Source organism: Bombiscardovia coagulans (assembly GCF_002259585.1).
GTDB classification, from domain to species: domain Bacteria; phylum Actinomycetota; class Actinomycetes; order Actinomycetales; family Bifidobacteriaceae; genus Bombiscardovia; species Bombiscardovia coagulans.
On record NZ_MWWS01000009.1, the window covers coordinates 57,672 to 115,342 of the forward strand.

Here is a 57,671-nt window from a genome sequence, read left to right on the forward strand (position 1 = left end):
TGACTCAGCCGTGCGCTTGAGAGTCATGAGACATACCGACCAACACATCACCGAACAAGTCGAGAGCGCCCGCAAGTCCAATGGCATAGGAGGCCCCGACAAGAATGAGGCTGCTGACAACGTTCTGGAAGAATTTGCCTCAGAAGCTCGTATGATCAAAGATTCTTATGAGATTAACGAAATGCGCAAGGCTATTGCAGCTACTAAGGATGGCTTTGATAAAATCCTCACCCATCTGCCTAGTGTAGTTGGTCAGCCACGTTCTGAACGAGTTCTAGAGGGAGTCTTCAACGCTAATGCGCGCGAAGAAGGCAACGATGTAGGTTATGGTTCCATCATCGCCTCGGGTTCTCATGCCCCAGTCCTCCATTGGATGAGAAACAATGGCACTGTCCAGGAAGGTGACCTCCTGCTCATAGACGCAGGCGTTGAAGTGAATTCACTCTATACTGCCGACATCACTCGCACCTTCCCTGTTGGTGGAACATTCACCGACCTCCAAAAACTGATTTACGAAGCTGTATTAGAAGCGCAGCAGGCTGGTTTTGAAGCCGCTCAACCTGGTGCAACTTATTCGGATATCCATCATGCAGTTATGGAAGTGCTTGCAACCCGGCTGCACGAATGGGACATTCTCAAAGTCAGCGTGGAAGAATCTCTATCACCCCAAGGCCAGCAACATCGACGCTGGCACGCTTGTGGCTGCGCCCACCACCTTGGGTTGGATGTTCATGACTGTGCTGAAGCACGGTATGAGTCATACCAAGGTGCCGCCATTGCCCCAGGTATGATTTTTACTATCGAGCCCGGCCTCTACTTTAAAGATAATGACCTCATGGTACCTCCTGAGTTCCGTGGCATCGGCGTGCGCATTGAGGACGATATTCTCATGACAGAGAATGGACCCGAGTGGTTATCTCAGCAGATTCCTAAAACTGTTGACGAAGTTGAAGCATGGATGGCCCAGCGCGCAAATAGCGCTCAATAAATTATTTTGGAAACCACCAGACCACCAGCAAGTGTAAAGAAGATTACATGGCAACACCAAATTTTATCCTCGAGCTGCGTCAGCAGGTAGGTCATCAGCTCCTCTGGCTCATAGGGATAACAGCATATGTGCAGCGGGAAGATGGTCGTATTCTGTTAGGTCGAAGAGCTGACAGTGGTAAATGGGCTTTAGTTTCGGGAATAAATGAACCGGGTGAACAGCCAGCAGATACCACTGTCCGTGAAGTGAAAGAAGAAACCGGAGTTGATATCACTGTCACCGATCTGGTAGGCATTAAATCGTCTCAGAATGTCATCATTTGCAAGAATGGCGATGAAACACAGTACATGGATATATTCTTCCTGTGCAAGCCTGACCCATCTGGAAACATAGAACCATTCGTAGGCGACGATGAGAGTCTAGAAGTAGGCTGGTTCTCACCTGCACAACTACCTGAACCGTTAGCTGAGTCAACGGTAGAACGCTTGAGCATAGTTCAACAATATATCGACAATGCTAACGGTGGGGATACACATGCTCTATTTTATGGCGGTCTCAGCGACTGTAATAACTCCGAGCAACCCACTACGGAAAAGTAATAATAAGTGAGTAGACCATCCTATCGTTCATGTCACTTGTGATCAAACGGTAGGATGGTCTACTCATATACTCTCAACAACCAATTATATGATGGAGCAGGTCAGTCACGAGACAGACACCTCATCTGGCATATATGCATGTAGGCACATGTACTGACCAAGCAGTTTATATGCGATTACAGCATCGATAACTCTGTCTGCACCAGCAACTAGCTGTGCTCCTGTCTTTGAAAAGGTGAAAAGACCTATAACGTGTGCAGGCTCCCACAGAAAGCAAGTCATCTATGCTCTAAACTAGAACTATTATAGGCTTTTATCACTTATTTGCGTTTATGTTCAGTTTCCCATGCTGTTATCAACAGGTACTTCCTGACCGAGGTAAGCCATATCAGCATTCTCTTTCGTTGCTGCTGTCTGAGGGTAACGAGACGGCAGGCACATAATCACCAGTTGTGACACAACAGCTACCAATAAGACGATAATGGTTAAGGGGGAAGGATCGTCAAATTTATCTAAACCTGACAATAAAATAACTGCCACAACAGACAAACCCTGTGGTATCACGGCCAACCAACCCGATAACCTGACATCATGCAAACGGCGAACCGTCAAGGCGCATTGCGGAACAAACATGACGAGAGAAAATACCCCGGAAAGAATGACTCCTACACCAGAACCAAACAAACCAGATAGTCCTCTAGTCATAATCCATACAAAGAGACTAAACATCCATATCTCTTTACGACAGGCACGCCCTTTACCTCGAGCAAACAGATAAAAAGGCCTCTGCAAGCACTCCTGCAAGGTCGCATCAGGCATGGCATCGAATCCCTTCATCATGTCCACCCGACGAGGCTTCTTTGAAAATAATGCAATAGACATATTATCCTCCTTACCTACCTACTGCACTGTCAGCTCATACTGCCTCGTGCATCACTGCAACGAACAGCACCCCTCCCCCGAGACCACAACCATTGTAACCAATACTCAAGCCATAACCAGTACAGCAGGCATCAATCATTATCACTATCACTAGTGGAACGCAGCAAAGCAGCAACTAAAGTCAACAAATCGAACAGTAACGCCCAAGCAGCCAACCACTCAAACCGAGCATCACGACCAGCATCAACACACTGATCAATCGCCCACAAATCCTGCAAAAACCACAACACACCAACCAACCCCACCGAAGCACACCAAAACAAAGAAGCACCAGCAGAACCAGAACCCCTCGCCAACATCCACGCCGGCAACACACACGACACCACCATCACAGCCCCAGCACCCAACCTATTACGCACCACCAACGGCACCAACCGAAACCACGACAAAGCCCCCACCACCAACACACCAACCGTCACCATCACCCAACGCCACACACCAAAATCAGAACGCGCACCAGAACCAAAAGATACACCAAAACCAGCAAAAAATGGTAACGACAACAACACAAACCAAAACCCAGGACGACCCTTACTCTTGTTAAACCGCCATAAAAAAAACAGCGACCGCAGCACCAGAAAGCACCCCGACTAGGACACCCAACGTGGCAAGGTCACGAACCCATGATCGCGAATCAGTAAACACTACCAGCCAACCAAAAGCAAAAGCAGCTAAAAACACCAAACCATAAAACACGATCTTACGCATCACACCAACACGAGAAAAAGCCCGCTCACCCTCACCAGCAGGCGGCATAACCCGCACCACCCGAGACATAATCGAAGACATCCACTCCCAATCCTGAACAGATGCAGCCCAATCACCCGAAACAGCACCACCAGAAGAAGAAGAAGAAGAAGAAGCACTCTGAGAAACACCAGAAGCACCAGCACTAGCAGCATCAGCAGTAGTGGCAACACCATCCAATTCCCGATCCACACCAACCATCACACACCCCTTCACCGTGCAATGACCATCAGACTTCATTTGTCTACTCGATGTGAGTACAGCTCACACAGCTCCCCAGCATGCATAAACTTCCACGCACCGCACACTCTTTTCAATAAAATGGCACTCCAATAAGTATAACTGACAGGAAACTCCTATTACACAATTTACTGACTGAAATTGCACACAGTCGTCAAGAAGAGCTGAAAGATGTACTTATTTGCAAGATTATGTTAACGCTGTTACTATATAAACATTGTTAACATAGTGTGATCGTTCTCCAAGGAAGCAGATGTGACACAAACCGCAATAGATCCGATTCCCCGCTCACAAGCTGAGATAAATCAGGCAAAAATCGCCAAAACCCTTCATCAGCAAGGAACTCTATCGCGAGCACAAATTGCCAGAGCTCTTCATCTTACGGCACCAGCTATCTCTAAATTAGCAGCACGCATGATTGACCAGGAGCTTATCCAAGAAGTCGGGGACATGCCTGGAGCCGGTAACAGACGATCAATAGGTTTACGGCTCAAGTACGAAGGATATAAAGTTTGCGCTGTAAAATTTGCCAGAAGCAGGATTCAAATTGGACTTTTCGACTTGGCTGGACACCCCTTACAATTGATGGAATTACCGTCAATCAACGAGGCCTCCATACCTAAAGCGGTTACGGATGTACAAATCGAAGTACAGAAGTTTATCAACCGTGATCCTACTATCATCGCCGTAGGTATAGCGGTACCCGGACCATATTTACGCAACGAAGGGCGAATTGCTTTAGTAACATCCATGCAGGGCTGGCGTGGGATTAACTTCATTGAAGCCTTTAATGACGCTTTTACTGTGCCCACCTTTATTGAGCAAGATGCTCGTGCGGGAGCACTGGCTCAAAGTCTGTTCGTCCCAGCCTTTTCTTCTACAAATCTCGCTTATTACTTAGTAGGAGAAGGTGTTGGTTTAGGGGTCATTGAGCAAGGGAATCTTATCAACGGCGCTCAGGGCGGAGCTACTGAATTAGGACACATCTCTATTGATATAAATGGAAAAACCTGTGAATGTGGAAACCAAGGATGCTTAGAGCGATACTGCTCAGCTGTTGCTATCCACCAAGCCATGTGCCAACCACCCTATGTCAGTCATCTAGCTGACGCTTCAAACCTTAACCATGCAGCTGCCTGTCAACTTCTGTTTTACAGGGCAGAACAGGGTGATGAGCTCGCTCAAACGTTAGTGGAGCACATAGCCGATTACGTTGGATATGGATGCGTAAACATCGTTAACGCCTTCAACCCTGCCCATATTGTGATCGGAGACATTGTAGCCGGAGCTGGACAACCGCTATTGGAAAGAGTGAGAGCAATAGTCGCCAAACGTGCTCTTCCGGCATTAAACAATCAAACTCACATTTGCCTTTCACATCTTCCAGCAGACGCTACACTCATGGGAGCTGCTGCCGTTGCAGTCAGTAACTTCCTCTTATACCCCACCTACTTCGCCCGTCTAGTACAAAAACGAACAATGAACTCAGTAGGTAAACAACAATCACACACAACAACGATGCCGCCTGCAAACCAAACAAAGGGGCATCTACCAAGGAAGGACAACATATGAACAAGCCAATCGTACTGAGCCTGGGAGAAATACTATGGGATGTACTCCCTTCCGGTAAACGAGCCGGTGGGGCACCAGTCAATTTTAGTTATCACGCCAGTAAAAACGGTGCTGAAGGTTACGCCATCAGCGCTGTAGGAGAAGACGATCTGGGCCAAGAACTAGAGGATGCTGTGTCCAAAGCTGGTGTAGACGCTCGACTCCAGCACAACCATTGGCCCACTTCTACGGTAGAAGTTCAACTCACCGAAGGCATCCCAGAATATATTTTCAAAGAAGACGTGGCCTGGGACCACATGGAACTCACAAACAACCTAACAGCACTGGCAGCCAAAGCCGATGCTGTCTGCTACGGAACCCTCGGCATGCGCAGCCAGCAGTCCCAAAAAACATTTTGCTCATTACTTGAATCAACGCGCCCCGATGCTATGCGCTTTTTCGATATTAATCTGCGAGGAAGCTACTACTCGAAGGAATTGATAGAGCAGCTCTTACACACAGCAAACATGTTCAAACTCAACGACGAAGAACTGGTCCAACTGCGGGACATGTTCGCTATTCCTGGCCAAACTGATAGCGAACTGTGCTCCTGGTTCTTTAAACAGTACCAGTTGAATACCATCGTGCTCACAGCCGGCAGTTCCTATTCCACTATCTACTTAGCTGACGGTAGTTCTTCTACGTTGCCTACCCCCCGAGTACCAGTGGCCGACACCGTTGGAGCTGGTGATGCATTTTCCGGTACTTTCGCTAGTAACAGGCTCAATGGAAAGTCTTTAACCGAGTCACATAGGGCAGCAGTCAACACAGCCGCTTTTGTGTGCACCCAGTCTGGCGCATGGCCTGCATATCCCTCGCACATGCCTGACTACCTTGCCCAACAAGGCAAGTAAACACACAACCGTCAACCCTCTTGGCTCATTTTCATCTGCACGAGTTTTACAGGTGGAAATAAGCCAGAGGGTTATCCACGAATTGACGCAAACCAACTAGTGCAGCACCTCTCAAAGCAGGTCTATCCGCTACTTCTGGCAGGAGAACTCTAGGAGAAACCCTGTCCCTAGCCACTATCTGTGAGGCAAGACGACCTTCAAGGGTCTTAATCAGATCACGACTAAAATGAGACCAAAATCCACCTATCATAACGGTGTCTATGTCGGCCAGATTGATCGCCGATGCCATAACCGAAACTAGGGCATCTACAGCTCGGTTGACAGCACAGACAGCTTGGTTATCCCCATCTTCCCACCTTTGAAATAGTTCCTCAACTGCTTTAGCATTAACAGCTTCCCTGCCCGAAGCAATTCCCGCTGCTTCCACCAGTGCTGTACGACCAGCATAAGTCTCCAAACAGCCATGGCGCCCACACCGGCAAGATGGTCCATGCAAGTCAACAGAAACGTGCCCTAGCTCACCAGCGAACCCGCGATCCCCCGTTTCAATCACTCCACTACGAACTACGGCTCCTCCAATACCGATGTCTGTGGAAATATACATAAACGAATCCGATGGGCTTAGTCTTCCCTTTACTGCCACAGCAGGTTCACTAGAGTACCGGTACTGGCTCGCATAACCAGGAATTTGTGCCATAGCCGCCATTTTTGCCTCATTACCAGCTATGAGATCTAGTCGACGAACCAGTTGATAGGCACCTAAATTAAGATGCTTCCAACCTAGGTTCGGTGCCATAAGCAAGTACATGTCGTCAGTCACAAGCCCAGGAAGAGCTAAACCATAGCCTGTGATAGTGATACCTTTTCGCTTTATCTGACATACCAGGGATCGAACCATGGAGTCAAGTTGGTCAAAAATATCATCTGGATTGGCCCCTCGCATGTCACTGTCAACCCACCGGACATCAATAACACTACCGTTTAAGTCTTGGGCCAAACAGCCATAACCATCAGTGTTAATTTGCAGACCAACACCAGCCCACCTATCAGCAGCCACTGCTAGCGGAGTGCTTGGTCTGCCATACCCAGACAGACTCACTTCAGGTTTCAGCTCACATACCACCCCCTGTTCCAGCAACATTCCACCCAAAAGAGACAGAGTAGCCTTAGTCAGACCGGTAGCCTTCGCCAAGTCTGCTCGACTCATAGGCCGTGGAGCACGCAGAATAGTGTCAATAATGACAGAGAGGTTGTGATTGCGCAGATCCTCCTGATTAATGCTCTTGAGCATAGTCATCGAAATGTCACCCTTTTACCTGAAGAATTGTATTGAAAGCTCCATTCACATAGTCTCGCACGCCCCCTGCCCTGTTTCAGGTAGGAAACAACTTCATCAGAGCAAAGGAAGTTAGCTATTTTAATTTAATGATTAAACAATATCGTTCTTGTCCAGTACACTAGACATATATTCCTCCAGCCAAAACAGATATAGGGAGTTGTGCAATGAAGCAAATACTGGTTGCGGGCGTAGACACCTCGACCCAATCTTGCAAGGTACGGGTTACAGATGCTCAAACTGGCGCTTTAGTTCGCTTTGGACAGGCTCCTCACCCAGAAGGAAGTTCAGTGGATCCTGAAGCCTGGTGGCAAGCCTTCCTCCAGGCAGCTCACGAAGCTGGAGGCCTAGACGACATCTCTGCTATAGCCGTCGGAGGTCAACAGCATGGCATGATTGTACTCGACCAAGACGGTGAAGTCATTCGGCCTGCGTTACTTTGGAATGACACTCGTTCAGCACCACAGGCAGAAGAACTGATTCTCAATATAGGTAAGAACGTTCCTACCGGCACAAGCACCGATGCCATTGATATGACAGCTGATCCATTGGAAGGCAAACAGCATTGGGTCAAGGCTGTGGGCTCAAGTCCAGTTGCCTCATTAACAATAACGAAATTAGCTTGGATAAACCAAGAAGAACCAGAACACGTATCTCATATAGCTGCTGTCTGCTTACCCCACGACTGGCTCAGCTGGCGCATAGCCGGCCACGGACCCAGATCAAGCAACCCCCCTCAGGGAGTGGAGCTACATTCACTCTTTACTGACCGCTCTGACGCATCCGGAACAGGCTATTTCGATTCAAGCAATAATTGTTACCGGAGAGACCTCTTAGCTATGGCCCTGCCCAACGACATAGCCCAACAGGTATATCTACCTCGAGTGCTTCAACCTCATGAAGTGGGCAGTAAAGCCGACAGTTCCATAGCAGGCAAGAACATTCCAGGCGGCTGCCTTATCGCCGCTGGCGGAGGCGACAATGCCATGGCAGCTATGGGACTATCGATGGAGGTTGGTGATGTCTCTATATCTTTAGGTACGTCAGGAGTAGCAGCAGCAGTCAGTCCAGTACCAGCGTACGATATGACTGGAGCCGTCACAGGATTTGCTGACGCAACGGGACATTGGCTCCCCCTCGCCTGCACCATCAATGCTTCTCGTATCTTAGACGCCGGCCGAGCAACATTGGCGGTCAGCTATGAGGAATTAGCCACCCTCGCTAATCAATCACAGCCGGGCGCACAAGGTATTACACTGATACCCTACTTTGATGGCGAGCGCACCCCTAACCGTCCACAAGCTAGAGGCCGGTTAGAGGGCATGACCTTAGCCAATAGCAATCGAGCTAATATAGCCAGAGCTTTCATTGAAGGACTGCTTTGTTCACAAAAAGACTGCCTAGAGCTACTTAAACGGTTGGGCACAGATATTAAACGCATTTTACTCGTTGGTGGCGGCGTTCAGTCTCCAGCAGTGCGAGCATATGCACCGGGTATTTTTGGTATGGATGTGCAACTCCCCCAAATCGATCAGTACGTAGCGATCGGAGCAGCCCGCCAGGCCGCATGGGCATTAACCCAAAACCCAGATCCTCCACAATGGCCTGTCAATATTGAATCTGTTCTGACAGGTTCACCAACCCCTGAAGTATATGAGCAGTATGTACACTGGCGTCGTTAAAGACCACAGCAGGAAGGCTCTCTAGACCTACCATAGCTAGAGAGCCTTCCATTGCATACGCTTATATAAACTGTAAACTTAGCCTATCCACTATCAGGCTTGAGATAGCGCCTCAATCATATAGTTATTGATCGTAGCCTTAACAGACTCTAAATGGTCGGACTTGCAAGCAGCAAGCAGTTCAGACTGTGGTTTATCGATTGCATACTCCTCTAGAGCAGCTAGACTGGCAGTACCCTCTTCAACACTTTTGCCAATTCCAGAGTCAAAGCTGGCATAACGCTGAGCTTGGAGGTCCTCAATATACTTATCCTCATGCATCTTCTCGGCAACTAAGAGACCTGCTGCGAACGAATCCATTCCAACAATGTGCGAACGGAAAAGATCTTCACAAGTAAACGAAGAACGACGAGGCTTGGCGTCGAAGTTGAGACCACCGTGAGGTCCAATACCACCAGCCGCTAGCACTTCCCACATGACAGCTGTGGTCTCATACAAATCAGAGGGGAATTCGTCCATGTCCCAGCCTACAAGCTTGTCTCCCTGGTTGGCATCAAGAGAACCCAGGAACCCAGCTTCCCGAGCAAGGCGGATCTCATGCTGGTAAGTATGCATGGCAAGATTAGCGTGATTGCCTTCTAAATTAAGTTTGAAGTCATCTTGCAGATCGTAGGTGCGCAAGAAATTGATAGTAGTAGCTGCATCGTAATCGTATTGGTGGAGTGTTGGCTCCTTCGGCTTCGGTTCAATAAGAAATTGGGCATTCATCCCGATTTCATGGGCGTAATCTACGCACATATGGAAGAGTTCAGCAACATGATCCTGTTCACGCTTCATTTGCGTATTCCACAGGTTTTCATATCCTTCACGGCCGCCCCAAAACACGTAGTTTTCAGCTCCCAGCTGCTTACCGATCTCAAGAGAGTGCTTGAGCTGGGCACCTGAATATGCATAAATATCTGCAAAAGGAGAAGTACCGGCACCGGCTTCGAAACGGGCATTAGTAAACAGAGATGATGTGTTCCACAGGAGTTTAATTCCCGTGCTCTTCATATGATTTTCGATCTTGTTAACAACTCTATCCAAATTGGCATTGGTCTCACGAAGCGTATCTCCTTCAGGAGCTATATCTCGATCATGGAAGCAGAAAAAGTCCACACCGAGTTTCTGGAAGAATTCAAAAGCATAATCGACCTTTGCAAGGGCTTGATCCATGGGGTCAGCGTACTGGTAGTAGGGACGCTGAGCTGTTGGGTCCCCAAAAGGATCTACTAGCCCCTGATTAAACGTGTGCCACCAAGCTACGGCAAAACGTAACCAATCTTTCATAGGCTTGCCAGCTACTACCCTATCTTTGTCGTAATAGCGAAAGGCCAGTCCCTCCCGAACGTCCGCTGACCTGCCCGCATATGCAACCTTATCTATGTCCCATAACCCCATGGGCTTGCTCCTTTGCTCTACCAATGATTACATGGTTTCAGGGGAACTTACAGAGTTCCCCCAGGAGATATAGTAAGATAATTGAACTATATTTGTCAATTCGTTGAATTATATGCATCATGTACGCTCATGTTCACTATGGCAGCACAACTGATCCACAACAACAGCATCTGTAGCAACAATTTCCCGACCTTGTCTCCTTGAAGTCGCCACCGGGCATACAAGTATATAGTTCACGTAAGCAGCTTGCACTCAAGCCTATCCTCAGATGTTTCTCACTTCAAACGCCCCCCCACACGAAACAGTATGAGCGAGAACACTGGCATTATCCATTCAATGCAACTGGCAACAATGGCAAAAAGTGTCTTTCATCAGTTTGATAACGAGACAATCCAGTAGTTTTTACAGGTCCCACCACTAGAGCAAGCCACAAGTCTGATATATGTGTTCTATTACTGGAGCCTTGTATGCCATATAGTTTTCAATATCATCAGGATAACGTTGTGCAGCTTCACGTTTAACTCGTGAATATTCCCCCACAGCTTCCGGATGTGTCTGTAAGTAATTTCTAAAAACGATATGTCGATTCAATTCAGACGAATTTTGCGGACAGGCATAGAGATGGTGCGCCATAAGTCCAGGTAGCTGCCTATAGGTGAACGCTTCACGATTCTTTATACCAAGGTCCCCCTCATCTATATACTCTAAAGCCTGCAAAGCTTCAATTACGGAGGGTAAATCTTCGGTTGTACGATACACCAAGTCCACATCGAGAATTGGCTTAGCCCACAATCCGCAAACGGCCGTTGAGCCAACATGCTCCACAGCCACCAAACAATCTGCAATTCCGGATTGTTCGAACCGCCAAACGATCCTGCGTCGAATAATGCTCCATTCTGCATGCCAACGCTCATTATGGCGAACAACAATAATATGTTGCGTCTTCATCTGTCCACCCAACTTTATTTAAGGTAAGATGTGCCATCCTATTTCAATTTTACCTACGCCGTCGAAGATATAGGATATAATGAGTAGTTCGGCAGTAATGCCGTAGGTTTGATAATTCAATATTGGGGCTGATCGGTTTCGACGGTGATCTGTTCGTCACAGGGAAGCGCGCCGAGAACGCGGGGGTCCGCTCGTTAATGTCCTCCCGCAACAATTAAGTGCTAAATCTAATCGCACTGAGTTCGCTCTCGCTGCCTGAGTTTTAAACCAGGATTAACCAGCGAGCTACGGCTCCGTTCACTCTCCTTTGCCTTTGGGGAGAAGCTGAGCGTCATTAAGAAGGCTAGCTTGAATTGCTGAGTTGCAGGGCAATCCAGGGACTTTAACTGTACCTATGCCAGCTGTCAGTTGTCTGCGATATAGACAGGGGCAGATAAATAGCCATACGGCCAGCAGACTACGCACGTAGAAGACTGGGAGTACGGTCACCGGACCGGGGTTCAATTCCCCGCAGCTCCACCAATATAAGAAACGTCACCTCACACCAGGGGTGGCGTTTTGTTAGTACAGCCACCTAGGCAAATTATGAGTTCGTAGACCCATCAACGATTAGCTACACACATGGCCCCTTCCTTTACCCCAGTTCAATCGCTTGGGCACCACGTACAATAAGAAATTATGAAGGTTCTTATACAGAGGGTTAGCCAGGCAAACGTGGACGTGGTAGACCCTATGAGCAGGCAAGTAGATCAATCTTTCGACCCACAAGAGATACATCGTGGTCTTCTTTTGCTGGTAGGCGTGAGTAATGCAGACGGTGAACAGGAGGTCGCATACGCCGCACGCAAGATTGCCAATATGCGCATTTTTGAAGATACAAACGGCAGAATGAACCGTTCTGTCATAGACGTAACAGGCGAAATCCTCTCAATTTCACAGTTTACTTTATATGCCGACACGAGGCACGGAAACCGTCCCAGCTTCCACAATGCTGGAAAACCCGATCATGCTGAAACGGTATGGAATAACTTCAACAGAACCCTATCCACCTACGGAATACCAGTAAAAACAGGACGTTTTGGAGCCCACATGCGGGTTCAGCTGCTCAATGACGGACCAGTTACCATCTCCCTAGACACAGCCGAAACGCAAAGGTCACAACAACCTTGACAACAGCAAAGCTGCCGGTTGGTCTGTGGTCGTAATTACTTAATAATTGGTCGCATAGGAGCCGAAACGTCAACTTGATGTTTGTCAGCAATCTTGGTGGGATCGTTGATGATTTTGTCAACCACAGCTATCTTCAATGCAAGATCAGAGGCGTCACCCCAAAGAACAATCCTTTGTCCACCATCAAGCTCAGTAGTCACCGAATCCTGAGTTTGTGCAGTGACCTTAGAAATTCGTGCGCGCATACTCCCCGGGAGCGCAGACAGGACTTTAAGGGCCTGTTGAACGGCACGATTTTTTACTCCAGATTCTGCTGTACCAACTTCGATGAGGGGTATCCCCTTAGGCTGGTCGCCAACTGTATTCAGAACACCCCCGTCGCGGTCCACAGCGGTAATCTTACCATCCGCGGCTTTAAGTACAGCTGCTGGCTCTTGTGCCTTGAAAGTGACCTCCAACCCATGAGGAAAATGCTTAGTCACTTTTGCCTGCGTTACACCAGGCAATGCACCCATGTCACGCTCGATATCCGAAGACGAGATGAGCAGCAGCGATCTGCCTTCTTCTCGTTTAACGATCGTCGATACTTGTTGATTTGATACCCATTCATTGCCACCAGAAACCACTATCTGCTGACCTTGAAGGAGTAATGCAGGAGAGAAACACAGGCCCCAAATCATGGCAGTAATCACAAGAACAACCATCAAAGCCATTGACCAGCGAACCACTAAAGCCTGCATGTCAGCTCGTTTACGTTCCTCGAGACGGGCTTTAAAATCTACAACTTTGGGCTTTACAAATACGTCTATAGATGGGACACCATCATCAGACGTTCTCTTCAAAACTGCTTCGTCCGTTTGAAGGGCTCGTGCATCAACAAAAGCACCGGAGGCAGAACGAGTTCGGGATCCTGCATGTGTATCAGAAAGTCTAACACTGCTTCTTTGCCCTGTTCTGCCAGCTACAGTTCTTGGATGCTTCCTGTCAACCTGCTTAAGTGATTTCTTAGTACCAGCAGCTGATTTCCGTTTAGAAAATGTATGAGATTGAGATTGCTGATCCTTGATAGGACGCTTTGAAGTATTTGCAGGTGATTTGTCCGCATGCTGTTCAGAACTGCGGATACCACGCCCAGCAGCTGTTCTTGCTGCTTCGGCCCTAGTTGAGGTCGTCTTCCTTCCAGACTTCTGCCAACTATTATCGGCTGGAGTCGTTGAGCGCCGGGAACTTACAATCTTGCGGCTCATTTGCTGAGATTCCTGTGAGTTTCAGATAAGCCTTCTGTAGATATGAATTCCTGCCCAGAAGACCGGAGTCGTTCCAAAATAACCTGACCCATCTGGGTAACATCACCTGCCCCCACTGTCAAAATAACATCACCACTGGCTGCCTTATCAGCCAGCTGGCGAGCAGCGTCAGTCATATTATCAACTGCCACCATCGGTATAGGCTGTGAACTCTCATCCAGCAACTTCTGCTCATTGCACACGTCATGATAGGCATCAACGATCGTTTGTGCACTCACGCGAGGAAAGTCACTCGCTCGCTCCCTGGCTGGATAAATGCTGGTAATAATAACATCATCCGCATCACTAAGAGCCCTTGCAAAATCTCTGGCAAACGTTTGCGTTCGCGAGAAAAGATGTGGCTGAAAGAGCACATGAATGTGAGCTTCAGGGTACCGCCTACGGGCCGCGGACAACAGGGCGGCGATTTCAGTAGGATGATGGGCATAGTCGTCTATTACCCCTACCCCTCGTTCCTCTCCTTGTACTTCAAAGCGCCGTGATGCACCGAGAAAAGATGACGCAGCAGCAGCAGCAGCCTGGAGCTCTACACCTAGTATGGTGGCCACAATTATAGCCGCAGAGGCATTGCGAGCATTATGAATACCTGGAACCGCAAGACCTACTGTGACGCTATCGTGTTCTCTATCAAAGCCTAGTTGCTCTACCAAGTCAACCGGCAGTTCAAGACGGAAATGTTCCCTACCTGAACCACTGCTCTCCCGCTCGGAAGTAATACGGACCACATGTGCCCAAACATCCCAGCCAGCTTCATCAATTTCTGTTTCACTAGCAGTAGTATATACAACTACTCGCGCAGGGCAGTCATGCCGTAACGCTTGTAGAAGTCTACGAGAACCCTGATCATCCCCACAGATTACGACGCTATCTTGAACGTGACGAGCGTGCTCAGTGAATGCTCGAAGAAAAGCCTCAGAACTACCGTAATGGTCTAAATGATCAGCTTCAACATTAGTAATAATAGCAATCGAAGGGTGATACTTTTCAAAAGAGCCATCTGACTCGTCAGCTTCAGCCACCAGTACTTGCCCGCTTCCTAAATGTCCTCCATCCTGGACACCCTGGGGAGACTGGATAGAAGCTCCGATGGCATACGATGGGTCTGCCAAATCTCCTGTACCAGCTAAGCGCAAAATATGTGCCAAGAAAGCACTGGTCGTGCTCTTACCGTGAGCACCAGCTACAGTGACACCCGTATGTGAAGCTAACAACAGTGCCAAAATATCGGAGCGATGAGCAAGAACAGATCCCTGCTTGCGAGCTGCTACTATTTCAGGGTTATCTGGTTTAATCGCTGATGACCAGACAACCGTCTGAGCATTCAGCACGTTGCTAGCAGATTGACCTATGACGACAGGGATTCCTAGATCTTGCATTTTGCGAGTTTGAGCGTTCTCTTGTTGGTCTGATCCAGTTACCGTCAGACCAGCTTCATTGAGCATTTCAGCAAGAACGCTCATACCAGCCCCACCAATACCAACAAAATGAGTGTGACCTAAATCCAAGAGAGGTCGATCCCAGCCCGCAAACACATCTTTCTGCGGATCTAGCTTTTCTGTCTGCGTAGTGGTAGCAGCTACGGAAGTATGGACTTGCAAGTCGGACACAGCAATCTCCTCATCGTCTTTCTGTATTCCATTATGCACCGGAACAGCCTTAGCAAACAGTGTCTATCGTCTTTGTGCTACGAACGCTTACAAGCCTGACATCTTGCAGCAGCTTATGTGAGAGTTCAAACGCTAAGCTATCTCGAGGACACGCTGCGCCATGACTTGAGCAGCATCACGAATGCCATACTTCCAAGCAGCTTGCCCCATACTTTTCATCTTAGATTGGTTAGATATGAGGGCCGGCAGTTGTTCGCTTACCCATTCACAGGTCAAATCCTGGTCAGCAACTAACATGCCCCCTCCAGCAGCAACTACTGGCTCAGCATTAAACCGTTGTTCACCGTTACCTATAGGTAGAGGCACATAAACCGCAGGCAAGCCAAGAGCTGTCAATTCCGAAACGGTTCCTGCTCCTGACCTGCAAACCACTACATCAGCACAGGCAAAAGCCAAATCTATACGCTCGAGGTATGCAGCGAGATGATAATCTCCCGCTCCAAGGTGTGCCGGATTCAGATCATTAACAGCATGAGGCCCCAGTTGCCCAACAACCTCTGATCTCACAGCTTCATCCTTACCATGTCCCGTTAAATGCACTAACTGACAAACACCCAGTAAGGGCTTAGCAGCAGCAGCAATCGCCCTGTTCAAACTTGCAGCCCCCAAAGATCCCCCAGTAACAAGAAGTATCGGACGGTCAGGGTCGAGTCCCAGCCTGACAGCCCCATGACGTCTTGCTTCGTCAGGGGAAGTCGTAAGTTGTTGACTCAGTTGGGCTATAGCTGGCCTCAATGGCAAGCCAACACGCTCAATCTGTGCACCATCCCTAACCTTGATGCCGGTGCCCTCATAAGCCGTCCCCACATACCTAGCCCACCGGGCACCTAGCTTGTTAGCCATTCCAGCTTTAGCATTCTGCTCATGCACAGCAATAGGCAGTCCCAGCTGATGTGCAGCCCAATACACAGGCGCTGAAGCGTATCCGCCGAAACCAACTACGATATCTGCTTGTCTTTTGCGCAAAATACTTGTAACTCTTTGAACCTGCTGTTGCCAACGTCTAGGAAAGTACAAAGCATCTAATGTTGGCTTCCGAGGAAATGGTAACTTGTCAATAGTGTCAAGCTCTAGACCTGCTTGGGGCACTAGTTGAGCTTCCAGTCCTTCCGCGGTCCCAGTAACAGAAACTTTTGCTGTAGGACACTGCACCTCAATAGCTTTTGCCACTGCGAGTAGTGGATTTACATGCCCTGCTGTGCCACCACCAGCTAAAACAATACGAACGTCAGCTGCAGCCATTGTCATGATGCTCCTTTAACTATTATCTCGGTTAGAGCATAGCCTGCGAACCCGTCAATGTGTATGTAAAACATTGCTGTTAATGACTTGAGACTGCGGCTTGTATATCTGGATGTGTCCGCATCATCTGCACCGCAACGCCTGCTGCAGTCAAACACAGTACCAATGCCGTACCTCCGGCAGAAACAAATGGAAGCGGCAGTCCAATAACTGGCAAAAGACCTAAAACTACACAAATATTGATTAACGCTTGACCAACAATCCACGAAGCTAAGCATATAAGCACGATTCGAGCGTAGTGGTCAGGAGTCGTTAAGGCCACACGCAACATACACCAACCAACTGCCAAGAAAGCCAGGACTACCAAGGCTGCACCAATAAAGCCCATTTCTTCACCAATGACTGCAAATATAAAATCATTGTGTGCTTCTGGTAGGTAATTCCATTTTTCTCGAGAATTCCCTAAACCGACGCCAGTCAATCTACCAGAAGCCATTGCATACAACCCATGTACAGACTGATAGCACACCCCTTGCAGGTCATCACTGGAGCACTGCCCATATGCAGCCAAGATGCGTTGCATACGGTTACCAGAACCCACAACAAAAAAACCGACTATGCCTGAAAGACCAAGCACGGCAGCAGTAAGGAACCACTTAAGTGGGAAACCACTCACGAAAAACGCCACTAAGCCTATGATGACTATGATCATGTCGGTTCCTAAATCTTTACCCATCATAATCAGCCCGAAAGCCGCCATGAAACCGAGAGCAGGTTTCCAATAAGCCTTTAAACCTTCACCGATTTTTTGAGCTTGCTGAGATTCGATGAGCATGGCAGGAAGCCATATGCATAAAGCTAATTTCAAAATCTCTGCCGGCTGTAGGGAAATGCCTCCAATAAAAATCCAGCCCGAATTACCTCCTGCTGAACGGCCTAATGGTGTAAATGTAAGCAGTTGCATGAACAGACCGAACCACAGAAAAAAAGTACTGAACTTTCGATACAGAGCAGCTGGTATAAACACAGCAATTCCTGCCATGACGAAACCTACCAGGCAATAGATGCACTGCCTGATGGCTTGAGACCATGGAGAATTGCCCTGAGCGACCATATCAACGGCCGAGCTTGAGAATACCATCATCAAACCAAAAACCGTCAAAGCCGCGATAGCAGTAATAAAACCGTAATAGCACCACAGAGGATTGAGAAGCGCCCGGATGCCTTGATATGACGTATGCGCTTGTTTCGATGGCAATGAATTGGAACGTTTTCCCCGGACTCTTTGCTTCTGTCCACGAGATACATCTACCAATGATTGATTGTTTCGTTGCTGATCCCGCGAAGAAGCAGAACGCGGTTTGCGACCATTGTCTCGATCAATGATTCTCATGATCACTCACCCACCTTTGTGCTTCTTGTGCAAAGAGCTGACCGCGTTGCTTGTACGACGTGAACTGGTCCATAGATGCACAGGCAGGTGCCAACAGCACCACCTGACCTGGACGAGCGTACGCTGCGGCGGCGGCAACAGTACGTTCCATAAGACTACTTGCAGGTTCGGGCTCCACCCGAGTATATGGCACTTGAGGAGCCTGCTCCTGCAAAGCCTCCACTACCGGCTCCGGATCGATTCCAAGAACGACGACTGCTGCCAGACGAGATGCTTGAGAAGCAATAAGCTGATCGAAGCGAGAACCCTTTGACAATCCTCCTGCAATCCAAACAACTGATCCCGGTTCATAACTGGCAAGGGAAGCTTGTGCAGCATGCGCATTAGTAGCTTTAGAATCGTCAACAAAACGAATTGTTTGATCACCTTGCCCGATTTGCGCTACTGTTTCAATTCTGTGATCACCAGGCTTAAATGACTCTATAGCTTTGCAGGCCGCCACTCTGTCGGCTCCCGCTCCAAGAGCAAGTGCGAAAGCACACAAAGCATCAGCGAGAAGATGAGGATATAGATGCCCGTTTGGCTCTCTTAAACCATGCAACTGTTCGATAGGTATAATTCTTTCGAGCTGACCGAACTCGTTACCAGCTACACCACTGCGGTCAACTATCCAACCCTGACTCACACCTATTTGCCCTGCCTTGGGTTCGCTCAGGGTACATCCAATGTTCAAGCAACCAGGAGCAGTGGAAGCAGCCGCAGCCAACGCACTTACTCTTGGATCGTCAGCATTGTATACTAATGCCTTTTGAACACCATGATACACTTTAGCCTTATCTTCTATGTATGATTCAAAGCCTCCATGCCAGTCCAAGTGGTCAGCTGCTAGGTTAGTTATAGCAGCACATTCCAGAGCAAGCGATTGGGTAAAATGGAGCTGAAACGAACTTAACTCGACACACAGCACATCGTGAAGAGGATCCACTACAGCCTGCGACACCGCTTGACCGATATTACCCACAGCTGGAGCATCCCAACCTGCTGCTGACATCATAGCTGCCGTCATCTGAGTAGTTGATGTCTTACCGTTAGTTCCAGTAATACCAATCCATGGAGCTGGATTACCCGTGCGGAGAGTTGGAACCCTCAACTGCCAAGCAGCTTCAACCTCACTCAACACAGGGATATTGAGTTTCTGAGCTGTACGAATAAACGATGTACGAGGATTAAAACCAGGTGAAACAACCACCGAATCTATCTGCGACCAGTTTATCTGATCAAAAGAGTGCAGGTCTGCTTGCTCACTTTGTTCATCGACGCTAGTTACCGAGCGAGCTTGACCCTGCAAGGCCTTTACTACGCCCTTCCCCGACACACCCAGGCCGGCGACTAACACCCGCTTATCAGTCATATCCAGATTCATTACTGCTCCTTGCAGCCTCTGACTCATTTCACTAGCGTACGCTACCCAATCCTCACAAAGCCATACCAGAACGCGCCAGCCAATCCACATAGAAGAGAACAACTGCTATGAGGACAAAGATTAATTCAATCATCCAAAACCGAACCACGACCTTTGACTCAGGCCATCCCAAAAGCTCAAAATGATGGTGGATTGGTGCCATCTTAAAGACCCTTTTGTGAGTTAGTTTAAAGAAACCCACCTGGATGACATCAGAGCATGTTTCCATTACAAACAGCCCTCCCATGATAACCGCCAACAGCTCAGTATGAGTAGCTATAGAAAGGGCAGCAAAAAGTCCTCCTAGAGCTAACGAACCGGTATCGCCCATAAAAATAGAGGCTGGATTAGTGTTGTACCACAAAAAACCAAAACAAGCTACTGCTGCGCAGCAGGCAATAATTGTCAGATCTAAGGGATCTGAAACAGCATAAGCATGACCAGCGTGACCAGCACCTTTGAGGTGGTAGGACTCCCAAAATGCTATGAGAATATACCCAGTGAAGGCTATCATCGAAGAACCCGAAGCTAGACCATCTAGACCATCAGTCAAATTGACAGCGTTACTCCAGGCTGTCATGAGCAGGTTAACCCAGAGAACGAAAAGAATGATAGCAACGGCTTTACCGGCAAATGTGAAAGAAATGACTGGTTGCTCCACAAACGAAATACCCGCTTGAGCACTAGGGAAGCCTGTTTTAGTGGGTAACAACAACGCTAAGACTGCATATATTGTTGCCAAAATGAACTGACCAATAAACTTACCTGCAACCGATAGACCCAGATTTTGTTTTTTGGTAACTTTAATGAAGTCATCAATAAAACCCAGCAATCCCATGGATAGCATCGCAAACAACACCAGCATGGCCGACTGAGATGGCTTATCACCCCGGGCGAAATACCTATACAAGGCAGACCCCAACCAACCTAATACGATAGCTAGGTTGATAATGAGTCCCCCCATTGTCGGTGTTCCACGCTTAATCTGATGCGACTTAGGACCGTCTTGACGGATATACTGCCCGTAATGACGGCGTTGCAGTATGTGTATCAGTAACGGCGTACCACCGAAAGAAACGATCAGCGAGATGACGATGCCTATGATGAGGGAAATCACCTTGTTACTCCAAATCTTTTGCCCTGCCAACGCTCAGCCAAGTTACATAGACCAGAGAAATGCGACCCCTTGAGCAAGACCACACTTCCGGGATGTTCACTGGCCAGCTTACGCACTATCTGATCTGCCTCATCTGTATCTGCGGCTTGGAATAGTGCTAGAGCTGCTGAATTCCCAGCCTCTCCACCAACCTGCACCTGAGCACCCTCTACCATAGCTTGTGCCATGACTGAAAGCTCACCCCGCCTGCCACCAACAGCCACTAACGCATCCACATTCAATTGAGCGCAGTATGCACCAACATCACGATGCAAAGCCAGAGTCTGCTCGCCTAGCTCGAGCATTCCCCCCAGTACAGCAATTCGATAGGTACTGTCTTGCGTCTTATCTTCGGCGTTTCCCCATGTCGACAAAGCCGTAAGACCGGCCTTCATGGAATCGGGATTCGCATTAAAAGAATCGTCAATGAGTGTAAATTCAACGTCTTCCACATCTACATGACTGATAGCCATCCTATGCGGACTAACGAAACCAACATCTGAGAGAACTTGTGAAATCTGCTCAGTTGATAGGCCCAATTCATGAGCCACAGTAGCGGCGGCCAACGCGTTGACAACATTATGAACACCGCTGATGTTGAGTTTGCTGTCTACAGCTGACTCCCCCGCTGCTAAAAGCTGAAAACTGGGATGGTCTGCATCATCAGTACGAATGTTACTTGCACTCATATCTAGCTGCTGCTGAGGTCTGCTACCATCAGCGAGGCCGAACCACAGCACCCGCCCTGGAGCCAGTTTGTCCATTGCTGCTACCCGCTCATCATCTGCATTGAGGACGCTGATGCCTCCCGGCAGCAGTCCTGTGATGAGTTCGCTCTTGGCTTGTGCTATGCGATCCACAGAACCGAAGACACCCAAGTGTGCTACACCAACTTTGAGCTCAACCGCTATGTCCAGAGGCACAATCGAAGTCAAGTAAGCCAAATCTCCCACTTGACTGGCACCCATTTCTGCCACTAGAAAGCGAGTAGACTCATTGACTCGGAGTGCAGTTAGGGGCAACCCTATTTCATTGTTAAACGAACCAATTGGAGCCACCGTTGGACCAAGTTCTCTAAGCATAGCTGCTAGCAAGTCTTTAGTCGTCGTTTTTCCCACAGATCCGGTGATACCAACAACTTCAAACGGGGTAGGCAGAGCCCGTCGTCGTTCGAGATTGTGGGCTGCCAAAAGCCCCAATGCTTTCACTGTATCGTTTACGACTACCTGTGGAAGAGACACATGTTCAACGATGTGGTCAACTAGAGCTCCACAAGCGCCCTGTTTGGCAGCTGTCTCGATAAAATCATGACCATCCACATGCTCCCCTGGTATAGCCACAAATAATGAACCGTCTTGCGCCTGTCGGGAGTCAGTAACGACACTATGGACAAGTACGTCCGTGTTATCACGATCATGAATCGCAGTTGCCTGCTTCAGCATCCGACCATAGGTCACCTGCGCTATTTCCGTTAGACTCACAGGTATCATTCCTGGCCGTTTAGCCTCTACCATTTTCACCTCTCGTACGTGCCTATTCCTTCATTTAGAGGAGGAAGAGTTCCTTATCATTCATCACAAAATAGGAGAACTAGTCTCAATGTTCCATTCATGTCAACTCTTGCGAAGCCTCAAGAGCACTACGAATATGACTACGTTTAACGCCTGCAGCCATTGTCATCGCTATGTTCAAGGAAAGCTCCTCTGTTTGGGAAGGATCATCGCTATGCATAGTCTGCCTTGCTATTTCATCAGTCATATCTGAGGGGTGTGCCACCTGTAATTGCGAGCTGAGTGCAAAGCCATAATGCCGGGCCACAGAATTGAGACGATTATGCCGCATCTCATGTAAGCGACCAACAGGACCTATTGCCCGGGAATGCTGTTCTTGACCTGCTGGCACACCTAAAACGTCAATGTGGACACCTTGTAGAGCATCGGCCTGCATGCTTGCACTATCAACAGCAATGACAACCGCAGCTGCACCATCTTCCAAACAGACGGACAAGGCTCGCTGCACGTCAAACATGTTCAATGGCACTTCCATGTCTAAGCTTCTGTCAAGAGAGGTGAGTTTGTGCTTACTCAGCAATCCAACAGGATTGCCGAGCGTATGTAGAAAGTCAGCTAACTGCTCAGCAGCTGCACTAGTATCTTCACCAACAAGAGCAAAAACTGCTAAAGAAGCCGAAGGATCGCCAGCTGCTTTCGAAAGGACCTGACCTAACTTTGCGGCATCTAAATCACCAACTAACGCCGGTATACTCAGTTCACCTGAATAACGTTTAGCTATTTCTGGGGGCAGCAGTACTGCATACGCCCCACGCAACTCAGCCTGCCGAAGTATGTTTGACACATCTTCTGCACCCGGCATAGAGTCAATGGCGTCGTGACTATCACCTAAGTCTGTCTCGGCTGCATGAGAAGACTCAGTATCATCACTAATACCTTGGCTTCCTTCTGTTAGAGCTAAACGTAGCTGGTCCGTTTTAGTATCTATGTCCCTTAAAAAAGGTAGGTACAGTGACCCAGGCCTCACAGATGCCAAATCATCGACAAAAGAAGTGATAGTAACCTCTTCAGCATAATTGGGAACTAGCTTGAGACCATAGTGACTACGCAAATAGCCTAGAGTCATTCGCTGAGAAATTGACTCGCTCAACGCGCTCATACTTCCACCTCTTCCTGAGACGGGAGCAAACGCTTCTGCTCGGCTACTCGTTTGCCTTGCTCTGTGTCACTCATTCTAATCACCATTCAACAGGAATAGCATCTGTGCGAGGCGACGAGGGTGGCACTTCATATTTCTGCATAAGGAATTCACCAATTTGTGCAAATACAGGACCTGCTGTTAAACCTCCGAAGGTACCCTGCGGATCCTTCATCACTACGGTAACCACAAATCTAGGATTATCAGCAGGAATTATGCCCGACCAATCGCTCACAATTGATGTCAGCCCGCCGTTCTTACCAGGCACCTCAGCCGTTCCAGTTTTTGATGCTACCCTATAACCATCAACTGAGGCCACATTTTTGAACTTCTCGGCAACTGACTCCATACCATTCATTACTTGACCAGCAACTTGCTCATCAATAACTCGAACTGGCTGTTTCGCAGTTTCCTGATTCGTTTTACCATCAACATCAGTGACCGTTTTAATGAGGCTTTGCGAGTTGCGTACACCTTTATTGGCAATTGTGGAGATTGCATTGGTGAGTTGAATTGCATTTGTTGCATACCCCTGGCCAAACAAAACTGTGTTACGGGTACGACGGTCCCATGCCTGAGGACTCGTCAACAAACCTCGAGATTCTCCTTGCAAACCCAAACCTGAAGGTTGCCCGATACCGAATTTTGTCAAGTAATCGTACCTCATCTGGTCCGTATACTTATCACTTGCCATTACCATACCGACATTTGAAGAATTTTGTAGGATTCCTGCCATAGTCCAACGTTCTGGCTTGTGATTGTTGGCATCGCGGTACTCTTGTCCATCAAACTTCAGGTGATCTGGCACAGTGAACTGATCTGTCATATGGCGGACATTCTCTTGCAGCATACCGGAAAGTGTAATTGTTTTACCAATCGAACCAGGTTCAAAAGTTTGCGTAACCACTAACGGAGGATTCATCTTCGCTTCTACACTTCCAGCAGAACGGTTCTCAGTATCTGCCAAGGCAATAATCTGCCCTGTCGCACAGTCCTGAACTACAGCCATTGCCCATCCAGCTTGATAGGTCGCCTTACCATCTGCCAAGGCTTTCTGAACATACCACTGTACATCACCATCAATAGTCAGTCGTACATCCTTCCCGTTTACTGGCTGCTTCGACTGTGTTTCTGTTCCGGGAATTTGTTGGCCTTGACCACCCTGCTGGTAGATTTCATACCCATCTTTACCGGTAAGAAGACCGTTTTCCATATATTCAATACCTGCTACGCCTTTTCCAGTAGCATCCACTCCACCAATGAGCGATCCCATAAGATCACCATGAGGATATGAACGCTGGTTGCTCAGTTCTGCAGATATAACACCAGCGAGATTAAGTTTGTCGATTGACCTCTTTACCTGTGGGGTGACATCTTTTTTAATAATGACATAGCTGCCTTTGCCACTCAGTTGGGCCCCAAGCTCCATAGCATTCAAACCTAGCTCTGGAGCAAGTAAACGAGCAACGGCTGCTGGACCACTAACCCCCAGTGGTTTTCCATTAATTTCATGGCAGTACCGCTTGGTCTGTTGGGTGCATGCGACAGGAACAAAGTCGCCAGCTGCCTTTGGAGAACCTACGATAGTATACCGTTCTAGACTTTGAGCTAAAACCATGCCGTTAGCATCAAGAATGCGACCTCGCTGCGCTCGCAAGGTACGAGGAACAGTCCTACTTTTGGTCGCAGCCTCAGCTGTGCTGCTCCCGTCGAAGAGCTGAATCCATGCGAGCTTACCGAGAGCAACAACCGCCACGAGAGACAAAATCACAGCAATAACCGTAGAACGCTGAGCAAAGGTAACCAGACTGTCATTACTTGTACCCTTCTTAGCGTTCCGCCGCTTATTACTCAACGCTGTCCCCCTCCGGAGCTTGACAGTGACTGCATGGGGTTGCTATCAGCTGGCTGCTTTGGTGGAACCTGTGGAGTTCCTACCTGCTTGTGATCAATAGACCGATAACCCTGCAAGTCAACTGAGTTAGTACCCTGCTGCGGTACCATGCCCATTTTCTGAGCTTTTTCAGGTAAAGCCGCCTGCAGTTCATCTAACCTATTCTGATCGTCCTGCACATCTTGAGTCAACTGGCTAATTGACTTCTGTACAGAACTAGCCTCGAATGAGTGCTGAACCATCTGTGTCCGTAAAAGAAGCGACCCCAGTAGGCAAGCAATGAGGAAACTAAATGCCAAGACAAAGTGGATGAGTGGAGTTGACTGCGCACTTGCCCACTCTACTACCCCACGAGCCCGTTGCCCCAGATTGCCGGTCACAGCGTTCGTCGATTCACGACCACCCTGAACCACACTCAGCTGTGGGCGACGTGCTTCCGATTGACGAGCTGGCCTTCGCTTGTCTGGTGCCGTTTTTGAACGGACAGAACGAGCTACTGAACTCATGCTCTTCTCCTTTCCAAATGCTGCCTATGAGTGTGTTGAACTGCTTCCGTACGCCAGAGCTGGACACGATGAGCAGGAATTGTCCGAGTCAATTCCACACCTCTCAATCGCACGGAAGCAGACCGAGAATTATCAGTTACTTGCTCAGGACTGGCCTTGAGAGCCCCGTGAGTAAGATCTGCAAAAAATGGCTGGGCCTGCTCGGGGATGACCGGTAATCCTGGAGGTAGATTTACTCGCAATCCTGAAGCCATAAATTGTTTAACGGCACGATCCTCCAGAGAGTGGTATGACTCCACAACCAACCGTCCGCCAACTTGTAAGTGAGCAGCAGCTTGAGGCAGAGTAGACACCAATTTGTCGAGTTCGCCGTTAACTTCAATGCGCAGAGCCTGAAAGACCCGTTTTGCCGGATTACCAGGAGCCCTGTGAGATCGAGGAATACACTGGTCAACCAAAGCACTGAGCTGGGCCGAAGATGTTAGTGGTTCCTTTTCACGAACCTCAACAATCTTGCGAGCAATCTTATTAGCAAACCGCTCTTCACCATAAGTTTTGAAGATTCTAGTAAGGTCTTCACACGAGTAGGTAGCTACCACATAGGCCGCTGTGAGTTCTTGCCCACTGTCCATCCGCATATCCAATGGTGCGTCCTGGTTATATGAGAAACCACGGTCACGCTCATCGATTTGCAAACTCGACAAGCCTAAGTCCATGAACACAGCGCTTACCTGGCTGATTCCGACATCAGCAAGAATGGCTTCGAACTGATCAAACGGGGCATGAACTGGTAAGAAGCGGTCTTCCAAACCTTCTTCCCGCAACCGTTCCTGAGCTAAACTCAAAGCCTCTCGATCGCGGTCAATTCCCAATACCCGAGCGTTTGGGGCGGCTTTGAGAAAAGCAGTCGTGTGTCCTGCCAGGCCTTCTGTGCAGTCAACAATCCAAGATCCAGGCTGACTAGCAGCAGGTACTACCAGATGAACACATTCATCCAAAAGAACAGGCTTGTGGATATTTTGCAGGCGGTTTAAGTGCTCACGCCGCTTCTCAGTACTCTGCAATTGCGTATCCATCAAAAGTCCACCGCCGGAAGAACGTCATCAGTTATGTCCGAATACACCTGCTCGTTACTCTCCAAGTATGACTGCCAAGCAGCCTTGTCCCAGATTTCCGCACGGGTACCCACACCAATCACAACAACTTCTTGATCGAGGTGGGCGTAGTCACGCAGCATGGGTGGCACCAGCACACGCCCCTGCTTATCAGGCTCTTGGTCCACTGCACCAGATAGGAAGATTCGTAGATACTCTCGAGCTGCCCTGTTCCCCATAGAAGTATGTTGGATTTGAACAGCTATCCTACGGAATTCGTCAACTGGTAACAGGTATACGCAGCGTTCCTGTCCTCGAGCCATCACTAAGCCCGCTCCTAGCCGACTACGGAATTTTGCAGGTAAAGCCATGCGCCCCTTGGTGTCCATTTTGGGAGTATAAGTACCCAGCAGTAAGGGAGGCATACTACATTGCTGGTCACCCGCTGCCCCATCCGATTGAGCTTGTACAGGAGGAACCGATGCCAGATTCTGCAGATCGTCTACCATCGTCACCTCCCTACCAGCACTACAAGCTTCATTCCGGTTACAGCATTTTTAACGCCACACTCCACTCTACCCCACTTATCACCACATATCACCCTAAAATAGGTTTTTTATAGAATATTCACTCTTGCTTGCACAATCTGAACCCCTGTTTACTTCCTTGACCTTCGTGAAGACTAGAAATAGACCTCAGCAAAAGCACAAACAGATCTAGTAGCTGGTCTGCGATATAGTTAAGTGCCTAGTTTTACTAGTATTTGCGATTCACGGGAACGGACAAAAACCTATGTCGACCTACTCCTCACAGTTACAGGAAGAACAAGGTGCAGTAGACCGCGCTTACGGTCGATTGGACGATTTACGGACACAAACCCGCAGTCGCTTGGACGCAGTACGAGCAACCGGCTCTCATGGATCACCAACACAACGTACCGAACGTGATTCTTTCGCCAGTTTGTACGAAGATCGACTCACTCAGTTGCGTGCCGTTGAAGACAGACTAGTCTTTGGACGCTTGGATCATCGAGACAGCAGCCGTCAGTATATTGGAAGAATAGGTCTATCAAATGAGTCTCACGAGCCTATTTTGACTGATTGGCGCGCTGAAGCAGCCCGCCCCTTTTACGAGGCTACCGCTTCAAACCACGGCACCATAACCATGCGCAGGCACATAGGCCTGAGTTTTAGAACAGTCGTCAGCGTAGAAGATGAAGTTCTCGACCTGAACTCTTCTCAGGTGGAACGAGCTGCCAACCAGGGTACATTGGCCGGTGAAGGGGCCCTATTAGCCAGTTTATCTAGCAGCCGCACCAGTAAAATGACCGATATAGTCTCAACAATCCAAGCGGAGCAAGATCGTATCATACGCTCCGATCTCGGTCACGCCGTCGTAGTTCAAGGCGGACCGGGTACAGGCAAAACCGCTGTTGCCCTACACAGGGCGGCTTATCTTTTGTACACACACCGGTCCGTTCTTGAACGTTCAGGAGTGCTGATTATTGGACCCAGCAGTAGCTTCTTACGCTATATCGATCAGGTACTGCCATCACTAGGCGAAACAGGTGTCTTAAGCAGGACTATCAGCAATCTTATTCCTGGCGTCACAGCAAAAGCTACAGATGCACCACATGTGGCCCGACTCAAGGGTGACTCACGGATGGCTTCAGTTATAGCCTCCGCTGTGCGAACACGCGAACGAGTACCTTCAGACCTACCTGTAGTCTCAATCGATGGCGTCACTGTACCTATGCTGAAGGTAGATATACAGCAAGCTCTTAGCGATGCCCACCGAACCAGACAGCCTCATAACAAGGCACGAGAGACATTTGCTAGTTCAGTCCTTCAGTCTTTACTGAACCGCTACACCAACCAGCTCAATTACTCACCCGAGCCGGATGAGCTTTCCCGGGTACGCTCGCTCATACGAATGAACAACAAGATACGCAAAACCATTAACCTAGCTTGGCTGCCTATGGAACCACTGTGGCTTCTCGATAACCTCTGGTCACACCCAGCGCTGTTATCTCGATTGGCCCCGTGGCTCACACCAACAGATATCGAATCCCTAACCAAACCAAAAGGTTCACCCATAACCACATCAGACATAGCACTTATTGACGAAGCAATGGAACTCCTGGGACCCGACCCTCATCAAATGGATCAGCAAACAGCACAAGCAGCACGCCGAGCCGAAGAACATCAATTTGCCCGAGATACCCTAGCTCAAAACGGCATAGGAAATGGTCTCATCAACTCTCAGATGCTTCTTGACAATATCAATGGTCTCGACAGCCAGGACGCTTCTGAGAGAGCATCAGAAGACCGTGAATGGGTATTCGGACATATTGTTGTTGATGAAGCTCAAGAGTTAACAGCTATGGATTGGCGTATGCTGATCCGTCGCTGTCCGTCCAGGTCCTTTACCATCGTAGGTGATATTGCGCAAACATCAGCCTTGGGTGGCACTAGGTCTTGGACCAAGACCATGAACCAGCTGTTCGGGGAAGACGGCTGGGACTTAAACGAACTCACCATTGACTACCGAAATCCGCAGGAGGTATCTGAATTAGCATCTACTGTTGCCCGATCAGAAGGCCTTCATATTTCCACAGTCAAGGCTGTGCGTGCAGTTAATAATTCGGTACAGCGAATCCAAACTACAACAGAAGAAGCATGCATAAACGCAGCAGGACATGCTGGAGCTGACCTTGCTCAAGAATTCATTCATGCTGACGGCAGTGGGCGCATTGCCCTGATTTGCACTCAAGAACTAATCACAAGCTTACGAGACAGCGTTATGGCACAATATCGAAAGCTTGCAGGCGAAAAGGCTACGCAAATCGTAACCAACCAAGAAGATTGGGACAAGCAAATTGTTGTCACCAGTGCACAAGGTACCAAAGGATTAGAATTTGATGCTGTGGTGCTAGTGGACCCAGAACGTATAGCAGAAAATGCACCTTCACGGCTCGTAGGAGCCTCAGATATATATGTAGCTATGACAAGACCCACACAACGCCTAGTCATAGTTGAAACAACATGATTAATGAGATCTCGATCTCTAACAAACGCCTCTGATCACTTGTCCGAAAGATCTTCAGCTCTGAGATCGTCGATAGCCTTCTGGAAATCTTCCAATCCATTAAAGTTCTGGTAAACGGAAGCAAACCGTAGATACGCCACTTCATCTAGCTTGCGCAGAGGTCTCAAAATTGCCTTGCCGACTTCCTCTGAATCGACTTGAGCTAGACCACGTGAGCGCAAATCTTCTTCAACTTGCTGACCTAACTGTTTCAGGGCATCTTCCTCTATGTGTCTCCCCTGGCAGGCTTTTCGGACTCCCGAAACTACTTTATCCCTATTAAACGGTTCACTGTTACCAGAGTGCTTGGTAACCATCAAAGCAGAGGTTTCAATCGTCGTGAACCGATGGTTACATATAGGACATTCCCGACGCCGACGAATGGCATAACCATCGTCACTAATACGCGTATCAACCACTTTAGTGTCTGAGTTCTGGCAGAAAGGACAATGCATAGTAATCGATAATAGCCTGTCTTCCAACGAAAGAGAAGATAGGCCACGTCAGAATTGACTTGATTCAGCATTTTGGTACGACTATCCTCTGTCCAGCCTGCAATACGGGTGTATTCAGATTATTGAGCTTCATGAGTCGATCAACACTGTAAGAGACATCTCCTCCTTCAGGCGTTACCATCTGTGCATACGTCCACAAGTTATCTCCGGGACGAACTGTGTAACTTGTGACTTCTTGAACACTCATATCAGTGTGAGAACTGCTAGTACCAATGACATTCGAACCAATAACGCCCACACTAACTGCTAGCAATGCAATAATGATCTTACCTTTTGTAGTAAGAGTCGTTTTACTAACTTTTGCAGGCAACTTTTCCTTATTACGAACCACAGAGTTCACATACCTGGTCCTTGAAGTTGTCCGATCCATACGACCCGGTGTATACATCGCTATACTCATCAGCCATCTCCCTTCGAACACCTGTTCTATAGAACATATGTTCTATATTGGCACAACATCAGATCAATTGCAAGCCCCATTCGAACATTTGTTTGTTTTTTACTTTTTTTTCGCTATACTGTTGCTTATAACGAAAGGAGTCCCCGTGGGCACCATCCCCTTTACAGGGCCAGAGAGCAGCAACAAGGATCTTGGTCCTACAAGTACCAAACAATTAACCAAGCGGCAGCAGCAAGTCTTAGACGCTATCCGTGCCCATCTCAACAATAACGGCTTTGCTCCTTCATATCGTGAAATTGGAGAGGCAGCAGGATTAAAAAGTCCCTCCTCTGTTAAACATCAATTGGCAGTTCTCGAAGAGTTGGGATACATTCGCACCAATGCTAACAAAGGCCGTGCTATAGAACTTGTAGAGGGTTCTCAGACAAAGGATAATGAGCGACATAGCTCTATTGTTATCGATTTTCCACAGACTTACTCTGGTGCTAGCAATATGCTGGAGGATTCCAACGACATTCCATTAGTTGGACGCATAGCTGCTGGTCAGCCAATAACAGCCGAACAGCACGTTGACGATGTCATGAGGTTACCCGAACGACTCACTGGTTCAGGGCAGCTCTTCATGCTGGAAGTTCACGGTGATTCGATGATTGAAGCTGCTATCTGCGACGGCGATTATGTAGTGGTCCGTGAGCAACATGAAGCCGAAAACGGTGACATAGTTGCAGCCCTCCTAGACGACGAAGCTACTGTTAAAACCCTACGCAAGGAGGGGGGGCACATTTGGCTTATGCCACACAATCCTGCATACTCCCCTATCGACGGAACTCATGCCACAATTATGGGAAAAGTTGTCACAGTCTTACGGCGAATCTGACAGTCTTCCAGCAGTCACCATGAATGCAACAAAAGAAGAAACCCTCACATTTCTAAATGCTCTTGCGACGTTTTGCCATAATTTTGCGTTTCAATCTGAAAGGTTGTGTGTTCTACCGTTACCGGGAAATGTTCACGCAGACACACTTGCATAAGATGCAAAATTTCTTCAGCCTGTTCCATCGTAGTTCCACCTCGAACCCTCACGTGGGCAGACAGCTCGGGCAATCCTGTTGCCACAGTAGTGGCATGCAGATCATGCACTTCCTCCACACCAGGAACTTCTTGCAGGTGCCGGCGGACCTGCTGCAAGTCTAGGCCAGACGGCACTTCTTCCAGAAGCACCTTTACACTACTAACCAACAGGGATATAGCTCTAGGAATCATCAGCAGAGCGATAAGTCCACCAGCTATTGCATCAAACGCACCCCAACCTGTGCACAACATCACCACTGCAGAAATAACTACAGCTACTGACCCCATCGCATCATTCAGAACCTCAAGGAAGGCTGCTTTCATATTCATATTGTCGTTGTGCTGTCCATGTAAGGTCAGTAGCGACAGGAGGTTAGCAACCAAACCCAATAATCCGAAAAACAGTAAAAGGCTAGGGTCATGCACCTCGGTACCGCCAGGACCAGCAATCCTAATAACTGCCTCAATTAGGGCATATACTCCCACAATCAAAAGCACAACAGCACCACCAGCAGCTGTAAGAACCTCAAGCCTAGCCCAGCCCCAAGTTCGCCTCGATGTCGGCTTGCGCTGCATTAAGATAGCAGTCACTGTTGATGCAGTAAGAACAGATATGTCCGTAAGCATATGACCAGCATCCACAAAAAGTGCCAAACTTTGAGTAAGTATGGCACCTACAACTTCTGCAATAAAGACTGTCGCAGTTAAGAGCAGTGTTATAGATAGTTTGTTACGGTGCTTTTGAGATGAAAAAAGGCCAGCTGGCTTAGCGGCGCTTTCATCAAGAGGGTCTTTCTTACTGACTTCCTGCTGACGAGAATGCACATGAGCCATGCTGACCTCTTCCTATGCTACTGAGAACGTTTCCTATGATCACCCTTGATGGGGTCACCCAGTGTAGCAGAGTATGAGACAATCAGAAGCCAAACTGAGAAGCAGTCTCCTTAAGGGTCTCTGCAGAACGCTTGAGGGCAGCAAGTTCACCGTCACTTAGCGGTGTATTGATATGGGTATACACACCCTGACGGGTCAATACTGATGGGACCGACATGCACACACCAGAAATACCATGGAAGTCTTCAAGCATCGAAGACACAGGCAAAATTCGGTGAGTGTCATTCATGATGGATTCGATAATATCCACACCAGACATAGCAATGGCAAAATTCGTGGCACCCTTGCCCTCGATGATCTTATATGCCGCGTTCTTGACTTCTTGATGGATTTCTTCGCGCATAGTAGCATCCAGAGGACTATGACCGGGCAGTTCCTTCCACTCACACATCGGCACACCGCCGATGGTGGCAGAAGACCACAATGGTACCTCTGAATCACCATGTTCGCCAGCAATATATGCGTGCACATTTTTAACATTGACACCTGTTTGCTGGGCAATGAGGTAGCGAAGACGTGCGGAGTCCAAATTCGTTCCTGAACCGAACATCTGGTGCGAAGGAAGACCAGAAAGCTCAATAGAGACGCGGGTCACGATATCGACTGGATTAGTAATTAACATATACAAAGCATTAGGAGCAACCTTAACGAGGTTGGGAATAATGGACTTCATAATGTTAATGGTGTCACCAGCTAGGTCTAACCTAGTCTGCCCTGGCTTCTGACGTGCACCTGCAGTAACGACAACCATATCTGCACCACGGCAAATTTCTGGGTCGTCAGAACCATCAATCGTGACTGTAGGGTAGAAACTGGATCCATGCTGCATGTCCAGTACTTCGGCCTGAACACGCTGTAAATTAATGTCCTCGAGAACAATCTCACGAGCTACACCACGCTGAGCAGCAGCAAATGCAAGCGTCGAACCAACCGCTCCTGCACCAACAATAGCGAGTTTCGTGGGCTTAATAGGTGAATCCACCATAGTTTGTCAGACCTCTCTATTATGAGTCCCCTAGAGCAAAGGACCTCCTGTGTTCATCATATTCACTGTATCCACACTTGTTGACGTTTTGACGATAACATCGTTTTTTCAAGTCATCCCCACAACACCAATTCACACGGTATCTATAGATGCTTTCATGACCTGAGAGGCTATGTGATCATCAACGTCTGCAACGATGTCAACACCATCACCCTGGTAATCAACACTTTGGACCTGCCCATATTGCCTCACTTTGGAAAGCAAGGAACCAGCAGAATAAGGCAGTTTTGCTTCCACACGAACACTGGGCTTCGGCAGCAATACCTCTAACCGCTGACGCAAATCACCTAAACCTTCGCTTGTACGGGCAGAAACAATACAAGCTTGAGGCTCCAACCGGATGACACGCTCTCTAGCAGTTGCATCCATCCGATCAGCCTTGTTGATAACGAGTATATGCGGTATGTCAGCTGTTCCATCAACCTGTTCCAGCACTTTGTTTACAGCTTCTATTTGTGAGAATGGATCAGGATGAGAGCCGTCAACCACATGCATGATAACATCAGCCTCCGCTACTTCTTCTAAGGTTGATTTGAATGCTTCAACCAGCTGAGTGGGTAACCGACGGACAAAACCAACTGTATCAACTAGGGTGTAGACACGGCCGTCTGCTGCTGTGGCCCGTCTCACAGCGGTATCTAATGTAGCGAAAAGCGCATTTTCTACAAGTTCTTGAGAACCTGTCAAGCGATTCATCAACGAAGACTTTCCTGCATTGGTATACCCCACTACCGCAACCGATGGCAGACCATAACGTCGACGAGACCCTCGTTTAACTTCTCTGGCGGGCGCCATCTGTTCTATCTGCCGCTTCAATCTTGAGATTTGGCGGCGAATAACCCTTCGGTCAGTCTCAATCTTGGTCTCACCTGGACCACGAGAACCTATGCCACCAGACTGACCAGCAGCTTGACCTCCCGCCTGCCGCGAAAGCGAAGCTCCCCATCCACGCAAGCGAGGCAACATATATTCAAGCTGAGCCAGCTGAACCTGGGCCTTACCCTCACGACTGGTTGCATGCTGAGCGAAAATATCTAGGATCAGTGCTGTACGATCAACCACTTTAACCTTGGTTACATCTTCCAGTGCTCGACGCTGGGATGGCTGAAGATCATCATCGACAATAATCGTATCAGCCTCTTGGGCAGCCACGAGGTTCGCTAATTCTCGGGCTTTTCCTGAACCCACATACGTGGCAGAATCCGGCTTGTCTCTCTGCTGAAGCAGACCGTCCAACACCTGAGCACCAGCAGTCTGTGCTAATGCTGCCAGCTCACGCAAGGACTCCTCTGCCTCTTCTTGCGTAGTGTTATGAGAAGAATATACACCGACTAATACCACTCGTTCCAAACGAACTTTGCGGTACTCAACCTCGGTAACGTCCTCTAACTCACCTAAACCCTCTACTTGTTTGAATGAGTTACGATGTTGTCGCTCTTGCCAGGATTGACTGCCCCCATCACCGTTAGACCAACTGTCTTGGCTACTCTGAAGGACTTGGGACTGACCACTTAAGGCTGCCTCATCACTGTCCCAGAGGTAGCTTGTGTCCTGCTGTATTACTTGCTCTTGTTCTTGCTCCGACTCTTGAGTCACTGACACCTCTTCTTGTGCGTAATAGGTCTTAGTCTATACTTCCCCCCGACCTAGTCAGCCCAAAGCCTAGATTAACAACCATAACACTTGAACCTGTTCACTCACCGCTTGCTAGACCATATAGGTAGATACAATCAAAGGACACAGTATTTGTCATCTATGCGGTGACTCAAGACAGGATGAGGGAGCAGCAAGCGTGGCTGACAGGCAGCAGACAGGTTCCAATAGAAATGAGCAGTATTTCGCCGCTCAACCTTCCTCGTCAGATACCCGTCGTCACCTTACCGTTAATTTGGTGGGGCGACCAACAACCGTTGAAGTTTCGAACGGTGTTTTTTCATCCTCGCGCTTAGATTTGGGAACTTCAGTCTTACTCCGCCACACTCCAGAACCACCAACCCAAGGCAACTTTTTAGACCTTGGCTGCGGCTGGGGTCCTATTGCCCTACGCATGGCCTTCCTGCGCCCCCAAGCAACAATCTGGGCAATCGACAGCAATGAACGAGCACTTGAATTAACCCGCCACAATGCGAAACTGAATGCGATTACTAATATCGAAGCAGTATCAGCTGACCATCTCCCGGATGGACTTACATTTGACCTTATATGGTCCAATCCACCTATCCGCATAGGCAAAGAAGCCCTTCACCAGCTGTTGATGACATACCTACCCCGTCTGACTGATGGTGGTGCAGCCTACTTAGTCGTTCAACGTAACCTCGGATCAGATTCACTGATAACATGGTTACAAGCTCAGCTGCCACAAAACTGGACAGTCTCAAAATATGCCTCATCCAAGGGGTATCGCGTAATTGAGGTCTTGCATCCATGAGGTATACATACCCTAGTGAATTGCCAGTCTCATCGTCTCGGGAAGACATTGAACAGGCAGTTCGTACCAGTCAAGTGGTCATCGTTTCTGGCCAGACTGGTTCTGGTAAGACGACACAAATCCCAAAGATGCTCCTACAAATGGGCCGAGGTACTCATGGGCACCAGATAGTTCACACCCAACCTCGTCGCATTGCCGCACGCACAGTAGCCGAACGCATAGCATCGGAACTCGAAGTCGAACTCGGCAACGAAGTCGGTTACCAAGTACGCTTCGATGACAAAAGTTCACCAAGAACACGCTTGCGGGTAGTAACAGACGGTATTCTTTTAGCACACATACAACGCGACCCAAAACTGACTGCTTATGACACAATCGTCATCGATGAAGCACATGAGCGAAGCCTTAATATTGACTTTCTCCTAGGCTACATAACCGCACTGCTACCTAAGCGCCGAGATCTCAAACTCATTATTACCTCAGCAACTATTGATTCCTTGAAATTCCAAGAGCACTTTGCTAAGGCGTTACACATTAATGTGCCCGTTATTGAAGTATCAGGACGCACCTACCCTGTGCAAACTATTTATGAGCCTCTGGGCACTCCCCCCGCACTAGTGAATACAGTCCCTGGTTTTACTGCCCCACGAATTGATCCGGACAGTGGTAATCCATTAGAGACCATAGAAACGGATCTGCCAACATCTGTTGCGAGGGCCTGTGCGGAATTAGTTATCCATTCCTCCCACACCACCGGTCCCAAAGACATTCTAGTATTCGCAGCTGGAGAACACGACATCCACGACTATCAAAACGCCCTGAATCATCACTTTGGTCCCCGTGCTTCAGATATGAACCGACCTGATGCCATAGAGATAGTACCTCTCTACGCTCGACTCTCCGCAAAAGACCAGCACAGAGCCTTCCAAGTTCGTTCACACCAGCGCATCATTATTGCCACTAATATTGCCGAGACATCGCTGACAGTTCCCGGCATTCGTTATGTAGTTGACCCCGGGTTGGCACGCATTTCCCGTTATTCCAAGTCAGCTAAAGTTCAACGATTACCAATTGAACCTATTTCGCAGGCTTCGGCCAATCAGAGAGCTGGTCGCTGCGGACGAGTCGCTGACGGCATCGCCATCCGTTTGTATTCTCGGGACGATTATGAATCAAGGCCTCGCTTTACTGAACCGGAAATTTTGCGCACTTCCTTAGGATCTGTTGTTTTACACATGCTGTCAGTAGGCGTAGCTCATACTGCCCAAGATGTCATCGATTTTGGTTTTATCGACCCACCAGATGTCAAAGCTGTTGCCGATGGCTTCAATGAACTCACAGAACTGGGTGCAATCAACCGTAAGCGTACTGAAATCCGGTTAAATAGGTTGGGGCACAAACTCTCTCGCCTTCCTATTGATATCCGCTTAGGGCGCATGATACTCCAAGCCGAGCATTACTCAACGCCAAACACTTTGGCAGCAGTCATTGTCATTGTAGCCTTTTTGAGTCTGCAAGACCCCCGCGAGCGCCCAGATGACCAAAGGGATGAGGCAGACAAACTTCACGCTCGTTTTTCTGATCCTTCCTCAGACTTTATATCCATCTTGAACTTGTGGAATTACTGTTTCCCAGAAGGAAAGCACCTGTCTTCGTCGGCGTTACGTCGGTTGTCTAAAAATGAGTTCCTCAGCTTCCTTCGTTTACGACAGTGGCATGATCTCTACAGGCAACTTGTCCAAATGTGCCAAGACATGCACATGACTGTGGGGCTTCCCAGGCCTTCCTCAACCCCTACAACTGAGGTAACGAGTCTTCCTCTTGCCCAACAAGGTCGGGGGTCACTAGCCTGCACTTGGGATAGTGACAGTATCCATCAGTCAATACTCTCAGGATTGCTTTCTAGCATTGGTATGCAAGTAATCAATGACCCTAAGGCTTCTCAATTCGCAGGCCTGAAGGGTAACGCACGAGCCAAGGCAATCGCCAAGGCTCAAAAACGCTCATTAAACGAATATCGAGGTGCCCGAGGCACCCATTTCGCAATTTTCCCTGGTTCGACAGTCGCGAAGAATCCACCACCTTGGGTTATGTCTGCCGGGCTAGTAGAAACATCGCGTCTCTGGGCCCGCTACTGTGCCAAGATTGATCCTGCCTGGGCTGAACGTTTAGCAGGCAATCTTACAAGGATCACCTACGCCGAACCACACTGGTCGGCCACCAAAGGCGCGGCAGTAGCTTCCTCCACTGTCTTACTGTATGGATTGCCCATCGTTAGCTCACGACCCGTATTATGGGGTTCTGTTAATCCGGCCCAAGCCCGCGACATGCTTATTCGTCAGGGACTCGTTGGTGGTGATATCCGTCAGCGATTTTCGTACGACTCATTTATAGGCAGCAACTTACACCAATTGGAAGAGGCCAGTGATGAAGCCAGCAGAACCCGCTTGCTGGCACAGACTGCCTCGGATGAGGATTTAGCTGACTTTTACAACGAGCGGATACCTCAAACAATTACTTCCATGGCACAACTTGCTCAATGGTGGAAGCATGAACATCGTAAGCAGCCTGATCTTTTAACGTTCGATCCAAGCAAAGTTGACCGACTCAATCAGAAAGAGCCTTCTGCACGACCGGGCGATTATCCAGACCACTGGCATATACGCACCACAGATGGATCCGAATTTGACTTACGTCTGAGCTATGTTTACGACCCCCATTCAGCCGACGATGGTGTTACCGTGCATGTCCCCTTACAAGCCCTTAATCGATTAACACCTGAACCGTTCACATGGAATGTTCCCGGTCTTTTGGACGAGTTGATTATCGGAACTATTAAGTCTCTCCCTAAGACTTTGCGCGTCCAGTTCGTCCCTGCTCCCGACACAGCTCGTTCAATCCGCAGCTGGATTGACAACCATTACCCAACACTCCCAGGTTGTCTCAACCTAGAATCTGCTGAGAATCACGCCATCGAGATTGAAACAGAGCCGAAACAGTGGCCCAGCTTCGACGAAGCTTTTACTCAGGCAGCCATTGAAGTGGTCGGTGCTCAGCTCCATCCGGAGGTTTTTTCTGCTGCCCAGCGAGAACGTCTCGCACCATATTTACGAATAACCTTTGCCGTGGAAGAAACCACCAAGACTAGCCATCATCACAACAAACCTCAGATGATGAAGAACAAGGTCCTCGGCAAGTCCAAGTCTTTACTTGCCTTACAACAAGAGTTTGCCGAATTAGCCCAACGTTCAGCCCATGACCATGTTTCCACACAAGTTCAAGCAGCAGCGGACCACGGTCAGGTCGTCAAACAAGCCAACCTTCTACAAGATTCTGGCGCTACTACTAGCTCCCGAAGTGAGATACTGTGGAAAGGTGCACTCAAGACACTGAGTCTGCCCAGCGAGCGAATTTCATCACGTTGGCTCAGCAATCAAGCAGTAATGCTGGCTTCTGCCCCTTACCAGTCAACTAAGAAACTGGTAGATGACTTGCAAATGGCGGCAGTTAAGAAGTTACTTCCCCGGATTGATGAATTACCAGACGACCACGCATTGCAAGAAGCGGTCTACAAAGTTTCAAGCGTATACGAAGATACGGTTTATCAGGTGGCCCAAGAAACCGTTGATATACTCCAGAGCTTTGCACAGGTTGATCATGCTATTTCGGGACCAGCAGATTTACCCTTACTCTCTGTTTTACAGTGGATTCGCAAACATATGAATTCGTTAGTGTATCCGGGTTTTATTGCCGATACAGCCCCACAAGCATTTCCTCGACTGACCATCTATCTTCAAGCTGACCTCATGCGGTTGCAGAAGGCCCACAAGGATCGAGACCGTGACGTACGCTGGGCTTGGGAAGCAGACGAAGCTCAACATCTAGTCAAGACAGCTCAGGACAAAGCAGAACAACAACCGGCCGGACCCCTAAGGGAGAAACTTCTGATGCAAGCCAACCAAGCACGTTGGATGCTAGAAGAGTTTTATGTTTCTCTATGGTCACAAGAGCTGGGAACCAACGGACCAGTCAGTTTGCAGCGCATCCGTAAATTATTGGAGGCATAAGCATGACCGCTAAAAAATCAACGCCTACACGTTCACGAACTTCAGCAGCCCAAAGCAAGAGGGCAAAAACCAAAAACGTCCGCTCTCTGCACCAGCGCTGGCTCCACTTGCCCCTAGCGCAACGTATCGAAACAGTCTTAGCTAGCTTGGTAGCTATTATCTTAGTGCTCGCACTCATAATTACTGGTCTCAAATTTTTAGGCTACCAGGTGCATGTTAGTGATGTGCGTCAGCATCAAGATCAATCAGACCACATCTATGGCTTTAATCCTGGAGAAATCATCACAGACAGTCACTTTTTTGACACTACCAGCATGAATGAAGACGATGTACAAGTCTTCCTCAACCAAAAAGGTGTCCAGTGCACAGCCCAAACCACCAAAGACAGTGAACCTTGCTTGAAGAACTATAAGGTTGACACACCTTCTAAGCCAGCCGACGATTTGTGCGATGCATACCAAGGAAGTACCAATCAATCAGCTGCTGCCATTATAGATGGTGCGGCACGTTCCTGCGGTGTCAGTCAGAAAGTGCTGCTTACCATGTTACAAAAAGAACAGCACCTAGTTTCAGCTGTCTCCCCCACACACATACAGTACAAGGCCGCCATGGGACTCTCTTGCCCAGACGATGCCTCTTGCGACCCTCAATATGCAGGTTTCTTTAACCAAGTGTACGGCGCAGCTCAACGTTATCGGTACTATCAAAAGCACATGGACAACTATCAATTCAAGCCGGGCCGCATCAACCAAGTTCGGTATTCACCCGATGCCTCTTGTGGTAGTTCAGATGTGTACATCGAAAATGTCGCTACAGCATTGTTGTATATTTACACACCTTATCAGCCTAATACTGCTGCCCTAAGAGCAGGGACAGGTGAGGGAGACTCCTGTTCAGCGTACGGAAACCGTAACTTCGCCATTATCTACAACGGCTGGTTCAACCAAACGCAATCTCAAAACACCGGTTCCCAACACCAGTAATGTCGAGACCGGTGTTTCAGACGCGACACTTATTTATAGCCTCGGTAGGTAGTATTCCAACTCATAAGGAGTTACCTGTCGGTTGTACTCATTCCATTCTTGGCGCTTATTGCGGATAAAGTATTCAAACGCATGCTCTCCGAGGACTTCTGCTACGAAATCGGATTTTTCCATTATTTTTAATGCCGTATCCAAACTATCCGGAAGAGGCTGGATACCCATGGCCTGACGCTCGGCATCAGTCAACTCCCAGACATCATCAGACGTTGGCTCCCCTAGAGTCATTTTCTGCTCAATACCATCCAAGCCAGCAGCCAGGAGTACAGAAAATGCTAGGTAGGGATTGGCTACCGGATCCAGGGCACGGAATTCCATACGCGCAGAATTTCCCTTCCCAGGCTTGTACTGCGGAATGCGCAAAAGAGCAGACCTGTTGTTATGTCCCCAGCAAATGTAGGAAGGAGCTTCAGAACCGCCCCATAAACGCTTGTAGGAGTTAACGTACTGGTCTGTAACCGCACAAATCTCAGCAGCGTGAGCCAAGATACCAGCAGCAAACTGGCGGGCGGTGGCTGACATATTGAACTCTTGCCCTACCTCATAGAAGGCATTTGCGTCTCCTTCAAAAAGACTCAAATGGGTATGCATGCCAGAACCAGGCTTGTCTGTGAAAGGCTTAGGAATAAAGGAGGCACGCATGCCTCGTTCCAAAGAAACTTCCTTAACGACCGTACGGAAGGTCATTATATTGTCAGCAGTTGCCAAAGCGTCTGCATACCGCAAATCAATTTCGTTCTGTCCAGGTCCAGCCTCGTGATGAGAATACTCGACTGAAATACCCATCTGCTCTAGCACGCTCACACAGGAGCGCCTAAAGTCCATAGCTGGACTGCGAGGAACATGATCAAAATATCCGCCCTCATCGATAGGCACAGGGGTTTGAGACCAATCTTCTTGCCCCTTGAACAAGTAGAATTCGATTTCAGGGTGCACATAGAAGGTAAAACCCTTTTCTTTAGCCTGCGCCAGGGCCCTCTTCAGTACATGACGAGGATCAGCCCGGCTGGGTTCACCATCAGGAGTGAGCACATCACAGAAAATACGAGCTGTGCTTTGGGACCCCCCATGAGAAGGCAAGATTTGGAAGGTCGATGGATCAGGCTTGACAATCATGTCATCTTCAGAAATCCTTGTCATGCCCTCAATAGCTGAACCGTCAAATCCTAATCCTTCATCGAAGGCTTTTTCTAATTCAGCAGGTGCAATAGCTACAGATTTCAAAGTCCCTAGTACATCAGTAAACCAGAGGCGAATGAAGCGCACGTCTCGCTCTTCTACAGTGCGCAGGGCGAACTCTTCTTGTTTTTCCATATGAATATAGTCCCATGTTCATATTTCCACGACAGACTCATCTATGTTAACGCTATGTCGCTACCGTGTAATGAGCCAGAAAAGACTCTACTCTATGCTACCGCCAGTATTATTGCCACCTGTACCAAAATGGGTATGGGAAGCAATAATCGTCATAGCCTTATCTCGATCTAAGCTGCCGGAATCATGCACATTCATCCCCTGACTTTCGAGGAAGGGTACATCACTAGCCCCAATAAGCAGGTCTTCAACGAATGGTGCAGCTGCAGCGAAAAGGATTGGAGGTGGAAAAGATTGTCCTGCTTGACCGTCAATCCATAATTTAGCTTCTAACTGATCAGCGCGATTAACGACCAGCATGGCCGAAAGACCAGAAACCACCGTCGTTAAATCCTTAACTGCTGCTTCAGGTCCATCACCACCGAGATTCTTCAGCACCGCAACAGCCCCTTCAGGCGCATCAATACAGTATGCCGATATATCTGAAAGTTGGCAGAACGCAGCCAAGAGTTCGGCTGAAGCCAAACGGGTAACGACCAAAGCAACTTTTGCGCGATTGCCAATCAGCCCCTGTAGCTCTTCATCGAATACATCGGAGCCTAGCATATCGATATCGTCTTCAAAGGAGGCTGAGCGACCTTGCTTTTCGTTCTCTAACGAATTAGAAAACGACCCTTGGTCTTCTGCAAACTCTTGCTCGAACCCCGCCAGAGCACGTTCTATTTCTTCGTCAGTCAGGTGACTGCCATCGTCATCAGCTGGGTCAAACAACCCTCGTTCTTGATCACCCATAGCATCCCCTTCCTTAGGTTTACTATTCTACTCGTTAACCTACTCGCGACAGGCGAAAACGACGCACTGCGTCATACGGCAGGAAGGCAAGAAGGACCAAATGCTGCCTTGATTTCTGCCAGCATAGACGGATCATGCTTGGTTCGGAAATTATCACCAAAAGTAAACAGTTTAACATTGCCTTTGTCGTCAGAAACAGCCAGCTTAACCTGACTATACCCAGGATGGTCCTTGATAATCTGTGCCAGTTTGAGCATTCGGTCTCGGTCTAGAGCAGGCCTTGGCAAGGTAATAATCACTGGTCGTTCATCTACCGACTCCAGGCTAGGAACTTCCATTTCTTGTGCCCGCAGGCTAACACCCTCATCCCGAATATCTACCTGCCCTCGCACTCGTATAACCGTATCGAGAGCTAGCTGCTCACTGGCCCCTTCATACGCCTTACCGAAGAACATGCAAACGATTGAGCTCTCCATATCCTCTATAGTCACCCTAGCCCAAGGATTACCGCGCTTGGAAACCCGGCGGTCTACTGATGTCACTAGACCTGCCAGCGTCACACTCTGATTCTCACCGAGAGTGGGAGCACGGTCAATTAGTTGAGCAATTGACAGGTCACTCAAACTCGAAAGCACCGACGCCATACCAGACAAGGGATGATCAGAGACGTACAAGCCCAACATTTCGCGTTCAAAGTTGAGTTTAGTTTTCTTGTCCCACTCTTCAATTTCAGGCACTGACACATCTGCATCACCTAACATGTCAGCTTCTGAAGTATCATCTTCGTCAGCAAAAAGATCAAATTGCCCTTCAGCCTGCTTGCGCTTAAGCGGCACAACCTGATCAATGGCCGTTTCATGGATATGGAAGAGCGCACGCCGATTGCCATCCGTTTGATCAAAGGCTCCAGCTTTGATCAGAGATTCCACGGTACGTTTATTGAGGGCATCCATGGAGACACGCTTCACGAAATCAAGGAAGTTAACGAACTTACCTTGCTTACTCTCGCGCTGCTTGATAATCTCATCCACAGCTTTATCACCGACGTTGCGAATAGCGCCCAGACCGAAACGAACAACATCACCAACAGCAGAATAGGCTGCCACAGACTCGTTGATATCTGGTGGCAAAACCTTGATACCCATCCGCCTCGCTTCACCCAAATAGAGGGCTGTCTTATCTTTGTTGCTGCGTTCTCCCTGTAGAAGAGCAGCCATGAACTCGACAGGATAATGAGTCTTGAGAAAGGCGGTCCAGTATGCAATCAAAGCATAGGCGGCAGAGTGGGCTTTATTGAAGGCGTAACCAGAGAATGGAACGAGGATATCCCATACCGCTTGAGCGGCCTCCTGGGAGTATCCATGCTCCTTCATACCTGCAAAGAAGGGTACCTTTTCTTTTGCTAGCACTTCAGGTTTCTTCTTACCCATAGCACGGCGAAGAACGTCTGCCTTTCCCAAAGAGTATCCTGCCAGTATTCGAGCTGCTGATTGCACCTGTTCCTGGTAAACAATCAGACCGTAAGTCTCGTCTAAGACCTCTTTGAGTGGCTCTGCTACTTCTGGATGGATTGGCTCGATCTTTTGTAAGCCGTTCTTCCGTTTAGCATAGTTGGCATGCGAGTTCATATCCATAGGACCAGGCCGATATAAGGCGATCAGAGCGGATATATCATTAAAATTATCGGGTTTGAGCATGCGTAGAAGCGAGCGCATACCGTCACCATCAAGCTGGAAGACTCCGAGAGTGTCCCCTCTCGACAACAACTCGTAGGTTTCCTTGTCATCAAGGGGTATTTCCTGGTAAGTAATAGGCTCCTTGCCATTTCGAGCAATATTCTTCAGACAGTCACGAATGACACTTAAATTGGCTAGACCTAAGAAGTCCATTTTTACCAGACCCATTGTTTCGCAGGTATGGTATTCGAAGGTCGTGGTCACTGTACCGTCGTTGCGCTCCATCAAAGGTGAGGTATTAGTTATAGGCTCGGCACCCATGATGGTTGCACAGGCATGGACACCAGTCTGGCGGATAATGCCTTCCAAACCTTTGGCTTCGTCCGTAATACTTTTCACATCGGGATCTGTATCATACAACTCCCTAAATTCTGCTGCCTCTGCATACCGCTTGGAATCTGGATCGAAAATGTCTTTGAGACTCATGTCCTTACCATTGGCGGATGGAGGTAAAGCTTTGGTTACCTTGTCGCCCATCGAATATTCGTAACCCATAATGCGAGCAGAATCTTTTAAGGCGTTTTTGGTTTTAATGGTGCCGTAGGTCACGCATTGTGCCACTTTGTCGGATCCGTATTTTTCGGCCACATAATCTAACACCTTCATACGGCCTTCAGGGTCAAAATCCACATCAATATCAGGCAGGGAAACACGCTCTGGGTTAAGGAACCGTTCAAAGATCAGTCCATGTTTGAGAGGGTCCAGCTCAGTTATTCCCATTGCGTAAGCTACCATCGAACCTGCTGCAGAACCTCTACCGGGCCCCACCATGATTCCGTGTTCTTTTGCCCAATTGATGTAGTCGGAAACCACTAAGAAATACCCGCAGAACTGCATCTGGCAGATCACACCACACTCGTAGTCCGCCTGGTGAGACACTTCCTCCGGAATTCCGTTCGGATAACGATTTTGAAGACCTTCGTTTACTTTCCGTAAGAAGAGTGAGGTCTCATCCCATCCTTCTGGACAATCAAAACGAGGCATAAAAGCGCCATCTTCGTGATCATCGAACATAACATTGCAGCGATCAGCAATTTCCAAGGTGTTATCACAGGCTTCTGGAAATTCTTTGAAAAGTTCACGCATCTCCTGAGCGGAACGTACATAGTAACCCGAACCATCAAACTTAAAACGCCCAGGATCGTTCAAGTGTGAGCCCGAATTGATGCACAAGAGCGCATCTTGAGCTCCTGCATCCTCTTTCCGTACATAATGGGCATCGTTTGTCGCAACAAGAGGAGCATGCAAACGCTTAGCTATCTCCAGAAGTTCTTTCGTTACCCTCTGTTCGATTTCCAGTCCATGGTCCATCAGTTCCACGTAATAATTATCTTTACCAAAGATATCCTGGAACTCACCAGCAGCCCGTAAAGCCTCGTCAAACTGCCCTAGTCGCAGACGCGTCTGCACTATTCCTGAAGGGCAGCCGGTAGTAGCAATAACGCCTTTGTGATGAGTGGAAAGCAGGTCTTTGTCCATACGGGGCCATTTACCAACTAAACCTTCAAGGTTAGCAATCGATGACGCCTTAATGAGATTCACTAAGCCAGTGTCATTTTCAGCCCATAGGGTCATGTGAGTGATAAAACCGCCACCAGACACATCGTCTGAGCGTTGGGTCTCATCTCCCCAACGCACTCTTGTCTTATCCTGTCTGGCAGTCTCAGGGGTCACATACGCTTCGATGCCAAGAATTGGCTTAACGTCATTATCAACTGCTGTCCGCCACAACTCATATGCGCCATGCATATTACCGTGATCTGTAATAGCAATAGCAGTCTGACCGATTGACTTGACTTGCTGAACCAAGTCAGGCACTTTTGAAGCACCATCCAAGGTGGAATAGTGCGTGTGATTATGAAGGTGAACGAAACTGTCAGATGATGCAGAAGAAGCCATACCTCTAATGTACCGAAAGCTTTGACACCTTCGTGTTTCACCTGAGCTAACAGCATATAGGGCGACGTAATTGCTCTAACGTTTCAACAGTTCACTCACTCTGAGCATGGTAACCGGACCAAGTGTTTTAGAGTACAGACAGAGGGAGTTAGCGTCTTGCAACTGTCAAGAACATATAAAGATGAGCACCTACCTTTAGCCTCAAGAGTATGAAGAGTAAACAAACACACCGTTGAAACCGTGTCATCACGCTACTGCACTCTGTGACAGTAATCATACACAGTAAGGTGATAAGTACCTTTACCATGCGCACTCAGCTTTGCACTGTCTGAGCCCCTTCTACAAGCAACTTACGTAAGTGGTGCCACCAAACAATAGAAGACAACAAGTCCACATAGTCTATCCGCTAACCATAGGCAGAACTCCACCCATCTGGCACACAGGGCATTTTACGTAGTCCAGCAATGTGATCAAGAGAAGCTAGTAACGAACCGCACTAACCTGGGAAAGCCAACACGTCGTGCAGAGTCTCGTGTACTTGTGCCAACTCGTAGATGCAAGCATAGACTTATATTTGCTCTTCTTCACTGAGCTCTGAGTGCAGCATGTCGAGCGAAACTCGCAGGTCGGGCGGATATTGCGAATCCACCGTAGTCCAAATCTTCGTACGTGGATGACGAAACTCAAGATGGGTTGCGTGAAGCCATTGACGGTTCAAACGTAACCGTTCTGCTAGCACCGGATTAGCCCCATACATATGATCACCCACCAGAGGATGGCCGATAGACGAAAAATGCACACGAATCTGGTGTGTACGACCCGTCTCTAAATTCACTTGGACAAGGGTCGCTCCACGAAGACGTTCAAGTACATCCCAGTGTGTGATTGCCTCTTTACCGGCTGGGGTAACAGTAAAGCGAAAATCAGAGACTCGTGCTCTTCCAATTGGAGCCTCAATTGTTGCTTTGTCCTGTTTCAACGAACCTTGTACGAGGGCATGATAGATTTTAACAACTTCGTGATGAGTGAACTGCTTACGCATTTCCTTGTATGCAAGATCTGACTTGCATACCAGCATCAGCCCACTAGTACCGGCATCTAAACGTGAAACAATACCTTGACGACCTTGTGCACCAAGATTCGTGATGTGGACACCTCGGTCTAGTAAAGAACCTAAGACCGTAGGCCCTACCCAACCTGGAGAAGCATGCGCAGCAACACCAACTGGTTTATCGACAACAACTACGTCATCATCCTCATAGACAACAGCCATTTCTTCTGAAATAGGCTCCCCTTCAGCAGCTGGTGAGGATTCATCTACCTCTATCATGTCGCCTGACTGCAAGATCGTAGCTTTGTGAACGTTGCGGTTGAGGAGCCGGGCACGATCTGACTGAATCAGCTCGCCTGCTTTGGCTCGAGAGATCCCTAACATTTTTGCTAGCGCCATATCAAGTCGGAGTCCAATGAGGGCATCCGGTGCCGGCAACAGTTTGTTACTCACAGCACAACCTCTTGAAAGTCAGCAGCTTCCGTCACAAGGTCAGTTTTAGTGTCTTGTACAGTTGCTTTAAACGGTTTTCCCATCATAATCAACACAATGATCAAGAGGGCTGCCATAGTCAAATAGATGTCAGCTACATTGCCAACTGACCAACCATAGTCAATAAAGTCTACGACTCGCCCATCAAGAAAACCGTGGGCGTACACAACTCGATCGATTAAATTGCCTACAGCTCCTGAAAAAGCTAAAGCAAAAGCTATGGTCCAAGCCATTGAGTCAGTCGATACAAACAAAATGATAAAAGCGACACAGGCCACGACTGCAACCAGTGATATCAGCCATGTGTAATCAGATCCTAAACCAAGTGACGCCCCTGGATTGCGTAAAAGGCGCAAAGACAGCACTTTGGGGATAAGAACCTCAGCCCTGCCCTCAGTCAGCCTCACTTGCGCCAGAGCTTTGGTTACCTGGTCCAAGCCAGTTGCAATAAGAACTAGGCATGCGAAGACGGCCACGCGTCTGCGCAGCCGTCTAGATTTCCTTTGTACTGTTGTACTCACAGATCCGCAGCCTGACTTTAATATCGTGGGCTGCTGCTGCTATCTTTATTCTCAACCAACTGGTAGTTATTGGTATCAGATACTTGAGAAACAAGCTGTCCCAAGAACTCTGTCAACCTGCTACGATATTCAGCCTCGAATTGCTTGAGGTTCTGAATATTTCCTTCCACGACCTTTGACTGAGCCATGAGCTTCTCTTGAATGTTTGCGGCATAGCGCTCAGCCGATTCACGAGTACTTCTATCGTAGGACTGGGCCCTCTGCTGAACCTGAAGCTCGTATTCATCGGCTTCATTACGCTTACTCTTGGAATACGATTCGGCGTCTTCTCGTATCTTAGAAGCGTAAGTATCGGCTTGGTTATGTACGTTCTGTGAGTAAGCATCTGCCTCAGAATGAGTACGTTTTGCATAGTCATCAGCCTCAGAACGAGTCTTTCGAGCATAGGAGTCCGCTTTTGACATTGCTTCGTCGACTTTAGACTGGCTAGAGGCCACTATCTCTGCGCCCTTGGCTTTGCCCTTGTCTACGTACTGGTCATGGAGTTGCATAGCCAGAGTGAGCATAGCTGTAGCACGCTCAGCTTCAGTGCTCGCATTTGCACCGGCGCCTGCGATCTGCTGGAGACTTCCAGTTACGGGAGCAGGTTCAGCTTTGGCCATTTGCGTACGTAGCTCTTCTTCACGCTTGCGGGCTTCTTCTAGCTGGCGGGACAGTTGGGCTGTCTTCGAGCTTTCTTCTTGGATGGTCTGCTGGAAGTGTGCAATCTGCTGGCGTGCGCCAGTAGCATTCTGCTGGGCAGCAGCCAAATCCCTCTTGGTGGAATTGAGCTCTTGATTAAGTGCGTCAATTTGACGGCGAGCTTCGTCACGTTCACGCTCAACGGTAAGCATACGATTACTATCTACAGGTTGCGCAATGGAACCTTGTGCGGCCTGCGCGGTCAGCTGGTCAATCTGCTGGTTAAGCTGAGCGACCTGCTTTTTCAATTGCTCATTCTGCTGAGATATCGTGCGGGATCGCTCTTCCGCTTCAGCAACCCGCTGTTGCATCTGTGGGTTCATCTGCATAGGTTGTGCATTCTGTTGGGGCACTGAAGCGAGCTGAACCTTTAAATTACGGTTTTCATTTTGCAGAGACTGAACCTGTGCGGTCAGTTCAGAAATTTTTGAGTTTAAATTAGCTACATCAGGACCGAAGGACTGCGTAGAAGCGCCGTTCCCCTGAACTGCTTGCTTACCTAGAGCCTCTACAGTCTCGGTAACTTGGTCAAGGAAGTCATCGACTTCATCGACGTCATAACCTTCCTTGAACCGTACCGTTTGGAAGGTATGCTCCCGTATATCTTTGGGCGTCAAAAGAGCCATGTGTATCTCCACCTCGCTTCGGCAACAGTCTACCTGCATTCCTGTTCTTACAATAATGCTAGCACGCTAACCGTCTCAACATCTCTGAAAACTCAGACCAACCTAAAGCCTTCACGTACTTTTGGGCAAAAGTTAGGTATGTCACCTTCATCCACCTTTTATCAGATGACAAAGTTCACAGCCATTTGCAAAACAATTAGAGCAAACCATAGCACCAAAAAACTGACATCTAACTGAATTCTACCCAATGGCAAAGGAGGAATATATCTTCTCAGCCATCGCAAAGGCGGTTCTGTCAGCTGGTATATGATCGATATAATCGATGCAACCAAACCACGTGGATACCACCGTGGCGACAAAACCAATATCCAATCTACAATCATACGCATGAATAGGACGAAAATATACGCGTCTATCAACCAATTGATAATATATGACACCAAGCCAAGTAACATTGAAGTGCAGCTCCTTACAGCAAGTTCATCATGCGTATAGGGCGAAACTAGTTACCAAAAAAAGCCTGAGCAGGCGATTGTGGCTGGGGTTCTTCCACTTTAATATTGACCTGTGCAGGGCTCAACAAAAAGACACGTGGGGTGACTCGCTCAATGGAACCCCGCACACCAAAGACTACTCCGGCAGAAAAGTCTACTATTCTGTACGCTACAGACTCACTGACTCCGCTCAGGTTGAGAACTACAGGCACACCATCTCGAATAGCCCGCCCAACCATCTGTGCATCCTCATATGTCTTGGGATGAATAGTAGTTATGCGGTTAAGACGGTTCTGGAATGGGGTAACGCTAGCCGAAGACGTTGTCGATGCTGAATCAACAGCAGTCGAAGCATGAGTAGAAGCTATAGGGGTAACCGAGTAATCAGTGTCAAAGCCGGCTTCTTGTACATCTTCTTCCTGGTCCATCTCGTTCTCGTCATCGACTACGTCAGCCATACCGAAGTACGACATAGCGTTCTTCATTAATCCGGCCATGACTTCTTACTCCTATCGCTTTTGTCACTTACATCTTATTCGAGGGTACTTGCTCAACGCAGGAAGTCTGGGATATCTAAGTATCCGCTATTGTCTATTGGCTTTTCATCATCACTGGCAGGAGCGGCAAGCTTCTGCCCTTGGCTTTCAACTTCAGCTGACTCAGTCTGCCAAGTCTGATTAGCTTCCTGGTCAATATCCTCGCTCTCAGCGTTGGCGTGTGTATGCTCTTCTGGGTTCTCCTGTACCTGAATCTCATCGACGTCAGCAGCAGACAAGTCGTGAGAGGCTTGTTCATAGGAGGAGACCTTCTGCGCATTAGGATCGAAACCAGCAGCTATGACCGTAACACGAACTTCATCACCATAAGCGTCATCCAGTGCCAGACCCCAGATGATCTGAGCCTCTGGGTGTATAGCATCCTGAACCAGTTTGGCAGCCGCGGAAGCTTCTTGCATAGTCAAATCTGTTGGACCTGCCACGTTAATGAGAGCACCGTGGGCACCTTCGATAGACTCTTCCAGAAGTGGTGAAGAGATAGCGATCTCAGCAGCTTGTGTAGCACGATCTTCCCCACGTGCAGCACCGATACCGAAGAGTGCTGTACCAGCATCCTTCAAAATAGCGGTAACATCAGAGAAATCAACATGAATGTATGAATTCATAGTAATGAGATCAGTGATACCCTGAACTCCGGCGAGCAATGCTGTATCGGCTGTCTTGAAAGCATCCATAACCGAAACAGTGCGATCGGACAAGTCTAGAAGACGATCATTCGGAATAACAATGAGTGCATCTACTTCTTTACGAAGATTTTCGATGCCGGATTCTGCTGAAGCCGCACGACGTGGACCTTCAAAGGTAAATGGCCGTGTGACTACTGCAATGGTAAGAGCACCCTGTTGACGGGCTGCACGAGCAACGACAGGACTGGCACCTGTACCGGTACCACCGCCCTCTCCCGCTGTTACGAAAACCATATCTGAGCCTTTGAGGACTTCCTCAATATCGCTCTGATGGTCTTTTGCTGCCTTGGCACCCTTTTCTGGGTCAGCACCAGCACCCAAACCGCGTGAATTCATGTCCGACAAGGAAATCTTCACATTTGCATCTGAGCGTAGCAAATCCTTGGCATCAGTGTTTATTGCGACAAATTCTACGTTTTGCAAGCCCTCTGCAATCATACGATTGACAGCATTGCCGCCTGCGCCACCGACACCGACGACCTTGATATTGGTCTTGTCATTGAAATTGTCAGTCTGGGCAATCTCGCTCACCATATGCTCCTGTCACTCCACGTTACGGTCAACTCTAGCGCAAGCCTGATACGCCAACACGCACACATACAGACATATTCTAGACTAACACCCAACTCTTTCACTATTATATAGAGCTTCCTAACTTTGTCTGCACAGTTTGCTGTTTTCTTTTACGAACGAACATATACGCAATAAACTGCAATTCAATATGGTAAAACAGTTAGTCTTGCTCTGTATGCACTTCCACAGGACTTGTTGGTACTCAGTATGAAGCGTCCATCGGATCATCACCAAAAAGAGCTTTCCGCTCTTCGTCCGAAGTGGCACGACTATCGAGCCAACCGTATGGAAGATGTACTTTTTTAGCGTAACGCACCCTTCCACGAGGCTTTGCAGCGACTGACTCAGGATAGGCCTGTTCTTGTGGCAGCAAGGCTATTTGTTTCTCAACATCAGCTATGCTTTCACATTCCATGAAAGCTCGCCGCGTAGAACCACCAACTGGAAAGCCCTTCAGATACCAGGCAACATGCTTACGCATATCATGCACAGCCATTTGCTCATCCCCATCATAAAACTCCACCAGCAGCCGAGCATGAAGGATCATAATGCGACCAACTTGACCAAGCGTAGGTTCAAAACGCTCACTGTTTCCAGAAAAAGCATGAGCTATATCACTAAAAAGCCAAGGGCGGCCCTGACATCCACGCCCAATAGCAACGCCTGCACAGCCGGTTTGTGCAACCATTGCTGCTGCGTCTTCAGCTGTCCAAATGTCACCGTTACCAAACACAGGAATGTCTAATGCTTGCACCAATTGCCCAATTCGTGACCAATCCGAGTGCCCTCCATAGTATTCAGCTGTCGTACGCGCGTGCAAGGTGACTGCGGCACATCCTTCTTCTTGTACTATGTGCCCAGCTTCCAGGAAAGTTGTATGGTCGGCATCAATACCAACACGGATCTTTGCTGTCACTGGAATACCAGCTGTACTGCATACGCTGACTACCCGATGCACAAGCTCAGCGAATAGATCCAACTTCCAAGGCAGGGCCGACCCACCACCACGCCGAGTAACTTTAGGAACAGGGCATCCAAAATTTAAGTCAATATGGTCTGCCATCTGTCCATCTACTACCATGTGAGCAGCTTGTTCCACAATTACTGGATCTACTCCGTACAACTGGAGGGATCGAACGCGCTCACTGGAATGAAAACGACATAAGCGAAATGCCTTGGGATTCTTAGCTACCAAGGCTCTGGCGGTGACCATTTCCGCTACATACAGACCGTCAGGCCCAAATTCCTCGCACAAGACACGAAAAGGCCAATTTGTGACCCCTGCCATCGGTGAAAGAACTACAGGGGTTGGTATTGTTATTGAGCCCAGTTGCACTGGGCTCAATGCGACTTGCTGATTTACCATAAATTTAGTATTCACCGCCGGCTTCAGCCACGGTTACCGGAGCAGACTCATCTGCCCCTACCTCTTTTGCTACGTCTACAGCTCCATCAGCAGCAGTTGTACCTGTCACAGCAACAGGTCCTTCAGGATACCGCACACGTTTCTCGTTAATACGCTCTCGCACATATGCTTCTACCTGACTAAGGTTGACACGTTCCTGAGTCATGGTGTCTCGATCACGAATAGTCACAGCTTGGTCTTCAAGCGTATCGAAGTCAACAGTGACGCATAGGGGCGTGCCAATCTCATCTTCACGCCGGTAACGACGACCAATTGCTCCAGCCTCGTCATAGTCAATCATCCATTCATTTTGGCGCAGGTCAGCAGCCAAATTGTGGGCAAGACCTTGTAGGTCCGGTTTCTTAGACAGGGGCAACACAGCAGCCTTGATGGGAGCTAAGCGGGGATCTAGACGCAGTACTGTGCGACGGTCGACTCCGCCTTTGGTATTGGGCGCCTCATCCACGTCATATGCGTCAACCAGGAAGGCCATAAGAGAGCGTGTCAGGCCTGCCGCGGGCTCGATGACATAAGGAACGTACTTCTTACCTGTTGTTTGGTCGAAGTATGAAAGATCTTCACCTGAGTGCTTAGCATGGGCTTTGAGGTCATAGTCAGTCCTGTTGGCAACACCTTCTAACTCTCCCCACAAAGAACCAGTGAAACCAAACTTGTACTCGATGTCAACAGTCCGCTTCGAGTAATGAGCTAGTTTCTCACGAGGATGCTCATAATGTCGCAAATTCTCAGGATTAATGCCTAGATCGGTATACCAGCGAGTACGAGCATCAATCCAATACTGATGCCACTCTTCGTCAGTACCCGGCTCTACAAAAAACTCCATCTCCATTTGTTCGAACTCACGGGTTCGGAAAATGAAGTTGCCAGGGGTTATCTCATTTCTGAAGGACTTACCCATGTTAGCAATGCCAAAAGGTGGCTTGGAACGAGAAGAACTCATGACGTTCTTAAAGTCCACAAATATTCCTTGCGCAGTCTCTGGACGTAAGTAGTGCAAACTATGGTCATCTTGCACCGGCCCCAGATGTGTCTGGAGCATCATATTAAAATCTCGTGGCTCAGTCCATTGCCCTTTAGTTCCACAATCAGGGCAAGGGATGTCTTCCAAGCCATGTTCTGGGGCATGACCGTGCTTTTCTTGGTACGCTTCTTCGAGGGTGTCAGCGCGGTGCCGTTTGTGGCAGTTGAGGCATTCAATGAGAGGGTCATTAAATACGGAAACATGACCGGAGGCTACCCAAACGTCTGTAGGTAGGATCACTGAAGTATCTACACCGACTACATCCTGCCGGGTAACAACCATCGACCGCCACCATTCACGCTTAATGTTGTCCTTAAGCGCCACACCTAGGGGACCATAATCCCAAGCTGAGCGTGTGCCGCCATAGATCTCACCTGCAGGAAAGACAAACCCACGTCGCTTCGCCAGGGAGACGACTTCATCAAGTTTTGACGTTGCCACTAGTCACACCTTCTGTTATGAAATTAATTGCAAAGATACACGTAAACTCTATCGTTAACTTATGACCATGCAAAGCACGAATTTGCCATAGTAGGCAATAATCTAGCCCGATCACCCGTTCGGTGATTAACTATTGAAATAGTAGATTTCAACCTGCAAACGCTGTCTCAAGGAGTACCTAGGCTTACGAGTATATGCGGGCAAACTTACACAGAGTTTTAAGAAAGGCTTGCGAACTGGCCCTTGGAAGCTGTCGGATGAGACCAGCGTGATAAGGCATTTTACCAATGCCGCACACGTCGTCATTGACTCCACTCTCATGGTGTCTGCAAGACCCCCATCCTCTATTTACGTGAACCTGCTGACCAACAGATTATCGAGCAGTAAAGGACCATCCAATGCCAGAACTCACAACTCATGCAGACGAGGATTATGTCAACACTGTAGCAGCTGTTTCCATTGCACCTTCCGGCACTGGTGAAGAACTCTCAGAATACGTAGCACAAGTAGTAGCTGTCATACGTGATTCCGGTCTCAAGAACGAGACAAACGCCATGTTTACCAATATTGAAGGAAACCTAGATGATGTCATGAGAGTTGTACGAGATGCAACCATGACACTTGTCTCGCAGGGCTACCGTACAGGTGTATCCCTCAAACTCGATATTCGCCCAGGAATGCATGATCAAATGGAACGAAAACCTCAACTCGTCAACGAGATTTTAGACCGCCAAAGCAAGTAGCCTCCTCCCCCCCCCCTTAACATCAGCAACGAAAGTCTGTATTAGCGGTTTCCCTGCAGCTTCTGCAAGGTGTAGGCGTTTAAGGCTCATTATAAGCTGAAAGAAGCTGAGCAGGAGGATGCAATGACAACTATGAAGGAGATAGCCGTCAAGACTGGGGTGTCGGTTTCGACTGTCTCTCTGGTTCTCAACGGTAGAGACAAGGGGCGAGTCAAAGCTGATATTGCACAAAAGGTAAAAGCACAAGCCAAAGCAATGGGCTACAGGCCCAACCCACTTGCCAGATCCTTGCGCACTTCTCACACCCGGATAATCGGTTTCATCTCCGAAGAAGTTGCTACTACCCCATATGCAGGCAATATTATCGTTGGTGCTCAAGAAGCAGCGGCAAACTTAGGATACATGCTCATCATCGTATCGGCAGATGGTTCTTACGAAGAAGGCAAACAGATCGCTGCTCTCAAGCGGTATGGGGTAGATGGGTTCCTCTATGCCAAAATGTACAACCGTGTGACCAACGTCCCTGCGACCCTCAGTAGCCACCCTGTCGTGATAGTAAATGCCAGTGAGCCTACAGGTAGGTATTCATCTATCTCACCGAATGAATTCACTATTGGCTATGATGCCACCCAATACTTGCTGGCTGCTGGCTGCCAGCGTATTGCCTATATCGGTGACTCTGAACCGATCTTGGCACAAGGAAAACGATTTAATGGCTACCAGGCTGCACTGAAAGACGCTGGGCAGGCCTTCCGTCCAGAATTAGTTACCCAGGTCTCACGAAATCAAGAAGCCATGGACAGTGTGGAACACATGATTCAAGGTGCACACCCAGACGGTTTTTTCTGCTTTAACGATTCGCGCTCATGGTACGTGTATGAGGCAGCAGCGAGACGTGGATTGCACATAGGGCAGGATTGGAGTTTGGTAGGTGTTGATAACCACCGGGTTTTTGCCGAGACTGTCGCTCCCCGACTAACCACTATCGAACTCCCCCACTACGAAATGGGGTATTGGGCTACCT

The 57,671-nt window shown here is 48.5% G+C and carries 48 protein-coding genes and 1 other RNA gene (2 of these 49 cut by a window edge); 14 read left to right on the plus strand and 35 right to left on the minus strand.

Annotated elements, in window-relative coordinates; all coding sequences use genetic code 11:
• Nucleotides 1-988 carry the 3' portion of an aminopeptidase P family protein gene (locus tag BOCO_RS06810; protein ID WP_094723536.1) on the plus strand. The gene continues 587 nt to the left of window position 1, outside the view, so 988 of the gene's 1,575 nt are visible here — the last part of the coding sequence; its start codon lies beyond the left edge, outside the window; it ends in the stop codon at nucleotides 986-988.
• 47 nt (nucleotides 989-1,035) lie between these two features.
• Nucleotides 1,036-1,587, plus strand: a complete 552-nt coding sequence (locus BOCO_RS06815; protein WP_094723538.1) for an NUDIX hydrolase — start codon at nucleotides 1,036-1,038, stop codon at nucleotides 1,585-1,587.
• A gap of 105 nt (nucleotides 1,588-1,692) precedes the next feature.
• On the opposite strand, the gene BOCO_RS07495 is transcribed toward BOCO_RS06815, so the two are convergent.
• The 4 genes from BOCO_RS07495 to BOCO_RS07500 all read right to left on the minus strand — a co-directional run bounded on the left by BOCO_RS07495 (nucleotide 1,693) and on the right by BOCO_RS07500 (nucleotide 3,477).
• The gene (locus tag BOCO_RS07495; protein ID WP_158520436.1) at nucleotides 1,693-1,869 is read right to left on the minus strand and encodes a hypothetical protein; all 177 of its coding nucleotides are present in this window, start codon (nucleotides 1,867-1,869) and stop codon (nucleotides 1,693-1,695) included.
• A 54-nt stretch (nucleotides 1,870-1,923) separates the two neighbouring features.
• Complete coding sequence (locus BOCO_RS06820; protein WP_094723540.1) at nucleotides 1,924-2,469, minus strand: DUF805 domain-containing protein; 546 nt, start codon at nucleotides 2,467-2,469, stop codon at nucleotides 1,924-1,926.
• Nucleotides 2,470-2,600: 131 nt separating this feature from the next.
• Nucleotides 2,601-3,038: a hypothetical protein gene (locus BOCO_RS06825; RefSeq protein WP_094723542.1), complete on the minus strand. Its 438-nt coding sequence runs from the start codon at nucleotides 3,036-3,038 to the stop codon at nucleotides 2,601-2,603.
• Between the two features lie 31 nt (nucleotides 3,039-3,069).
• Nucleotides 3,070-3,477: a hypothetical protein gene (locus BOCO_RS07500; RefSeq protein ID WP_094723544.1), complete on the minus strand. Its 408-nt coding sequence runs from the start codon at nucleotides 3,475-3,477 to the stop codon at nucleotides 3,070-3,072.
• A 294-nt stretch (nucleotides 3,478-3,771) separates the two neighbouring features.
• Here BOCO_RS07500 and BOCO_RS06835 point away from each other — a divergent pair, with 294 nt between their 5' ends.
• Both BOCO_RS06835 and BOCO_RS06840 read left to right on the plus strand, forming a co-directional pair.
• Entirely contained in the window at nucleotides 3,772-5,088 is a 1,317-nt protein-coding gene (locus tag BOCO_RS06835) for an ROK family transcriptional regulator (RefSeq protein ID WP_094723546.1), read from the plus strand.
• Nucleotides 5,085-5,981: a carbohydrate kinase family protein gene (locus BOCO_RS06840; protein WP_094723548.1), complete on the plus strand. Its 897-nt coding sequence runs from the start codon at nucleotides 5,085-5,087 to the stop codon at nucleotides 5,979-5,981. Before BOCO_RS06835 ends, BOCO_RS06840 begins: the two co-directional genes overlap by 4 nt.
• Nucleotides 5,982-6,027: 46 nt before the next feature.
• On the opposite strand, the gene BOCO_RS06845 is transcribed toward BOCO_RS06840, so the two are convergent.
• Nucleotides 6,028-7,278 (minus strand): ROK family transcriptional regulator, encoded by a 1,251-nt coding sequence (locus BOCO_RS06845; protein WP_094723550.1) that lies wholly within the window; start codon nucleotides 7,276-7,278, stop codon nucleotides 6,028-6,030.
• A gap of 206 nt (nucleotides 7,279-7,484) precedes the next feature.
• Between BOCO_RS06845 and BOCO_RS06850 the strand changes: the two genes are divergently transcribed.
• Entirely contained in the window at nucleotides 7,485-8,999 is a 1,515-nt protein-coding gene (locus tag BOCO_RS06850; protein ID WP_094723552.1) for a xylulokinase, read from the plus strand.
• Nucleotides 9,000-9,092: 93 nt separating this feature from the next.
• Here BOCO_RS06850 and xylA read toward each other — a convergent pair whose 3' ends face one another.
• Together xylA and BOCO_RS06860 are read right to left on the minus strand one after the other, a co-directional pair.
• Complete coding sequence (gene xylA / locus BOCO_RS06855; protein WP_094723554.1) at nucleotides 9,093-10,439, minus strand: xylose isomerase; 1,347 nt, start codon at nucleotides 10,437-10,439, stop codon at nucleotides 9,093-9,095.
• Between the two features lie 417 nt (nucleotides 10,440-10,856).
• Nucleotides 10,857-11,387 carry a GrpB family protein gene (locus tag BOCO_RS06860; protein ID WP_094723556.1) on the minus strand — a complete coding sequence of 177 codons (531 nt, stop codon included), beginning with the start codon at nucleotides 11,385-11,387 and terminating at the stop codon, nucleotides 10,857-10,859.
• Between the two features lie 124 nt (nucleotides 11,388-11,511).
• Here BOCO_RS06860 and ssrA point away from each other — a divergent pair.
• Nucleotides 11,512-11,909: a transfer-messenger RNA gene (ssrA, locus tag BOCO_RS06865) on the plus strand.
• A gap of 156 nt (nucleotides 11,910-12,065) precedes the next feature.
• A complete protein-coding gene (gene dtd / locus BOCO_RS06870; protein ID WP_094723558.1) occupies nucleotides 12,066-12,557 on the plus strand; it encodes a D-aminoacyl-tRNA deacylase in 492 nt (163 codons plus the stop codon).
• 35 nt (nucleotides 12,558-12,592) lie between these two features.
• On the opposite strand, the gene BOCO_RS06875 is transcribed toward dtd, so the two are convergent.
• From BOCO_RS06875 to mraZ, 12 genes are all read right to left on the minus strand, one after another.
• The gene (locus BOCO_RS06875) at nucleotides 12,593-13,804 is read right to left on the minus strand and encodes a cell division protein FtsQ/DivIB (RefSeq protein ID WP_094723560.1); all 1,212 of its coding nucleotides are present in this window, start codon (nucleotides 13,802-13,804) and stop codon (nucleotides 12,593-12,595) included.
• A complete protein-coding gene (gene murC / locus BOCO_RS06880; RefSeq protein ID WP_420835411.1) occupies nucleotides 13,801-15,471 on the minus strand; it encodes a UDP-N-acetylmuramate--L-alanine ligase in 1,671 nt (556 codons plus the stop codon). Before murC ends, BOCO_RS06875 begins: the two co-directional genes overlap by 4 nt.
• 132 nt (nucleotides 15,472-15,603) lie before the next feature.
• Nucleotides 15,604-16,773, minus strand: coding sequence for a UDP-N-acetylglucosamine--N-acetylmuramyl-(pentapeptide) pyrophosphoryl-undecaprenol N-acetylglucosamine transferase (locus BOCO_RS06885; RefSeq protein ID WP_094723688.1), 1,170 nt, complete (start codon nucleotides 16,771-16,773; stop codon nucleotides 15,604-15,606).
• Between the two features lie 79 nt (nucleotides 16,774-16,852).
• Nucleotides 16,853-18,166, minus strand: coding sequence for a peptidoglycan glycosyltransferase FtsW (locus BOCO_RS06890; protein ID WP_094723562.1), 1,314 nt, complete (start codon nucleotides 18,164-18,166; stop codon nucleotides 16,853-16,855).
• Entirely contained in the window at nucleotides 18,153-19,589 is a 1,437-nt protein-coding gene (gene murD / locus BOCO_RS06895) for a UDP-N-acetylmuramoyl-L-alanine--D-glutamate ligase (RefSeq protein ID WP_094723564.1), read from the minus strand. Before murD ends, BOCO_RS06890 begins: the two co-directional genes overlap by 14 nt.
• A gap of 52 nt (nucleotides 19,590-19,641) precedes the next feature.
• Complete coding sequence (mraY, locus tag BOCO_RS06900; protein WP_094723566.1) at nucleotides 19,642-20,745, minus strand: phospho-N-acetylmuramoyl-pentapeptide-transferase; 1,104 nt, start codon at nucleotides 20,743-20,745, stop codon at nucleotides 19,642-19,644.
• The gene (locus BOCO_RS06905; RefSeq protein WP_094723690.1) at nucleotides 20,742-22,274 is read right to left on the minus strand and encodes a UDP-N-acetylmuramoyl-tripeptide--D-alanyl-D-alanine ligase; all 1,533 of its coding nucleotides are present in this window, start codon (nucleotides 22,272-22,274) and stop codon (nucleotides 20,742-20,744) included. The genes mraY and BOCO_RS06905 overlap by 4 nt, the downstream gene beginning before the upstream one ends.
• A 118-nt stretch (nucleotides 22,275-22,392) precedes the next feature.
• Nucleotides 22,393-23,454 carry a hypothetical protein gene (locus BOCO_RS06910; RefSeq protein ID WP_094723568.1) on the minus strand — a complete coding sequence of 354 codons (1,062 nt, stop codon included), beginning with the start codon at nucleotides 23,452-23,454 and terminating at the stop codon, nucleotides 22,393-22,395.
• 79 nt (nucleotides 23,455-23,533) lie between these two features.
• Complete coding sequence (locus BOCO_RS06915) at nucleotides 23,534-25,300, minus strand: peptidoglycan D,D-transpeptidase FtsI family protein (protein WP_094723692.1); 1,767 nt, start codon at nucleotides 25,298-25,300, stop codon at nucleotides 23,534-23,536.
• A 44-nt stretch (nucleotides 25,301-25,344) separates the two neighbouring features.
• On the minus strand, nucleotides 25,345-25,893 hold the full coding sequence (ftsL, locus tag BOCO_RS06920; protein ID WP_244568782.1) for a cell division protein FtsL: 549 nt from the start codon (nucleotides 25,891-25,893) through the stop codon (nucleotides 25,345-25,347).
• Nucleotides 25,890-26,969, minus strand: a complete 1,080-nt coding sequence (gene rsmH / locus BOCO_RS06925; RefSeq protein WP_094723570.1) for a 16S rRNA (cytosine(1402)-N(4))-methyltransferase RsmH — start codon at nucleotides 26,967-26,969, stop codon at nucleotides 25,890-25,892. Before rsmH ends, ftsL begins: the two co-directional genes overlap by 4 nt.
• Nucleotides 26,969-27,412: a division/cell wall cluster transcriptional repressor MraZ gene (gene mraZ / locus BOCO_RS06930; RefSeq protein ID WP_244568794.1), complete on the minus strand. Its 444-nt coding sequence runs from the start codon at nucleotides 27,410-27,412 to the stop codon at nucleotides 26,969-26,971. The genes rsmH and mraZ overlap by 1 nt, the downstream gene beginning before the upstream one ends.
• 367 nt (nucleotides 27,413-27,779) lie before the next feature.
• On the opposite strand from mraZ, the gene BOCO_RS06935 reads away from it, so the two are divergent.
• Nucleotides 27,780-30,035: a HelD family protein gene (locus tag BOCO_RS06935; RefSeq protein ID WP_094723574.1), complete on the plus strand. Its 2,256-nt coding sequence runs from the start codon at nucleotides 27,780-27,782 to the stop codon at nucleotides 30,033-30,035.
• A 35-nt stretch (nucleotides 30,036-30,070) separates the two neighbouring features.
• Here the strand turns inward: BOCO_RS06935 and nrdR are convergent, their stop codons facing one another.
• Both nrdR and BOCO_RS07570 read right to left on the minus strand, forming a co-directional pair.
• The gene (nrdR, locus tag BOCO_RS06940; protein ID WP_094723576.1) at nucleotides 30,071-30,529 is read right to left on the minus strand and encodes a transcriptional regulator NrdR; all 459 of its coding nucleotides are present in this window, start codon (nucleotides 30,527-30,529) and stop codon (nucleotides 30,071-30,073) included.
• 64 nt (nucleotides 30,530-30,593) lie between these two features.
• Nucleotides 30,594-30,989: a LysM peptidoglycan-binding domain-containing protein gene (locus BOCO_RS07570; protein WP_244568783.1), complete on the minus strand. Its 396-nt coding sequence runs from the start codon at nucleotides 30,987-30,989 to the stop codon at nucleotides 30,594-30,596.
• A gap of 154 nt (nucleotides 30,990-31,143) precedes the next feature.
• Here BOCO_RS07570 and lexA point away from each other — a divergent pair, with 154 nt between their 5' ends.
• Nucleotides 31,144-31,866, plus strand: coding sequence for a transcriptional repressor LexA (lexA, locus tag BOCO_RS06950; protein ID WP_244568795.1), 723 nt, complete (start codon nucleotides 31,144-31,146; stop codon nucleotides 31,864-31,866).
• Nucleotides 31,867-31,910: 44 nt separating this feature from the next.
• On the opposite strand, the gene BOCO_RS06955 is transcribed toward lexA, so the two are convergent.
• The 3 genes from BOCO_RS06955 to hflX form a co-directional block, all read right to left on the minus strand.
• Nucleotides 31,911-32,894 (minus strand): cation diffusion facilitator family transporter, encoded by a 984-nt coding sequence (locus BOCO_RS06955; protein WP_094723580.1) that lies wholly within the window; start codon nucleotides 32,892-32,894, stop codon nucleotides 31,911-31,913.
• 82 nt (nucleotides 32,895-32,976) lie between these two features.
• Nucleotides 32,977-33,939 carry an L-lactate dehydrogenase gene (locus BOCO_RS06960; protein WP_094723582.1) on the minus strand — a complete coding sequence of 321 codons (963 nt, stop codon included), beginning with the start codon at nucleotides 33,937-33,939 and terminating at the stop codon, nucleotides 32,977-32,979.
• A 132-nt stretch (nucleotides 33,940-34,071) separates the two neighbouring features.
• On the minus strand, nucleotides 34,072-35,559 hold the full coding sequence (hflX, locus tag BOCO_RS06965) for a GTPase HflX (RefSeq protein WP_094723695.1): 1,488 nt from the start codon (nucleotides 35,557-35,559) through the stop codon (nucleotides 34,072-34,074).
• A 232-nt stretch (nucleotides 35,560-35,791) separates the two neighbouring features.
• Between hflX and BOCO_RS06970 the strand changes: the two genes are divergently transcribed.
• Genes BOCO_RS06970 through BOCO_RS06980 form a run of 3 tightly spaced genes read left to right on the plus strand, consistent with a single transcriptional unit; the run spans nucleotide 35,792 to nucleotide 41,477 of the window.
• Nucleotides 35,792-36,427 carry a class I SAM-dependent methyltransferase gene (locus BOCO_RS06970; RefSeq protein ID WP_169711900.1) on the plus strand — a complete coding sequence of 212 codons (636 nt, stop codon included), beginning with the start codon at nucleotides 35,792-35,794 and terminating at the stop codon, nucleotides 36,425-36,427.
• Nucleotides 36,424-40,494 carry an ATP-dependent RNA helicase HrpA gene (hrpA, locus tag BOCO_RS06975; RefSeq protein ID WP_094723586.1) on the plus strand — a complete coding sequence of 1,357 codons (4,071 nt, stop codon included), beginning with the start codon at nucleotides 36,424-36,426 and terminating at the stop codon, nucleotides 40,492-40,494. The genes BOCO_RS06970 and hrpA overlap by 4 nt, the downstream gene beginning before the upstream one ends.
• 2 nt (nucleotides 40,495-40,496) lie before the next feature.
• Entirely contained in the window at nucleotides 40,497-41,477 is a 981-nt protein-coding gene (locus BOCO_RS06980) for a hemagglutinin (protein ID WP_244568784.1), read from the plus strand.
• Nucleotides 41,478-41,510: 33 nt separating this feature from the next.
• Here the strand turns inward: BOCO_RS06980 and glnA are convergent, their stop codons facing one another.
• From glnA to BOCO_RS07035, 11 genes are all read right to left on the minus strand, one after another.
• Nucleotides 41,511-42,848 carry a type I glutamate--ammonia ligase gene (glnA, locus tag BOCO_RS06985; protein WP_094723588.1) on the minus strand — a complete coding sequence of 446 codons (1,338 nt, stop codon included), beginning with the start codon at nucleotides 42,846-42,848 and terminating at the stop codon, nucleotides 41,511-41,513.
• An 87-nt stretch (nucleotides 42,849-42,935) separates the two neighbouring features.
• Nucleotides 42,936-43,640: a hypothetical protein gene (locus BOCO_RS06990; RefSeq protein ID WP_094723590.1), complete on the minus strand. Its 705-nt coding sequence runs from the start codon at nucleotides 43,638-43,640 to the stop codon at nucleotides 42,936-42,938.
• A 71-nt stretch (nucleotides 43,641-43,711) separates the two neighbouring features.
• Complete coding sequence (gene dnaE, locus BOCO_RS06995; protein ID WP_094723592.1) at nucleotides 43,712-47,275, minus strand: DNA polymerase III subunit alpha; 3,564 nt, start codon at nucleotides 47,273-47,275, stop codon at nucleotides 43,712-43,714.
• A gap of 568 nt (nucleotides 47,276-47,843) precedes the next feature.
• A complete protein-coding gene (locus BOCO_RS07000; RefSeq protein WP_275542073.1) occupies nucleotides 47,844-48,779 on the minus strand; it encodes an RluA family pseudouridine synthase in 936 nt (311 codons plus the stop codon).
• The gene (locus tag BOCO_RS07005) at nucleotides 48,776-49,339 is read right to left on the minus strand and encodes a signal peptidase II (RefSeq protein WP_094723594.1); all 564 of its coding nucleotides are present in this window, start codon (nucleotides 49,337-49,339) and stop codon (nucleotides 48,776-48,778) included. The genes BOCO_RS07000 and BOCO_RS07005 overlap by 4 nt, the downstream gene beginning before the upstream one ends.
• Before the next feature lie 17 nt (nucleotides 49,340-49,356).
• A complete protein-coding gene (locus BOCO_RS07010) occupies nucleotides 49,357-50,706 on the minus strand; it encodes a DivIVA domain-containing protein (RefSeq protein WP_094723596.1) in 1,350 nt (449 codons plus the stop codon).
• Nucleotides 50,707-50,867: 161 nt separating this feature from the next.
• Nucleotides 50,868-51,161: a YggT family protein gene (locus BOCO_RS07015; protein ID WP_094723598.1), complete on the minus strand. Its 294-nt coding sequence runs from the start codon at nucleotides 51,159-51,161 to the stop codon at nucleotides 50,868-50,870.
• A gap of 47 nt (nucleotides 51,162-51,208) precedes the next feature.
• Entirely contained in the window at nucleotides 51,209-51,697 is a 489-nt protein-coding gene (locus BOCO_RS07020) for a cell division protein SepF (protein WP_094723600.1), read from the minus strand.
• A gap of 53 nt (nucleotides 51,698-51,750) precedes the next feature.
• Nucleotides 51,751-52,974 carry a cell division protein FtsZ gene (gene ftsZ / locus BOCO_RS07025; protein WP_094723700.1) on the minus strand — a complete coding sequence of 408 codons (1,224 nt, stop codon included), beginning with the start codon at nucleotides 52,972-52,974 and terminating at the stop codon, nucleotides 51,751-51,753.
• 244 nt (nucleotides 52,975-53,218) lie between these two features.
• The gene (gene dusB, locus BOCO_RS07030) at nucleotides 53,219-54,382 is read right to left on the minus strand and encodes a tRNA dihydrouridine synthase DusB (RefSeq protein WP_094723702.1); all 1,164 of its coding nucleotides are present in this window, start codon (nucleotides 54,380-54,382) and stop codon (nucleotides 53,219-53,221) included.
• A 4-nt stretch (nucleotides 54,383-54,386) separates the two neighbouring features.
• Nucleotides 54,387-55,904: a glycine--tRNA ligase gene (locus BOCO_RS07035; RefSeq protein ID WP_094723602.1), complete on the minus strand. Its 1,518-nt coding sequence runs from the start codon at nucleotides 55,902-55,904 to the stop codon at nucleotides 54,387-54,389.
• A 398-nt stretch (nucleotides 55,905-56,302) separates the two neighbouring features.
• Between BOCO_RS07035 and BOCO_RS07040 the strand changes: the two genes are divergently transcribed.
• Both BOCO_RS07040 and BOCO_RS07045 read left to right on the plus strand, forming a co-directional pair.
• Nucleotides 56,303-56,647: an MTH1187 family thiamine-binding protein gene (locus BOCO_RS07040; RefSeq protein WP_094723604.1), complete on the plus strand. Its 345-nt coding sequence runs from the start codon at nucleotides 56,303-56,305 to the stop codon at nucleotides 56,645-56,647.
• Between the two features lie 123 nt (nucleotides 56,648-56,770).
• Nucleotides 56,771-57,671: the 5' portion of a LacI family DNA-binding transcriptional regulator gene (locus BOCO_RS07045; protein ID WP_094723606.1), read on the plus strand. 146 nt of this gene lie beyond the right edge of the window; only the first 901 of its 1,047 coding nucleotides appear in the window; it begins with the start codon at nucleotides 56,771-56,773; the stop codon falls past the right edge of the window.

Coding starts and splice junctions, on each gene's coding strand:
- BOCO_RS07570 (WP_244568783.1), bottom strand. CDS start 30,989: ATGAGTATAGCGATGTATACACCGGGTCGTATGGATCGGACAACTTCA.
- BOCO_RS07500 (WP_094723544.1), bottom strand. CDS start 3,477: ATGGTTGGTGTGGATCGGGAATTGGATGGTGTTGCCACTACTGCTGAT.
- mraZ (WP_244568794.1), bottom strand. CDS start 27,412: ATGCCTCCCTTACTGCTGGGTACTTATACTCCCAAAATGGACACCAAG.
- BOCO_RS07020 (WP_094723600.1), bottom strand. CDS start 51,697: ATGGCCGGATTAATGAAGAACGCTATGTCGTACTTCGGTATGGCTGAC.
- BOCO_RS06885 (WP_094723688.1), bottom strand. CDS start 16,773: ATGGCTGCAGCTGACGTTCGTATTGTTTTAGCTGGTGGTGGCACAGCA.
- BOCO_RS06820 (WP_094723540.1), bottom strand. CDS start 2,469: ATGTCTATTGCATTATTTTCAAAGAAGCCTCGTCGGGTGGACATGATG.
- BOCO_RS06935 (WP_094723574.1), top strand. CDS start 27,780: ATGTCGACCTACTCCTCACAGTTACAGGAAGAACAAGGTGCAGTAGAC.
- BOCO_RS07495 (WP_158520436.1), bottom strand. CDS start 1,869: ATGACTTGCTTTCTGTGGGAGCCTGCACACGTTATAGGTCTTTTCACC.
- hrpA (WP_094723586.1), top strand. CDS start 36,424: ATGAGGTATACATACCCTAGTGAATTGCCAGTCTCATCGTCTCGGGAA.
- glnA (WP_094723588.1), bottom strand. CDS start 42,848: ATGGAAAAACAAGAAGAGTTCGCCCTGCGCACTGTAGAAGAGCGAGAC.
- murD (WP_094723564.1), bottom strand. CDS start 19,589: ATGAATCTGGATATGACTGATAAGCGGGTGTTAGTCGCCGGCCTGGGT.
- dnaE (WP_094723592.1), bottom strand. CDS start 47,275: ATGGCTTCTTCTGCATCATCTGACAGTTTCGTTCACCTTCATAATCAC.
- rsmH (WP_094723570.1), bottom strand. CDS start 26,969: ATGGATACGCAATTGCAGAGTACTGAGAAGCGGCGTGAGCACTTAAAC.
- BOCO_RS06905 (WP_094723690.1), bottom strand. CDS start 22,274: ATGATACCTGTGAGTCTAACGGAAATAGCGCAGGTGACCTATGGTCGG.
- BOCO_RS06960 (WP_094723582.1), bottom strand. CDS start 33,939: ATGGTGGATTCACCTATTAAGCCCACGAAACTCGCTATTGTTGGTGCA.
- BOCO_RS06850 (WP_094723552.1), top strand. CDS start 7,485: ATGAAGCAAATACTGGTTGCGGGCGTAGACACCTCGACCCAATCTTGC.
- BOCO_RS07040 (WP_094723604.1), top strand. CDS start 56,303: ATGCCAGAACTCACAACTCATGCAGACGAGGATTATGTCAACACTGTA.
- nrdR (WP_094723576.1), bottom strand. CDS start 30,529: ATGCATTGTCCTTTCTGCCAGAACTCAGACACTAAAGTGGTTGATACG.
- BOCO_RS06955 (WP_094723580.1), bottom strand. CDS start 32,894: ATGGCTCATGTGCATTCTCGTCAGCAGGAAGTCAGTAAGAAAGACCCT.
- BOCO_RS06840 (WP_094723548.1), top strand. CDS start 5,085: ATGAACAAGCCAATCGTACTGAGCCTGGGAGAAATACTATGGGATGTA.
- BOCO_RS07010 (WP_094723596.1), bottom strand. CDS start 50,706: ATGGCTCTTTTGACGCCCAAAGATATACGGGAGCATACCTTCCAAACG.
- BOCO_RS06845 (WP_094723550.1), bottom strand. CDS start 7,278: ATGACTATGCTCAAGAGCATTAATCAGGAGGATCTGCGCAATCACAAC.
- BOCO_RS06990 (WP_094723590.1), bottom strand. CDS start 43,640: ATGGGTGATCAAGAACGAGGGTTGTTTGACCCAGCTGATGACGATGGC.
- BOCO_RS07015 (WP_094723598.1), bottom strand. CDS start 51,161: ATGTTACTTGGCTTGGTGTCATATATTATCAATTGGTTGATAGACGCG.
- dusB (WP_094723702.1), bottom strand. CDS start 54,382: ATGGTAAATCAGCAAGTCGCATTGAGCCCAGTGCAACTGGGCTCAATA.
- BOCO_RS06980 (WP_244568784.1), top strand. CDS start 40,497: ATGACCGCTAAAAAATCAACGCCTACACGTTCACGAACTTCAGCAGCC.
- ftsL (WP_244568782.1), bottom strand. CDS start 25,893: ATGAGTTCAGTAGCTCGTTCTGTCCGTTCAAAAACGGCACCAGACAAG.
- BOCO_RS06875 (WP_094723560.1), bottom strand. CDS start 13,804: ATGAGCCGCAAGATTGTAAGTTCCCGGCGCTCAACGACTCCAGCCGAT.
- BOCO_RS06910 (WP_094723568.1), bottom strand. CDS start 23,454: ATGAGCGCGTTGAGCGAGTCAATTTCTCAGCGAATGACTCTAGGCTAT.
- xylA (WP_094723554.1), bottom strand. CDS start 10,439: ATGGGGTTATGGGACATAGATAAGGTTGCATATGCGGGCAGGTCAGCG.
- BOCO_RS06815 (WP_094723538.1), top strand. CDS start 1,036: ATGGCAACACCAAATTTTATCCTCGAGCTGCGTCAGCAGGTAGGTCAT.
- BOCO_RS06890 (WP_094723562.1), bottom strand. CDS start 18,166: ATGAGAATCATTGATCGAGACAATGGTCGCAAACCGCGTTCTGCTTCT.
- BOCO_RS06860 (WP_094723556.1), bottom strand. CDS start 11,387: ATGAAGACGCAACATATTATTGTTGTTCGCCATAATGAGCGTTGGCAT.
- dtd (WP_094723558.1), top strand. CDS start 12,066: ATGAAGGTTCTTATACAGAGGGTTAGCCAGGCAAACGTGGACGTGGTA.